Genomic DNA, 46,925 nt, shown 5'->3' with positions numbered 1-46,925 from the left:
GCCGTGGTGGGACGGGGGCTGGGGGCCGTCATGGACGACGCCTATGACCGGATCGATTCGAACCGCCACGAGCAGACGCAGGCGGACATCGCGCGGATGAAGGACCAGGCGGCGCGGGACAAGATCAACAAGAACACGCCTCGCGGCCACAACAAGATCACCGAGGACTGAGTCCATGCCCCTGCGCGCACACCCTGTGCAGAAGGAGTCGAAGACCCTCCTCTGCATCAACTGCCCGAACACCCTGCTGACCGTCCCCCCCAGCCGCTACACCTTGCAGCCGGACGACAGCTTCGCGACGCCGCAGATCCTTTCGTTGTTCGCCGCGGTCTGTGACACGTGTGGATACACAGAGCTCTACAAGGAAGGCCCGCTGTTCCAGGGCGGCAGGTCCGAGGAGGGGGAGTCATGAAGACGAAGGTCCTGCTGGCCCCGAAGGAAGACATCCAGCTGCAGTCCCTGGTGGCGACGCGGAGGCCCGATGACACGTTCTTCGGCACCTACCTGGCGACGATGACCAGCAAGCGCGTCTTCGCCGAGGACGCCAACGGCACGCTGCTCTTCAACTTCTACTTGAAGGACATTGCCCGCGCGGAGGTGCGCGAGAGCTTCTGGAAGGGCGACGGCATCCGGCTGCTCCTCCAGGACGGCAACGACTTCGTCTTCAAGCTGATGAAGGACGGCATCTACGAGGACGCGGACGCCGCACGGCGGTGGGTGAACACCATCAACCAGGTGTTGCTCATCTGGCGCAATCAGGCGCCCGCCCGCTAGGGGCGTGTCTGACGGATGCAGGTGGCGCTCGCCAGAGGCGCTGAGCGCCACCCGCACCGGGCCTAGCACTCCAGATTGTTGCCGGGGCTCACGCCCAGCAGGCTGCAGAAGTGCTTGTACGTGTCCACGCGGCTCTTCACCTGGCCGGGGTTGCGGCCGTAGCACTCCACCGACCCGTTGATGGTGCGGATGGTCTCACCGAAGCCCGCGCCGTTGACGATGGCGTTGTGGGCCGTCATGGAGCCCGCGCCGTTCTGCGTGGTCCAGAACCAGAAGCCCGTGCGCCACGCGGCGTTCGCGTCCTGGGCCAGCAGGTCCGGGTTCGACTGGAGCGGCAGGCCCAGCGCGTTGCCCGCCGCGCAGTAGTTGCCGTTCCACGACAGCTGCATGGGTCCGCGTCCGAAGTACCGCTTGCCCGGGGCGCAGCTGCACCCCGGAGGGCCCCACGACGTGTCGCAGTAGTCGCCCTTGTTGATCTCCTCGATGTACACGAGCCCGCCCGTCTCGTGTGACACGTTGGCCAGGAAGGCGGCCACCTCGCGCTTGCGCGTGTCGGTGTCACCCGTCGTCGCCAGGCCCGGGACGCCATTCGCGGCGGCGATGAGCGCGTCGTACGTGTAGAAGCCGTTGCGGCCGGGGAACATGGTGTTGAACATGTCGCGGGTGAGGATGCCCCCGAAGCCCGAGCCGCCCCCGGTCCCTCCGCCGGAGACCTTGTCGAACGTCCAGCGCTGGTTGTCGCGGTCCGCGTAGAACGGGTACTGGACGATGAGCGTGCCGTTGTCCGCGGAGCCCCACGACAGGTCCATGGCCATGCCGGTGTGCCGCGGGTGGAAGCTGAACTGCGTGCCGCCCCGGTTGATGAACTGGAACTGCTGGTTGGCGCCGTCGACGTAGGTCCACTGGTGGAGGACGGCGTTCTCCGCGGTGCTCACTCCCACGATGTCCAGGGCCTTGCCGCTGTTGACGTTGATGATCTTCCAGAACCCGCCCGACGTGGGCGAGATGTGGAACTTCTGCGCGTTGGTGCCGTTGCAGTCCCACTGCTGCACCTTCGCGCCGTCCGCCGTGCTGGACGACGCCACGTCGATGCACTTGTTCGTCCGCACCGAGCGGATGACGTAGTCGCCCTCCGTGATGGTCGACACCACGGCGGCGCTCTCCACCTGGCCCACGGCTTCTTGCGCGGTGTCTCCGGCTTCCGGGCCCGAACAGCCCGCCAGCGCGCCCACGACTCCCAGCAAAGACAGACCGCGGATCATTCCCTTGTGGCTCATGACGTCTCCCATGGGTACCGCCAGCAGATGGAGGAACTCCTGGGAGGTGTATTTGTACGTCCCAGGTAGACTTTGTTTTCTGAAAGAACAAAGTCTCCTGGCTTCATGCCATCAGGCTAGATATTCCGTCAATCCGGGGAATCCGAAAGACGCTTCAGGAAGCGCTCCGTGAAGAGGTACGCGTCCCCCGGCCACCGCGCGGACACGTAGCGCCCGTCCTCCACCACGAAGGCGGGCGCGTGGTCCGTCGCGGTGCCGCGCTTGGACAGGACGCGGGGGCCTCGCTCGAAGTGGCTCGGGTCCGCGAGCGCGGCGGCGACCTCCTCCTCCACGTAGGCGGGGTAGGTGCGGTAGTAGCGCCCCAGCTTCCACGCCGTCAGCAGGTACGCGGAGCGCTCCATGTACTTCGGCAGGCACGTGGTGCGCGTGCCGTGGAGCACGCTCTTGCCGGTGGCGGGGTCCTTCGTGCGCGCCAGCACCAGCACGCCGTGGCAGATGGCCGCCACGGGCCGCTGGAGCGCCCAGAACGCCGCCACCTTCGCCTGGAGTGCTCCGCTGCCCAGGTACTGCCGCATGCCCGGCGCGTGGCCTCCGGGCAGCAGGAGCGCGTCGAAGTCCGACGGTGTCACCGCGTCCCAGGTCAGCGGCTTCTGGAAGGCCTGCGTGAGCGTGAGGTCGCCATAGAAGCGCCGGGGCTCCGGCTCCGCGCCCAGCTGTCCGAAGAGCACGCCGGTGAGCAGCAGCGGATCCGCGGCGGGCATGTGGCCCTTCTCCGTGGCGAACACCACTTCATGGCCCGCGTCGGTGAGCATGCGCCAGGGCACGGCCACCTCGGTGACGTCGAAGTCATGGTCAGGCAGCGGGACGAGGACGCGGCGGGCGGAGGCCATGCGGCCAGTCTTTCCCGGGGCCCTGGGACTGACAAGCGGTCAGGAACCGCGCTCGACCTCCATGCGATAGCCCACGCCGCGCACGGTCTGGATGGAGAAGCGGGACGCGCTGGTCCACTTGAGCTTGCGCTTCAGGCTGGAGACGAAGTTGTCCACGGTGTGCGGGTCCACCACCACGTCCGTGCCCCAGACCGCGTCCAGGATTTCGTCGCGCTTGAGCGCCCGCTCGCGCTCCTTCAGGAAGAAGGCCAGCAGGTCGAACTCCTTGCGCGTCAGTTCCACCTCCGCGCCCTCGGGCGTCTCCACGCGCCGCCGATCCAGGTCCACGCTGTAGCCCGCGAAGCGCAGGACCTTCGCCGGGGCCACACCGGCGCGCCGCAGGTGAGCCCCCACTCGCGCGAGCAGCTCGCGCAGCCGGTAGGGCTTGCCCAGGTAGTCCTGCGCGCCGGACTCGAAGCCGCGCACCACGTCCTCCTCCAGCGTGCGCGCGGTGAGCATCAGCACCGGCACGCCCAGGCCCTCCTCTCGCAGGGAGCGGCAGAGCGCGTAGCCGTCTCCGTCCGGCAGCATCACGTCCAGGAGGATGAGCTGGAAGTCGCGGCGGGAGAGTTGCTCGCGCGCTTCCTTCACCGTGGCGGCCTCCTCCACGGCGTAGCCGCCCTGGTGCTCCAGGTTGTCGCGCAGCGCGAGCCGCAGGTTCGGGTCGTCCTCCACGACGAGGACGGTGGGGGCGGCGGTGGTCATGCGATGCTCCGGGCCTCGGGCCGGTACTCGGGTAGGGTCAGTTCGAAGGTGGTGCCTTCGGAGCTGGAGGCCGCCACGCGCAGCGTGCCTCCGTGCAGCCGGGCAATCTTCCGGCACAGCGCGAGCCCCAGCCCGCTGCCGGGAACCTCGCGGCCGTCGCGACCGGACAGCCGGTAGAACTCGCCGAAGACGCGCTCCCACTCGGACGCAGGGATGCCGGTGCCGTTGTCCGTGAAGTGCACGCGCCCGCCGGGCAGCGTCTGGACGTGCAGCCGCACGGGGCTGCGGGTGTTGTACGCGCACGCGTTGCGCGCCAGGTTCGCCAGCAGGAGCCGCAGCAGCTGCGCGTCCGCGTTCAATTCGCGTGCGTCCACGTCCGCGGTCAGCTCCACCGGCACGGGCGCGCCGGACTCCAGGTCGCGGCGCAGGTTGGAGACCAGCTCGTCCAGCCGCACCGGCGCGAGCTTCGGCACCCAGCGCCCCTTGTCGATGCGGTTGAAGGACAGCAGGTTCTCCACCAGGAAGCCCAGCCCGTCCGCCTCGCGGATGATGCGCGCGGGGTAGTCCTTCGCGTCCGCGCCCTCCGCCACCCGCCACTCCAGCGTCTCCGCGAGCAGCCGGATGGACGCCAGCGGCGTGCGCAGTTCGTGCGACACCGTGGCCACGAAGTCGCTCTTCAGCTCCAGGAAGCGGTACTTGCGCTGCTGCGCCACGAAGGCCAGCGCCGCGATGGTGAGCGCCAGCGCCGCGCACAGGGCCAGCATCAGCGTCTTGAGCCGGTAGCGGCGCTCCAGCGCCTCTTCGCCCAACGTCCACTCGGACGACTCCACCGCCACCGGCAGCGACGCCAGCGTCAGCACCGGCGCATCCCCCGGCAGGGTCACGCGTCCGTCCGCCTTCAGCAGGCCGCGCTCCCGCATCTCGCGGGTGAGCCCTGTCAGAAGCCCTGACAGGTCCAGCGCCAGCCCGCGCACGTCGCTCCCCTGGAGCGGCTCCAGGTACCATCCGGACCGCGCCAGCACCGGCTCGCGCACGTCCTCCGGAAGTGGCAGCGGCGTCGCGGACAGCTCGCGCGCCCTGGCCTCGAAGTCCGCCACCGGCACGCCCACGCGCGAAGAGAGCGCCACCACCTTCCCGCGCAAGAAGTCGAAGTCCTCCGGTGTGAAGCGCGAGCGCTTGAGCAACAGCAGCCGCTGCAACCCCTCCAGCCGCCCACCCCCCTGGCCGTCCAGGAGCCCGTCGCGCACCAGGGCCCGCATCAGGTCCGGCACCACGTCGCCCCGCGCCGCCACGTCCTCCAGCACCACCAGCAGCGACGGCAGGTCCCGCGTGGAGGCGAGCACGAAGCGGGCGCGGTGCTGGAGCAGCGCCATCAACGACAGCAGCGTGGCCTTCCGGTCCTTCGCCTTCAGCGCCTGCTCCACCAGCGCCATCCGCTCCAGCCGCTCCTTCCAGGGGCCATCGTCCTCGTCCGCCACCTCCGTGCCCGCGCGCAGCCGCGCGTAGCGATCCTTCGCGGGTGAGTCCCCCGCCGTGTCGAACTGCGCCAGCCGGGGCAGTACCTGCTCCCCCTGTTCCCGCAGGTACAGCCCCGGCGTGGCCACGAGCGGATCCTCCTTCGCCGCCGCCAGCGTGCCGCGCGCACCCTCCAGTCCTTCGCGCAGCGCCTGTCCCAGGGACGCGCGGGCGTACTGCTCCAGGGCCTCGCGCCGGGAGCGGAGCGAGGCCCGCGCGTCCTCGCGTTCGGCGGCGAAGATGCGGTGGAGATAGCCCAGGCCGACCCCGAGTCCGGCGAGGCCGAGCACGAGGGCGACGAGGGTGGGCAGCAGCCTGCGCGGCATCCGGACAGTCCCTACTTGATGGTGGGGACGCGGTCGGCGTCCATGGTGCGCACTGGCGCGAAGGACTCGAAGCGGTCCTCGCGGCGGTCCAGCTTCTTCGCCAGCCGGATGAGGTTGCCCAGCTCCACCACGTCCTGACGGGTCTTCAGCGGCGTGCCCAGCTCCTCCCACAGCGACACGAGCGCATCGTAGGTGAGCGGCCGCGCCCAGTAGGAGCCGCGCAGCTTCTCCGCGAAGGCGGCGGCCACGTAGGACAGGCGGGTGGGGGACGCGGCCTTCTCATAGGCCGGGCGCAGGAGCGTCACGGGCATGGCCTTCTCGATGAGGCGCGAGCTGCCGCCCTCCGGGGCCTTGTAGCGGATGCGCAGCGTGCCGAAGTTGGACTGGGCCGGGTCGCGCAGCTTCACCTCGTAGAGGGCGGTGACGGCGTGGCCCGCGCCCACTTCTCCCGCGTCCACGCGGTCGTCGTTGAACTGCTGCTGGGTGAGCAGCCGGTTCTCGTAGCCGATGAGGCGGTAGCGGGACACCGTCTTGCGGTCGAACTCCACCTGGAGCTTCACGTCCTTGGCCACCACTTGGAGCGTGCCGGTGAGGTTCTGCACGAAGATGCGGCGGGCCTCTTCCAGCTTGTCCACGTAGGAGTAGTTGCCTTCACCCACCTGGGCCAGCCGCTCCATCAGCACGTCGTTGTAGTTGCCCATGCCGAAGCCCACGGTGGACAGGGTGATGCCCGCCGCCGCCTGCTCCTTCACGCGCTCCCAGATGCCGTCCGCCTCGGTGATGCCGTTGTTCGCCACGCCGTCCGAGCAGAGGATGACGCGGTTGATGCCGCCCTTCACCAGGTGGCTCGCGGCCAGCGCGTAGCCCAACTCCATGCCCGCCTGCGCGTTGGTGGACCCCTCCGGCTGGACGCTGTCGATGGCGCTCAGGATGGTGGCCTTCTGCGTGGCGTTGGTGGGGGCGAGCACCTGATGGGCGGTGCTGCCGTAGACGACGATGGACACCCAGTCGCGCTCATCCAGCGCGTCCACCAGCAGGCGCAGCGAGCGCTTCACCAGGCCCAGCCGGCTCTCCATGGCCATGGAGCCGGACACGTCGATGACGAAGACCAGGTGCCCCGGCTTGCGCTCGGCCCGGCTCACGTCGCGCGCCTTCACGCCGATGTGCACCACCTGGTAGCCCTTGCGCGCGGGGGAGGGGAAGCCCTCCACGTTCACGCTGAACGGGGCGTCCGGGGCGTTGGCGTAGCCGTAGTCGAAGGTGTTGACGAACTCCTCCACGCGCACGGCCTGCTCGTCCGGCAGCGCGCCGCGCTCCAGGTAGGCGCGCGTCAGCGAGTACGACGCCGTGTCGGTGTCCACGGAGAAGGTGGAGAAGCGCTCCTCCTCCGTGTCCACGGTGGGGTTCACGCCGTAGCCCTTGAAGTACATGTCGAAGAAGCGCTGACCCTTGGGGGCCACGGTGCGCTCCGGCGCGGGCTGCGGCGTCGGCACCGCCGCGGCCTGGGGGGCGCGGTACACCGCCTGCGGCGTGCCGTCCGGGACGACGACGTGCATGTACGGCAGGGCCCAGGACGGGGCGCGCTCGCGGTCGTTGGTGCTGTTCGGGTTGCCGGACGGCGCCAACTCCGCCAGGGACTCGAAGTTGCGCGTCGCGCCGCCCTTGCCCTCCGGGCGCGCCACCGCGATGCGCTTGATGAACTCCTGGTCGACGTTGACGCCCTGGTTCGTGGAGCCCACGTCGATGGTCGGCGGCGAGCCTATGATGGTCGTCGTCATCGTGAAGGACTCGGGGATCATCTCCACGTTCACGCGGATGGTGCGGTTGGGCAGCAGCTGGATTTCAGGGCGGGCGAAGGGATGGAACGCCTCCTGCTCGAACCGCAGGGTGTACGTGCCCGCGGGAAGCTGGGGGATGCGGTAGTTCCCATGGACGTCCGTGACGACCGTCTGTTCGCCCTGCAGGCTGGGAGAGGTCGCGGTGACGACCACGTCCGCCAGGGGCCTCTTGTCTTCGGTGTTCATCACCGTGCCGATGATGACGCCCGTGGTGGCGGTGCCCGCCTTGGGCTGGGCTCCCACGGGCACGGAGGACATCATCAGGAGCAGCGGCAGGGTGCTTCTCAGGAGGGACTTCAGCATGGACCACCTCTCGCGCATCAGGGTGGAGCCATCATCCAGATGCGCCCCGCATCGAACCGCATGGGGGGCTCGTCTCCTCATCATGGTTTCATCATGACGGGAAATCGTGCCGGGGGCGGGGTGTCTGATTAGAAAGGCCGTCCATGACGGCACTCGACACCCTCTTTCCCTTCGAAGAGCAGATTCCCCCCGGCGTGCGGCTGCCCGCGTACATGGAGCAGCGCGAGTACCTGGTGGGAGGCGAGTTGCGCACCTGGGCCGGTGAGCTCAACCCGGTGGCGAGCCCCGTGTTCGTCCGGACCCCGGAAGGGCTGAAGCAGAAGGTCATTGGCGCCACGCCGCTGCTCACCTCGCGGGAGTCCCTGGACGCGCTGGCGGCGGCGGTGAAGGCCTATGACTCCGGCCGGGGCGTCTGGCCCTCCCTCAAGGTGGCCGAGCGCATCGAGCACGTGGAGCGCTTCCTCTCCGCCATGCGCGCCCAGCGCGCCGCGGTGGTGAACCTGCTCATGTGGGAGATTGGCAAGACGCAGCCGGACTCGGAGAAGGAGTTCGACCGCACGGTGGACCTCATCGTGGAGACCATCCGCGCGCTGAAGGAGCTGGACCGCACCTCGTCCCGCTTCGTCCAGGACCAGGGCATCATGGCGCAGATCCGCCGCGCGCCCATGGGCGTGGCCCTGTGCATGGGGCCGTACAACTATCCCCTGAACGAAACCTTCAGCACGCTCTTCCCCGCGCTGCTGATGGGCAACACCGTGGTGTTCAAGCCGGCGAAGTTCGGCGTGCTGCTGGTGCGCCCGCTGCTGGAGGCGTTCCGGGACTGCTTCCCGCCCGGCGTCATCAACATCATCTACGGCCGCGGCCGGGAGACCGTGGGTGCGCTGATGGAGAGCGGGCAGGTGGACCTGTTCGCCTTCATCGGCACCAACAAGGGCGCCAGCGAGCTGAAGCGCATGCACCCGCGCCCGCACCGCCTCAAGTCCGTGCTGGGCCTGGACGCGAAGAACCCGGCCATCATCCTGGAAGACGCGGACCTGGATAACGCGGTGAAGGAGTGCATCACCGGCACGCTGTCCTTCAACGGCCAGCGGTGCACGGCGCTCAAGCTGCTGGTGGTGCACCGGAACATCGTGGACGCGTTCCTCGCGAAGTTCACCGCCGCCGTGGACAAGCTCAAGCCCGGCATGCCCTGGGACCCGGGCGTCGCCGTCACGCCGCTGCCGGAGCCGGGCAAGGCGACGTACCTCCAGGGGCTGGTGGACGACGCGGTGTCAAAGGGCGCTCGCGTGGTGAACGCGACAGGCGGGCAGGCGTCCCGGTCGTTCTATTCACCCACGGTGGTGTACCCGGTCACGCGCGACATGCGGCTCGCCACGGAGGAGCAGTTCGGTCCGGTGGTGCCGGTGATGGTCTTCGACGACGACGCGGAGGCCGTGCGGCTGGTGGTGGAGTCGCAGTTCGGTCAGCAGCTCAGCCTGTTCGGGAAGGACTCGGCGCGCGTCGGGCGGTTCATCGACGCGTTCTCCAACCAGGTGGGCCGCATCAACCTCAACTGCCAGTGCCAGCGCGGGCCGGACACGTTCCCGTTCAACGGCCGCAAGGACTCCGCGGAAGGGACGCTGTCCGTGGCGGACGCGCTGCGGGTGTTCTCCATCCGCACGCTGGTGGCGACGAAGACGACGCCGGACAACACCGCGCTCGTGCAATCCATCCTCACCCGCAGAGAGTCGGATTTCCTCACCACGGACTTCCTCTTCTAGTCCCGCCTTGGCCCTGGGTGGTATGCCCTGGGCCATCCCATGGCGCCGCGCACCACGACCCTCGAGCTGCACAAAGAAGAGATGAAGTTCTCCGCGGGGCACTTCACCATCTTCTCCGCCACGCACCGCGAGAACCTGCATGGGCACAACTTCTCCGTCTACGTCGCGCTGACGGGGGAGGTGTCTGACGACGGCTTGCTTTCGGACTACGGCCCGCTGAAGCAGGCCATCATCAACCGCTGCAAGGCCTGGAACGAGACGTTCTTCCTGCCCGCCCACTCCAAGCACCTGCGGCTGGAGCGGGACGCCCAGGGCAACCACGTGGCGCACTTCAACGGCGAGGAGCTGCGCTTCCTCGCGCGCGACGTCACGGTGCTCCCGGTGGCCAACGTGTCGCTGGAGGAGCTGGCGCGCGTCTTCGGCGAGGAGCTGGTGGGCGACGGCAGCGCCATGGCGCGCGACCACATCACGGGGCTGGTGGTGAAGTGCGCTTCGGGCCCTGGCCAGTGGGCCTCCTGGGAGTGGAAACGCGATGTCTGATCAGGTCCTCATCACCGGCGCCAGCCGGGGCATTGGCCGGGCGGCGGCGGAGCGGTTTCGCAAGGAGGGCTGGCGCGTCATCAACGTGTCGCGAAGCCCCTGCACCGTGCCGGACGTCGTCAACGTTCCGGTGGACCTGGCCGTGCCGGGCTGGGAGCCCGCGGTCGAAGCGGCGCTGCGCGACGGGGCAGGGCAGGGACGCTTGTCCGTCATCCACAACGCCGCGCTCTACGAGCATGACGACGCGCTGACCATGGACGCGGACCACCTGCGCCGCGTGCTGGAGGTCAACGTCGTGGCCCCGCTGGTGCTCAACCGCCTGGCGCGGCCGCTGCTCACGGACGGCTCGTCCCTGCTCTACGTGGCGTCCACGCTGGGGGAGAAGGCCGTGAAGGGCGTGGCGTCCTACGTGACGACCAAGCACGCGCTCATCGGGATGATGCGGGCCACCTGCCAGGACCTGGCGGGGACGCAGGTCCACACCGCCGCCGTCTGCCCGGGCTTCACGGACACGGAGATGCTCCGCGAGCACCTGGGCACGGACCCCGCCGTCCGTGCGAGCGTGGCGGGGATGACGACCTTCGGGCGGCTCATCACGCCGGAGGAGATCGCCGGCGTGCTCTACCTCTGCGCCACCACCCCGGTCCTGAATGGCGCGGTCATCCACGCCAACCTGGGGCAGATCGAGCGCTGAAGCGGCTTTCAGCCTTCCTGCGCGTAGACGGTGCACGAGGACGTGCAGGTCTCCGCCACGCGGACGCGCGCGACGGTGGTGCCGGGCACGTTCACGCGCTCGAAGAGCCACGCGGCCAGCAGCTCGCTCGTGGGGTTCTCCAGGCCGGGGACGTCGTTGAGCAGCCGGTGGTCCAGCTGGGCGTGGAGCGGCTGCCAGGCGGCGTTCAGCTCCGCGAAGTCCACGATCCACCCGAACTGCGGATGCACGGGGCCGCGGAGGGTGATTTCGATGCGGTAGCTGTGGCCGTGCACCCGCGAGCACTTGTGCCCTTCCGGAACGTTGGGCAGGCGGTGCGCGGCCTCGAAGGTGAACTCCTTCGAGATTTCGGTGACGAGGGGGGTCTTCTTCAAGGGACAGTCTCCTGACGGCGGCCTTCTACCTGTCATGTCCCCCGGCGTCCACGTGCCTGGAGGCGCGGGCCCGGACGCCAGGCAATTCCACGGAATCAGATGATCCCGCCTCCCGCATCCTTTCCTTGGTGGACCTGAGCGCACAGGCTGCCGGCCCCTTTTTCCCGGAGGCCTTCGTGATGCGTCGTTCCTTCCTCGCACCGCTCCTGGTGCTCGCCAGCCTGCTGGCCTGTGGTCCCGTTCCGGAACAGGAGTCCGCGCCCACCGAGACCCGCGCTCAGGGCCTGACCTCCGCCAACGGGCTCGTCACCCTGGAGGCCGTGGGTACGGGCCGGCCCTATGCCTTCGCCACCGCGCAGCCGGGCACGCAGCTCTACGTCGACCGGACGTACACGCTGACCGGCCTGTCCCCCCGGCTCCAGGGCGGCGTGCTGCTCCAGGCCGCCAATGACGACAAGCTCTACACCGGCGCGTCGCAGGTGCGGCTGGGCCTGAACTCCGCCGCCACGGTCTACGTGGCCATGGACCGCCGCAACACGGTGCTGCCCGCGTGGCTGGCGGACGGCACCTGGGCGCTCACCGACGAGGTGCTCGCCACCAACGACCCCTCCGCGACCACGTCCAACGCCTCCACGCCCATGAAGGTGTACGTGAAGTCCGTGCCCGCGGGGACGCTGGTGTTGGGCGGCGGCATGGCGGCGCCCGCGCAGGGCACCAACGCGCAGTACGCGGTCGTCATCCAGTACGCGAGCAGCGAGCCCGGCGTGGTGGCGCGCTTCTTCCCCAACCTCCGGATGCAGGGCGTTCCGGTGCTGCGTCACCTGTCCACCGTGGACGTGTCCTACGGAACGGGCGCGCCGGTGGCCGGCATCCCGGCGGACTTCTTCGGCATGCGCATCGAGGGCTTCGTCACGCCCGCCTTCACGCAGACGTACACGTTCCGCACCTCCGCCAGCGGTGGCGTGCGGCTGTGGGTGAATGGCCAGCTCCTGGTGGATGACTGGTTCGAGCACGCCGTGGAGCAGCGCTCCGGGAGCATCGCCCTGTCGCAGGACATCCCCGCCAGCGTGGTGCTGGAGTTCTTCGACGCGGAGGCCGCGGCCTCGCTGTTGCTCCAGTGGCAGAGCGCCAGCCAGCCCTGGCAGACGGTGCCCGTGTCCCGCCTGGAGACGGCGGCGCTGCCCCTGCCGCGTCCCCTGGGCGCCCACTGCACCGCGGGCGCGCAGTGCCGCTCCGGCGGGTGCAGCGTGTTCCCCGTGGGCAACGTCACCATCTGGAACGAGGGAGACGCCGTCTGCACGCCCGAGGTGGCGGAAGGCCAGCCCGGCCTGAAGACCGAGTACTTCACCTCCGAGTTCCTCTACAACCGCGCCACCGTGCGGCGCGAGGCGTTCCTGGGGACGTACTGGGGCGCGTCCTCTCCCGCGCCCGGCGTGCCCGCCGACAGGTGGTCCGCGCGCTGGTCCGCCACGCTGACGGCGCCCACCACCGGCACGTACACGCTGCGCACCGCCACCGAGGACGGCGTGCGCCTGTGGCTGGATGGCGTGCTGCTCGTCGACAACTGGATGGAGGCGGAGGGCGGGCAGACGCACGACGTCTCCGTGGCCCTCACCGCCAACACCCCGCATGACCTGGTGATGGAGTTCTTCGAGGGCTACGGCGACGCGCACGCGCAGCTGTCGTGGACCGGCCCGGGCATCCCCTGGCAGACCGTCACCGCGGCGCTGAGCACGCCGCCGCACTTCACCTGCCGGCCACACGGCTCCCAGTGCCGCTCCAACGAGGACTGCTGCGGTGGCTTCTGCTCCGTGTCCCCGGTGGGCAACGTCACCATCTGGAACGAAGGGGCCACGGTGTGCGGCCCCCGGTGAGCTGAGCCATTCGCGCGAGGGCCCGCGCTCAGCTTTCGAGTGCGGTGCCCAGCCGTGCGAGCACTCCCGGCCAGCCCGGCTTCATTCCTTCGAAGGCGCGGCGGCCCATGGGTGAATCCAGGTTGAAGCCTTCGTGGACGAGCGTGAGCCGCGTCCCCGTTCCCTCCGGCGCGAGCCGCCAGGTGAGGGTGGTGTCGAGTGTGCCCGTGGCGAAGCGGTACTGGAGCAGCCGCTCCGGCTCCACCGCGAGCACCTCACAGGGCTGCTGGCCCCAGGCGCCCATGTCGAGCGTGAAGCGGTGGCCCACGATGGGGCGCACGTCGCCCGCGGCCCACCACTTCGCGTGGAGCGCCGGGTCCGTCAATGCCTTCCACACGGCGGAGGGCGGATGGGCATACACGTGGTCCAGTTGGATGACGGCGGGGGGATTCATTTGCGTGACTCCTCGTCGAGCACGTCCTCGAGCGCGGCGAGCCGCTGCTTCCAGTAGTGCGTGAAGGCCTTGAGCCAGTCGTCCACCTCCGACAGTGGACGTGGATCCAGGTGGTAGTAGCGCTCACGGCCGCGCGGCTCCTCGCGGACGAGCCGTGCCTTGCGCAAGACCTGGAGATGTTCGGAGACAGCGGGCCGGCCCAGGTTGAAGCCGCTCGCCAGGTCGTTCACCGCGCGCGGCCCCTTGCGCAGTTGCAGCAGGATTTCCCGGCGCACCGGATTGGAGAGCGCCGAAAAGACATCCGGTTCGGACATGGCCCGGATTGATACGTCGGAAATCTCCGACGCGTCAAGTGGCGCCCATGGCGGGAGGGGAGGTGGCGTGAAGCGGCTATCTGCGGGCGACGCGCGGCTGCGCGAGGGGCGCGCGCTGCTCCCGGCGGACGGGGAGCCGGAGGAGCTGGGCGTAGCGCGCGAGCCGGTCCTCGAAGCGCCGGGCATCGCGGCCCCAGTGCACGACGACGTTGCGCTCCGGGTTCTTCCGGTGCGTCAGCTCGATGCCGTACTCGTCCTGCGCGCCAATCCAGTCCGGGTGGTGGCGCCGCTCGCAGTCGAGGCCGGCGTAGTGGGCCAGGGGCTCGCTCCAGGTGAGGGCGCGCAGGGCCCCGGCGCCGCGCAGCGACACCTCCGAGGCCGTCACCACCACCTCCAGGCGGGTGGTCAGGCACCGCACGATGAGCGTCCCGGTCACGAACAGGGCCAGGACGCCCACCAGTGGCAGCATCCATTGCTCACGCAGCAGGGCCAGGGACAGGCCCTGGTCCAGCGCGTAGGCAACGGGGAGCACGACGAGCAGCACGAACCCGAGCAGTGGCCACACGACCTGGCCGAGCAGCGGACGCGTGTGGAAGCGCAGGGGGAGGTCGCCCCCCATGTCCATCTTCTGTGGAACCGGTGAAAGCACTTCGAAGAAGGACATGGGGCCTGCGTCTCGGGTGTGCGGGCGATGGCTGCCTTTGACCCAAGCTCAACATGGCGGCGGACGCACTGTCCACGTCTTCCCGGGTAGTCCGGGAGCAGCGGACGGGCCGCGCCCTTCAGCGGGAGTGCTGTTTGAAGAAGTCCCACATGATGGTGGTTCCGTCGGGACCCGCTGGGTCCGCGAACGGGAAGGCGCCGTCACCGCCGGGCCATGCGTGCCCCATGCCCTGGATTTCGATGTGCTGGACCAGGAGCACGCCGTTGGAGACGTAGTCCCTCACGGTGTACTTGCGGCCTCCCGTTGAAACAGCGGACGTCACCCGGGCCGGGGTGTTGGACACGCTGTTGTTGTTCGAGCCGTCGTCGCCGTAGTCGTTCGTCTGGACGAACTGGCGCGCGGTCTGCTGGCCGTTGACGGGATTGACGACGTCGTCGGACGTGCCGTGCACCACGAGCACCGGCACCTTCCGGCGCGGCTTGCCCGAGCACGCCCACGCGTCATGGCCCCGGTCATCCGGTGAATAGATGCTGCCGAACGTCATCGCATAGAGGCTGCCGGACGCAGTGGTGGCCGCCTTGTACATGGCGCCCGCGCCCACCATGCCCGCGGTGAACACATCCGAGTAGCAGGCCATCAGGATGCTGGTCATCACCGCGCCCGCGGAGACGCCGCCCAGATAGACGCGGCGCGAGTCCACCGCGTAGTTGCCCTTCACCCAATCCACCATGCCGACGATGAGCGACGGCTCGCCAATGCCTCGCTCCTGGTTGGAGGAGAACATGAAGTTCCAGCATTGGGTGCCGTTCGCGAACATCGCCTGGTTGGGATAGAGCACCAGGAACTTCTCCGCGTCCGCCTTCGCGTTCAGCCGCGACAGGCCTGCGAACTGGTCCGGGTTCTGAAGACAGCCATGCAGCCCCACGACGAGCGGGAGCGGCTCGCCGGGCTGGTAGCCGGTGGGGACCCAGAGCTGGAAGCTCCGGGTGCCCCAGATGTTCGAATAGACGCCGTGGACCCACTCGCCCGCGCGGGCCTGAGTGGTTCCCAACACGGCGAACAGCGCGCACACCGCCACCGCCATGCGAGCCATGGCCTGGACCTTCCGAGTCACCGACATGTGTCTGCCTCCTGCTTCAGCCAGGACGCGTCATGCGCCCGGGTGACTCGACTTCCCGGAGGAACCTCTCCACCGCGTCGGCGACCTGTCCGGGTTGATCCACGGGCGCGGCATGCCCGGAATCCGTCAGCACTTGGATCCATGCGTCCTTGAGCTGGCCCGCGTAGGCCTGCTTCGTGGACAGCGGCGTGTAGTCCCGTTCGGAGTGCAGCACGAGCACGGGACAGGTGATGTCCTTCAGCCGGTCCTGGACGCTCCAGTCGACGAGCCCCCGCGTCGCGCGCAGGTACACGTCCGGCGCGTTGGAGCCCAGGGATTCGATGGCCCGTTGGCGCAGGGCCTCCTGCTCCGGCTTGGGGAACAGCCTGGGGGCCACGCGCTTCGCGAGCCCGCGGGGACCGAGGAGCCGCAGCACCAGGAGGCGCGCGGCGAACTCCATCTTCCGGCGGAACGTGCGCGCGACCATGTCCGGCCCGCTGTTGACCACGGTCAGGCTGCGCACCAGATCCGGCCGGTCCACCGCCAACTGGAAGCCCATCATCCCGCCCATGGACAGGCCGACGACGTGCACCTGCGTCAGCCCCAGCCCGTCACACAGCGCGGCGATGTCCCGGGCGAAGAGGGCCACGCCATACGCGCCCGCCGGCTTGTCGCTCTGGCCGTGGCCTCGCGCGTCCGGCACCAACACTCGGTGGTGCGCCGACAGCCGGGGTGCCACCGCGTCCCAGTCGCTGCCGGACGAACCCAGCCCGTGGAGGAGCAGGATGGGCGCTCCCTCGCCAGACTCCTGGAGGTGCAGGGTGACGCCGTCGGGAAGGGAGAACGTAGGCATCGTCGGGTGAACGACCGTTCAGAGGGGGGATGGACTACGCTTGCAGGGTCGGTGGAACCGTAGCTGAACGACCGTTCGTTTTTCAAGGTGGCCCCCATGGCGTCTTCCTCCCCGTCCCGTCTTCGCGCGCGCAAGGCGGTGCTTCCGGCCTCGGCGTCGGCGGACGGCACGCGTCGCCGCATCCTGGAGACGGCGCTCCAGCTCTTCGCGAGCCGGGGCTTCCATGACGCGTCCATCCGGGACCTGGCCAAGGAGCTGGAGCTGCGGCCCAGCGCGCTCTACGCGCACTTTCCCTCGAAGGAACACGTGCTCGCGGAGCTGGTGCGGTTGGGGCACGAGGCGCACCACGAGGGCTTGCGCACGGCGCTGCTCGGCGCGGGGGCGAAGCCGGTGGAGCAGCTCCGGGCCCTGGTCCGGGCGCACACGCAGCTGCACGCGACCCATCCGCAGCTGGCCGTGGTGGTGAATGACGAAATCCATGCGCTGCCGCCGGAGCTGGCGGCGCCGTCGCTGGCGCTGCGGGAGCAGTCGTCGGCGTTGCTGATGGCGGTCATCGAGAGGGGGCGCGCGCAGGGCGTGTTCTCCGTGCCGAACGCGGGCGTGGTCGCCGCGGCCATCTCCGCCATGGGGCTGCGGCTGCCCTACTGGTTCGAACCCACTCCCGCGCTCGACGTGGACACGCTGGCGGACCTGCACGCGGAGCTGGCGCTGCGGATGCTGGGGGTCAAGGCCGGGAAGAAGGAGGGCTAAGCTCCGGCGCATCACCGGAGAGGTCATGGGCGTCTGGCGCACGGGTTGCTAAATGTCACCGTGCCGGCCGGGCAGGGTGCCCGGCCGTGGCTTCCTGGCCGCGATGCTCCCCGAACAGTCCCAATCGCACGCGGCACCCGGCCCACGGCGCGGCCTGCGGGCCACTGCCGTCCTCACGCTGCTGTGCCTGCCACTGTCCGTGGCCACGCCGCCGGTGTCTCCGCCGCCCCGGATTGTCCTCTGGGCCTGGGAGCGGCCGGAGGACCTGAGCTTCCTGGAGGGCCGCGCGGTGGATGTCGCCTTCCTGCTCGCGACGCTCGACCTCGCCGACGAGGACGAGCACCTGGTGCCCCGCAGGCAGCCACTCCGGGTTCCGCCGGGGACCGCGCTGAAGGCCACCGTACGGTTGCAGATGCTTCCGGGAAGCTCGCTCGCGCGCTTCGGTCCGGAGCGCCTGGAGTCATTGGCTGGGAGTCTGGATGCACTCGTGCGCCGCCGCCCTGACGTGACGGCGCTGCAACTGGACTTCGATGCCCGTGCGTCGGAATACGACGCGTACGTCGACCTGCTCCAGCGGCTGCGCGCGCGCCTGCCTCCGGGGATGCCGCTGTCCATCACGGGGCTCGCGTCGTGGTGTGTGCCCGGCAGCTGGATTGCGCGCGCGCCCGTGGACGAAGTGGTGCCGCAGCTCTTCCGCATGGGCCCGGACGCGCCGGTCTGGCGTGCTCGGTTCGCGCGCGGCCTGCCCCGCCCGTGCGCGGGCAGCATGGGCCTGGCCATGGACGAGTGGCAGCCCGTGCCTCCCGGCGTTTCGACCCTCTATCTCTTCAACCCCCGGCCGTGGACGCTCGATGCGTTCGCTCGCGCCGAGGCGGAGACCCGACCATGAAGAACGCAAGAACAGTCCTGGGGCTCGTGGGCCTCGCGGTGTTGCTGCCTCCCGTCATCGCCGACGCCTGCGGGCCCGACTTCGGGCCCGAGCCCCGCTTCTCCGTCGTCGACAATCCCGACCGGCCCTTCAGCAACTACGCCGCCGGACGCCTGGGCATCCTCCGTCGCACCTTCGACGCGCCGTACCTCGCCTTCGCCTTTCGCTCGATGATGGGCATCCCCACCACGGCGGATGAACAGAAGCATCTGGTGGCGGGTTGGACGGACGCGGAGGGCCGCTATGGGCCCGACCCGAGCTGGGCCCGTGATCAATGGACCGCCGTCCGGCAGGAGGTCGCGCCCTTCAAGGACCTCCCACAGGTGGACGCCAACCAGATGGTGTACGCCTCCAGCGACGCCTACATCCACGGCGATGCCTTCCTTCATGCAGCGGCCACGGCTCGGGCGCTCGCGAAGGAATGGAAGCAGCGCCCGGCCCTGCTGAAGGAGTGGGTGGGCAACCAGGACACCGTCTTCAGCAAGGGCTGCACCCTGGCCGACCTGGCGCCGGGCATCGAGGATTCGCTGACGCTGCGGGAGAAGGCGCGCCGTCAGGCCGAACGCGATTACCAGGCAGCGGCCATGCACCTGTACTGCGGGAAGTTCGACGAAGCGGCGGAGGCCTTCCAGTCGCTCGCCAGCGCCGCGGACTCTCCCTACCGGACGCTCGCCGCTTACCTCGTGGCGCGCACCCGCGTTCGCGAGGCGCTGTTCCTACAGCCGGACGACTACTACGAGGCGCGCAAGGTGGACGAGGCCTCGTTCGCGCGCTTTACCCGGGCGGAGGAGGCCATCCAGAAGGTGCTCGCGGATCCGAAGCTGCGCGAGGTGCACGGCCCCGCTCGGCGCCTGCTGTCCCTCGTGCGTTTGCGCCTGTCGCCGGCCACCTGGCGGTGCGAGCTGTTCTCGCGGGTGCTGGAGAAGGGGACGGGCTCCGGGCTGGAGTCGGAGCTGGCCGGCCTCTCGCTGGGGGCCGACGCGGAGGGCAATGCCGTCACCTGCCCGGGGTTGAAGCCTCGCGCGGCGGAACTCTTCGAGTGGCTCCGGCTCATGTCCGCCTCCTCCTCCGAGGAGACCGGCGCTCCGGAGACGCCATGGCCCGCGAAGACCTACGCAACCGCCGTGGCCCGCTGGAAGAAGTCCGGGCATCAGCCCTGGCTCGTGCTCGCGCTGCTGTCGGCCCGCGCGGACTCGCCGGAGGTGCCCGCGCTGCTCACGGACGCGGCAGCGGTGCCGGTGGAGTCACCCGCGGGCATGACGCTCGCGTGGCGCTCCGTGCAGCTGCTGCGGGAGCGGGGACAGTTGGCGGAGGCCCGGGCGCGGCTGGACGCCATTCCCCTGGAGCAGGTGCGCGACCAGCTCTCCACGGACAACGCCCTGCGGGAGGAGCGGCTGCACCTGGCGAACGGCTGGGACGAGGCCCTGCGCAACGCGGCCCAGTTCCTGGTGGAGGAAGTCGTCCTGGCCCCTCAGCAGGACGGCAGTGCACCGATGGGACTCAGCGCCGCGCGGGCCACCTTCCTGGAGTCCCATGTCCCCACGCGCCGGCTGCGCGAGTGGGCCGCGCTTCCGTCGTTGAGCCCCGAGCTGCGTCGGCAGCTGTCGTGGGCCGTGTTCGCCCGCGCCGCGGTGGTGGGGGATGACGCAATGCTCACGACCCAGGCGACCACGCTCGCGGAGACGGAGCCCAAGGCCCGCGCGGAGTTGCTGGCCATCGTGGGGCGGCCCACGGCGGAGGAGCGCCAGTTCGACGCGCGGCTGCTGATCATGGGGCTGCCGGTCGTCTCCGCGAGGGTGGAGCCCGCCAGGGACCGTCTGGCCAACGTCTCCCCGAAGCTGGACCTCACCGAGGACATGAGCTGGTACCGCAATGGCTGGTGCGTGCCGGGGACGAAGAACCTGGAGGATCCGCTGAAGACGCCGCTCCCGTTCGCGAGCCCCGAGGAGCGGGCGGACGCCGCCGCGGAGTGGAAGGCCCTCAACGAAGCAGGCTCCTCCGTGGCCTTCTTCTCCCGCGTGGCGTTGGATTGGGCGAAGGCGCATCCGCAGGACCCGCGCTCGCCCATCGCGCTGTTCCGCGCAGTCCGCTCCAGCAAGAGGGGCTGCGGCCAGAACACCCCGGAGGCGAAGAAGGCCTTCGCGTACCTCCACAAGAACTACGGCAAGACGGAGTGGGCGCGCAAAACGCCCTACGTGTACTGACGCGAGCAGGCCCTACTGCTTGGGCTTCACGATGCGGAAGATCTTCCGCCGGAAGATCTTGTCGCGCGCCTCGTCGGTCAGGCGCGTGGACTTCACCTGCAGGTAGATGGACGGATGGTCCGAGTAGTACTTGCCCTCGGACTTCAGGTGCCGGGAGCCGCTGGCGCCCATCAGGCCGAACATGCCGGGACCGGACAGCTCCAGGTGATCCACGTCCGCCTGGTAGTAGCCCATGTAGTGGGCGTTGCCGGCGGAGTTCGAATACTGCTGCTGGAAGAGCGGGATGGCCTCGCTGCTCTTGTGGGCCAGCATGTACGTGGGCTGCGTCTCCGGCCGGCCGTCGAAGAAGACACCCCGGCTTCCCTGGGCCGTCTCCTGGAGGTCCATGTTGAAGTCGCCCACCATCACCTGGATGCCCTCGGTCTTGCAGAAGGCCTGCAAGGCATTGCGCTCCACCTGCCGCTCGTGCGGATTGGAGCCCGTCAGCGACGCGCGCAGGTGCACCCCGGCCACCGTCACCGAATAGCCATACCGGTTCCCGAGCGTCACCTTGAGGATGTATTCGTCCTTGGACTTCAGCTTCGTCTGGATGGACGCCGTCTTGCGCGTGAGCGTGGTGGCCTCCAGGTAGAAGCCGTCCTCCTTCACGTTGTCCAACTGCCCGTCGATGTCCTCCCGCAGGTAGAGGGCAATCTCGTTGACGTGCTTGATGCCCTTCACCGTCGCGTCGTCAATCAGGTGCTTGCGGACGTAGGACATGCCCAGACCGGAGACGTCGATGCGGTCCGGGAAGGGCGAACCCGTCGGGTTCTCCGACAGGAAGATGAAGACGGGGTAGTGCTTGTAGCCGCGCAGGTTGCGCTCGATGCGGCTCTTGCGCCGGTCGCTCCACTGGGACGTGTCCGTCGCCTGGGGGCCGTTGCTCGCCAACCATGACTGGAGGTTGTCGTCATAGTCGGCGTCGCGGACGTGCATGTTGCGGATGAGGTCGCACTCCTGCTCCACGATGTCCGCGAGCTTCGCGGCGATGTCCGGCCCCTGCAGGAACGCGCTGGAGCCCATGCTGGGGACGAGCGGGTTCGCGAGGTTCGCCCCGTCCACTCGCATCCCCGTGTCATCCAACGTCGCGCTCAGCCCCTTCACGCCCTTCGTGGTGTTGGCCTTGTAGAACTTCTTCGCCGCGTCGAAGGGGATGAACAGGATGGAGATGCGGGGAAGGGTCGCGGTGTCGATGCCCTCGTCGAATTCGCGCTTCGGCATGGCGTCCCCGGGTGTGCGAGCGGGCTACTTCCAGGAGCAGCCCTTGATCTTCTTGCAGAACGCTTCGTTGGTGGCCTTCTCGCACGCGATGGCCACGCCGCCGCACATATTGGACCCGAACATGTAGGCACATCCAGGCTGGCTGCTGCAGTACATCTGGGAGAAGACGCCACAGAAGTTCGCCTTGCCCGTGCAGCGACCTGCGCCCTGTGACGCACCGGCGTCCTTCTCCGGCGTGGCGGCCGTGCCCGCGTCCTTGCCTTCGACCCCGGCGTCCGCCGTCGCGGAAGGGGAGGGCTTGGGCTTCTTCGCCGGGTCCGCCGCGTGCGCGGGAGCGCCCAGCAGGGCCGCCGCCATCGTGAGCGCCATGAAGAGACCGACACGCTGTCCGTGCTGCGCCATGTTCCTGTCCTTTGGGTGTGGGACCGGCCCGACTTCCGCCATGACAGTCCACGAGAAGGGGGCTCAGCGACGTGCAGCATGCACGCCTGCCCGAGTGGGAGTCGAGCGGCCAGGTCCGCTTCAGCGGCGCGGGAGCTGCTCCCGCGCCAGCTCGATGAAGGCCCTCAGCGGACGCGAGGCCCGCGCCCGGTGGGGGTAGTAGAGGAAGAGGCCGGGGACGCTCGGGGCCCAGTCCTCCAGGACGGGCCGCAGCGTGCCTGCGCGCAGTCCGGCCGCCGCCTGGAGCTCCGCGATGTAGGTGAGCCCCAGGCCCTGGCTGGCCATGCCCAGGAGCAGCGAGGAGCTGTCCGACGTGAGCGGCCCCTTCACCGGCACGGTGAGCTCCTTCGTCCCCTGTTCGAACTCCCAGTGGTAGGGCAGCCCTGTCGAGGGCGCGCGGTAGCCCAGGCAGGAGTGGTTCCCCAGGTCCCGGGGATGCCGGGGCGTCCCGTGCCTTTCGAAATACGCGGGTGAGCCCACGACGAGGAAGCGGAAGGCCGGCGTCAGGCGCACCTGGACCATGTCGCGCTGCACGGACTCCGTGAGCCGGATGCCGGCGTCGTAGCCCTCCTTCACGATGTCCACGAACCCGTCCTGCACGGACACGTGCACCTGCACCTGCGGGTAGGCCGCGACGAAGCGCGGCAGCACCGGCTCCACCACGGGTGACACGGAGAACGCGGGCACCGACAGGCGCAGCGAGCCCGTCACCTCCGGGGTCACTCCGGCGGCCAGGTGTTCGAGCGCCGCCAGCGCGGACTGCAGGCCCGGACCGGCTTCGTCCATCAGCCGCTGTCCCGACTCCGTGAGGGACACGCTGCGCGTGGTGCGGGCGAGCAGCGTCTGTCCCAGCTTTTCCTCCAGCTGGCGCACCGCCTGGCTCACCGCGGACGAGGACACGCCCAGCTCCTTCGCGGCCTGACTGAAGCTGCGCCGGCGGGCGACGGTGACGAACACGGTCAGGGCATTGAGGGGCGTCAGGGCCATTTCGAAGAAAGTCTAAACAGTCCCTGCAACTTCCGCGTCTTCATCCGGCGGCTTCCGGGCGGCACCTTGTGCGCATCCAACACGGGGGCATTCCATGACGACGACCGCTCGCATCGATTCGCTGGCGCAGTACCACCTGCTGGGCCGCAGTGGCCTGCGGGTGAGCCCGCTGTGCCTGGGTGCCATGACCTTCGGCACCGAGTGGGGCTGGGGCAGCCCCAAGGACACCGCTCACCGCATGCTCGCCCGCTACCTGGAGGCCGGCGGCAACTTCGTGGACACCGCGGACGGCTACACGGGCGGCTCCAGCGAGGCCATCATCGGGGACTACTTCGCGCAGGCCGGAGGCCGCGACCGAGCGGTCATCGCGACGAAGTTCACCGTCAACACCTGGCCCGGCGACCCGAACGCGGGCGGCAACGGCCGCAAGAACATCCGCCGTGCGCTGGAGGGTTCGCTGCGGCGGCTGAAGACGGACTACGTGGACCTGTACTGGCTGCATGCGTGGGATGGCATGACGCCAGTGGAGGAAGTGATGCGCACGCTCGACGCGCTCGTGCGCGAGGGCAAGGTCCGCTACATCGGACTGTCGGACGTGCCGGCCTGGTACTTCGCCCGCGCGCAGTCGCTGGCGGAGCAGGAGGGCTGGGAGCGCGTCGCCGCGTTGCAGTTGGAGTACTCGCTGGTGGAGCGCAACATCGAGCGTGAGCACATCCCCGCGGCGCTGGCGCTGGGCGCGTCCATCACGCCCTGGAGCCCGCTGGCGTCGGGGCTCCTGTCCGGCAAGTACACCCGCGAGGGCGCGCAGGCGAAGGGCGAGGGCCGGCTGCCGTCCATCCAGGGCGGCGGCAACCCGGGCTTCGAGAAGCTCTTCACCGAGCGCAACTGGGCCATCGTGGACGTGCTGCGCGAGGTGGCGACGGAGCTGGACCGGTCGCCCGCGCAGGTGGCGCTCGCGTGGGTGACGCGCCGGCCGGGCGTGGCGTCCACCATCATCGGCGCGACGCGGATGGAGCAGCTGGAGGCGAACCTGCATGCGCTCGACGTGCGGATTCCCGACGCGCTCGCCGCGACGCTGGAGGCCGTCAGCCGCCCGGAGCTCGTCCACCCGTACCACTTCTTCGAGGACGCCTTCTTCACCGGCGGCATGTTCACGGGCGGCACGACGGTCCGCGCCGAGCCCACGTGGTTCCGGTCCGCACCCCGGTAGTCCGGCGCCGTCAGTTCCCGGCGTCCTTCCACCAGACGCCCCAGTGCTCCAGGGCCGTGGAGTAATCCAACGTGCGCGGCCCCTGGGCCGGGATGTGGAAGATGCCGCTGAACAGCGGCTCGAAGCGGAGCCAATAAGAGAGGCCGTCGAGCTCCCTGCCCCAAGGCTCCACCGCGTACCGGACCTCTTGTTCCGTGGCGCCGGAGGACTCCTCCTGGCCCCATGGCCGCGTCCAGACGGTGGCGGGGATTGCGTGCGAGCCCCGGGTGAACTTCTCCTGGCGGATGGGCTTGAGCTTTTCCAGGACGGGCGGCCACCAGGAAAACACCGTCGCGGCCTGGGCGATGACGCTGAGCAGGGCGGTTCCCAGCGAGGAGCTGTCCTCGTACTGGAACTCGCCGCAGGGAGGCGCCGCGCCCGGGGGGCCTGTCCATGTCGTCGTCCGCAACCGGCCGGTCTCCGCGCTCATGCAGGAGCGGGTCAGCACCGGAGCCTCGCGGCCCGACTCCGTGAGCTCGTCGTACCAGGTGCCCGGGCCCAGGGGATGTTCCAGGGTGGGGACCTTGCCGGGTTCGAGGCTCCCCTGGCGGAAGGAGCGGAGCTTGAGCTGGGCGGAGACGCTGACTCCCCACCCCGAGGGATCGTTGCTGGCTTCGAGCAGGCCCTGGGTGAGGTACAGCGGCCCGGGTACCTTGGCGTGGACGCGGACCGCTCGCGGGCCATGGCTGACTCTGAAGTCCTGCACGGAACGCCGGGCGTCCCAGACGTATCCCCCGGCGGTGAACCGCTCCTCCGTGACGGTGCCGCCCGAGGGTTGGACGGGCGCGCGTGGCTGGGACTCCTTCATGCGCATGGGCAGCACGTAGGCATGGCTGAGCGCGCGATGGGGATGGGGACGGCCCCGGTCATCCGTGAAGCTGACGGTGAGCCAGGCCCACGGAGGCCGCACGGCCACGACCTCCACCGCCATCCGTCCCTCGACCGTGTTCGTACGTCCCCGGGGCTCCTGGGAGAAGGCCAGGAAGTCGAAGGGGATGTAGGGATTGAACAGGTGGCTGCTGAAGTCGTACTCCACGCGGTCCCCCACGCGGGCGTACTTCCACGGCGAGGCCGCGGCCTCCGGCGGAAGGGGCGCGGGCTTCATGCCCACGCAGGCGGGACCTGACACGAGCACCGTGCACAGCAGGAGGAGGACATGGAGGGAGCGAGGCCGCATGGGGTGCTCCCAGTCTGCCATTGTCCTGGGGACTTCACCGTTCCCGGGGGCCGGCTCCGTTTCGCAGCAGCAGCGCCGCACGGTGGATGGCGGCGCGGATGCGGACGTAGGTGCCGCAGCGGCAGACGTTGTCGCTCATGGCCGCGTCGATGTCCGCGTCGGTCGGCTGGGGGTTCTTCCGCAGCAATGCCACCGCGGCCATGATCTGCCCCGGCTGGCAGAATCCGCACTGGGCCACGTCCTCGGCGATCCACGCCTCCTGCACGGGATGCAGGCCGGATGCGTCCGCGAGTCCTTCGATGGTCTTCACCTCTCGGCCCTCGATGTCGCCCACGGGGTGGAGGCAGGGACGGAAGGCTTCACCGTCCAGGTGGCTGGTGCACGCGCCGCAGACGCCCACGCCGCAGCCGTACTTGGGGCCCGTGACGCCCAGCACGTCGCGGAGCACCCACAAGAGGGGCAGGTCCGCGGGCGACTCCACCGACACCGGCTGACCGTTGAGGAGGAAGGAATGGGCCGGCATGGTCAGACTCCCTCGTCGAGGATGGGAAAGCGCGTGGGCATGGTGCCCGTCGCCCGGGCAATGGCGTTGGCCAGGGCCGCCGCCGCGCTGGGGTAGCCCAGCTCTCCCACGCCGCCCACGCGGTCGTCGGAGCGCACGAGGTGCACCTGGATGGAGGCGGGGGCGTGCTTCATTCGCAGCCACCGGTAGTCCGCGAAGCTGCCCTCGCGCACGGCGCCCGCGTCGATGTGGAGCCCGGCGCTCAGCGTGGTGGACATGGCGTCCATCGCGGCGCCCTGGAGCTGGGCCTCGATGCCCTTCGGATTGATGGGCAGGCCCACGTCTGCGGCGATGACCACGCACAACACGCGAGGCGTCCCGGACGTGACGTCCACTTCGATGAGGTGGGCGATGGCGCTGTCCCACTCCTCCAGCACGGCGACGCCTTGAGCGACGCCAGGAGGCAGCGCCCGGCCCCAGGCGCCTTCGAGCACCACGCGCTCCAGCACGGCCTTGAGCCTGCGGGACGTGAGGCGGGAGCGTCGCAGCTCCACGGGGTCTCGCTGGAGCTCGCGGGCCAGCTGGTCGACGAAGATCTCGTTGGCCACGCCCACCTGGCTGGTGAAGACGGAGCGGAAGGAGGCGGTGGGAATCGGGAGCGGCACTTCGGCCAGCTCCTGCGCCACCCAGCCGAACTGGTAGGGGACGTGCTGCGTCAGCGCGAAGAACACCGCGCTGGTGACGTCCGGCAGCACCTGACCGACCAGCGAGGTGAGCAGGTCTCCGAAGCCGTGAGGGAACTCCACGGTGGGGATGGCGGCGCGGTGCTGCCAGCCGAGGATGGAGCCACCCGGGCCCAGCGAGGCGAGGATGCGGTGGTGGCTCGCGGGCCGGTAGTGCCCGTGGCGCATCTCGTCGTTGCGGCTCCACATCAGCTTCACCGGATGCCCGAGCGAGCGCGAGATGAGCGCTGCCTCCACGGCGGCTTCGGTGAAGAAGCGTCGGCCAAAGCCACCGCCAGCGCGGATGGGATGCACGGTGACCCGCTGCGGAGTGAGCGCCCATCCGAGCGCCGCGGCGACCTGGCTCCGCGCGAACTTCGGATCCTGGACGCCGGACCAGACTTCCGCGGTGTCCGCCGTCACACGCGCCACGCAGCTCTGTGTCTCCATGGGCGCGTGCGCGAGATAGGGGAAGTCGAAGCGTCCCTCCACGACCCGGGTCGTGAGCAGCGGAGGCAGCGGCCGGGGCCCGATGGCGTCACGCAGCCGGGTCCGGATGTTGGCGTCGGAGAGGTGGCTGGCCGGGCCAGGGGTCCAGGTGACTTGCAAGGCGTCGCGAGCGGCGAAGGCCTGCGAGTACGTCCGCGCCGCCACCGCGATTCCTGAAGGGAGCTGCACCACCCCCACCACGCCGGGCAGGGCCCGGGCCGTGGAGGCATTGAAGGACTGGACCTTGCCGAGCAGCGTGGGAGGCCGCGCCACCACCGTGGGCACCGCGTCCGGGATGTCCAGGTCCAGGGTGAAGCGCGCCGCGCCGGTGACGATGTCCCGTGCGTCGATGCGCCCCGTGGGCTGCCCGACCACGGTGTACTTGCTCGGAGACTTCGGCAGAGCAGAGACCTCCGGCAGCAGCACGCGAGTGGCGTCCTCCGCCAGCTCGCCATAGCCGAGCCTGCGGCCATCAGGAGCACGCACCTCGCCCTGCGCGGTGGTGAGCGTGAGGGCCAGCACCCGCCAGCGGTGCGCGGCGGCGGTGACCAGTCGGGCCCGGGCCTCCGCGGCGGCGGCGCGGAGAGGACCGGCCAGGTAGCGCATCGTCGACGAAAGACCGGTGAGCTGGATGAGCCAGCGCGGATCCGCGTCAGCGGTGTGCACGTCCACGGCATCGAGGCCGAGGTCGAGCTCCTCCGCGACGAGCATGGCCACGGCGGTGGTGATGCCCTGGCCCATCTCCGTGCGGGGCAGGGTGGCGACGACGCGACCGTCGGTGCGGACGGCGACGTAGAGATTGAGCGGTGTCTCTTCTGGAGACGCGGAAGCCGTCGAAGGCTCCGACGCCTCGGCGGAGGGGGCGTCGAGCGCGAGCCGGGCCGCGATCATCAACGTGGGCGAGGCCACCAGCCACGTAAGGAACTTGCGGCGCTCGATGCCGCTGGAAGGAGGGGCTGCGTCCGTGGGCAGCGTGTCAGCCATGGAGAAAGTGTGTCACGCGGCCACGGGCGGACCCAACGACCTGGCAGGCCCTGTGCGGCACCTGTCATGTGGAGCGCGGAGAACATCCGGGACACGACCCTGGACGGTCCTGAAGCGCCGCGCCGTTCCAGGCCGGCACGGCATCGAGGGCGGTGTCTCGTCGAACCGGACATGCCCTCGGTCGGGTCAAGCATCCGGCTGCATGCGGTACGCGTGCTGTCAGGGCTGCTTCAACTCCGCGCGCGAGGCTTGTGCCGGGGCGCGCGGGTCCTGGCCGCCGGAGCGGGACGCGCACGCTGCTTCAGGGGATACTGGCCGCCGGCGTCTCCGTGGAGACGGGGACGAGGATGGTGGGCATGCGCAGGTGGTTCGTCGGTGGGGTGGTGATCCTGGTGGCGTGCGGCTGCGTGCTGTTCCTGGCGCTGCGCTCCGGAGGCCCCTCCACGCCGGAGGACAACGCGGAAGCCGCGCTCGCGCGGAAGCGCCCCGCGAACCCTGTGCCCACCCCGGAGCGCTCCGGCCCCGTGGAGGGGCTCCCGGCGTCGCAGTCCCCGGGCGAAGCGGATGGCATCCTGGACGTGGAGGTGCTCGCGGGCGGGAAGCCTTCGCCCGGAACCACCGTGCGGCTCTACGCACGAGGCGCGCGGACGTCCGAGTGGACGCTGACGGGCTCCGGCCTCACGGATCCGGCGGGACACGTCCGGCTCGGTGCCGGTCCCGGCCGCTATCTGCTGTCGGTGCGCGCTCCGGACCGGGCCCCGCTCCTGCGCGATGTGGTCCGCCCTCACGGTGAGTCACTCACTGCGATGCGCGTCTCCCTGGAGCCCGCGCAATCGCTCACGGGCCGCACGGTGGTGCGCGGAACGAATGAGCCACTGCCGCTCGTGGAGGTCGTCCTCACGGCGCACGCCCGCGAACTGGAGGTCTGGCAGCGCGTGGACGCTCCCGACGACGAACGCGTCTATGCCACGAGCGACGAGCGGGGGAACTTCCGCATCGACGGACTCGCCCCGGGCACCTATCTGCTGGAGGCCCGCGCCCCCGGCTACGCGCGCGTGGTGCTGAGCCGTCTTCGCATCCCCACGGAAGGCCCGCTGACGCTGGCGCTCCGGCTGGCGAGCGTCATCGAGGGCTTCGTCGTGGACTCGAAGGGCCTCCCGGCCGCGGATGCCGAGGTGCGGGTGGGCGGCAATCCCTCCCAGGTGGTGACGACCGGCGCACAGGGTGGCTTCTCCGTGGAGGTGGAGCCCGGTACCCATCCCCTGTCCGCGCGGCGCGGCGAGGAGACCGGGGCGCTCGACCTGCCGGTCCTCTGCGCCGCGGGCAAGACCGTGCGCGATGTGCGGATCCAGTTGGGGCCGGGCGCGGTGCTGGAAGGCCGCGTCGTGGAGGAGTCCGAGGGCACGCCGGTGGCCGGAGCGCGTGTCGACGTCAGCTTCTCAGGCGGTGACGGAGACCCCAGCGTCGCCGTGTCGGACGCTGAGGGACACTTCATCGTGCAAGGGCTCGCTCCCGGCAGCTACAACGCGAAGGTCACGGCTTCGGGCTACTCGCCCGACACCCGTTGGGGCCTGACGGTCACCCAGGGCGAAAGCTTCCCCGTGGAGTTCAAGCTCTCACGCACCGGCGCAGTGGAGGGCCAGGTGCGCGATAGCATCGGCGCGCCGGTGGCGGCGGCACGGATCTCGACCGCGAGCATCGGGCGCTTCGAAATGGACCCGAGACCCATCGAGGCCCGCACCGACACCGAGGGCCGCTACCGCATCGAGGGACTCGCCACGGGCTACATGTCCCTCTCCGCGCGCCATGAAGGAGCGACGACCGGCGTTCGCCAGTCGGTTTCCGTGAAGGCGAACCGCACGGTCCAAGCGGACTTCACGTTGGATGTCACGGGCACGGTGGAGGGCCGGGTCCGCGCGGCCCGGGGCTCGCTTCGGGACGTGACGCTGGAGGTGACGGCCCTGGCGGATGACGTGTCGCAAGGCGTGACTCCAGACATGGGCCATGTCTTCGTGGATGCGGAAGGCGCCTTCCGGATGGCCCTTCCTTCGGGCGACTACACGCTCCTGCTCATGGCGCGCGGCCGCTTCAGTCAAAACGAACAGAAGCGGGTGCGCGTGGACGCGGGGAGGACGGCTCAGGTCGAACTCACCTGGGAGGAGCCGCGCGGCGGGAACGAATACCGGGGTGTCGTCCTGGAGCCGGATGGCGCGCCCTCGCCCCGTGCTGTCATCACCCTCACCACGACGGAGAGGCAGGACATTCCCCTGTCGATGACGCCCACGGATGAGGAGGGACGCTTCGCCATTCCCGTTGGCCGCGTGGGAGGCTCCCCCACGCGCCGCGTGCTGATGAGCGCGCGCAACGGTGGACGCTCGAGTGAGCCCGTGCCCGTGACGGTCGACCAGGACGTGGTGGTGCGGCTGCGGCCCTCGGCCTTCCTTCGCGGCCGTGTGGTGCGCAAGGGTGAACCCGTCCGGGGCTTCACCGTGTCGCTCCAGCTCCAGAAGGGCTACCTCCCAAGGGGCGACGTGCCCCTCGAGTTCTCCGGCGACCGCTTCGAATTGCGCGACGTTCCCCCCGAACCGGTGAAGCTGACGGCACGCACGGCGGACGGCTCTGTTGGCGAGGCTCTGGCCTCTCCCGGCACGGGCGCGGTGCTCGAAGTGGACATCCCCGTGACGGCGTCGGCCACCGTGCGGGGCCGCGTGGTGAACGCGACCACGAAGGCACCCGTCCCTGATGCGTTCATCTCCATCGAAGGCGAGCAGGGCTCCCGCGAGCACGCTTACACGGTGGAGGGCCGCTTCACTCTAAGTGGCGTGCGCGCGGGCGAGCGCGTCCTCCTCATCCAGGGAGGCCCGTCCCAGGGCCGGCTGCGCCGGCCGTTGAAGTTGAAGGAAGGCGAGGAACTGGACCTGGGTGACGTCGCCTTGGAGGTAACGCAGCCCACGCCATGAGGCGCTCAGCCCTGCCTGCGACGCCATCCCGGCGGAGGCCCGTCGCGCAGCACCTCGGCCACCGCCACCGCGCAGGCGAAGCTGGTCGTCATGGGCACCTGCATCCAGTGGCCGCCCATGTAGAGCTTCACCTCCCGCTCCTTCACGACGTGGTCCACCTTCACGTCCGCGCCCACGCGCTCCATGAGGGCGGGGTCGCCCACGGACACCACTGACTCCAGCTGCGCGGGCAGGGTGGGCATGCCGCCCGCGGAGGAGGCGATGATGGCGCCCCGCGCCGCCGCGCGGTCCGTGACCTCGCGCATGGACGCCTCCAGCGCGCGGTGGGTCGTGCCCAGGCTCAGGTTGAGCACGTCCACGCCCACCTCATCGAGCATCCACCCCATCGCCTCCACGAGGCACAACGAGTGTCCGCGGATGTTCTGGTCGAGGACGCGGGCGACGTAGACCTCCACGTCCGGCCAGGGGCGGACCTGGTCGTAGAGGATGCTCAGGACGGCCGTGCCGTGCCCGTGCGTGTCCTCCAGGTCCAGCGTGCCCGCGCCGTCCCGCCACGCCGCCAGCTCCTCCCGTTCGTAGGCGCGCGCCTCCAGCACCTGCGCGTCCAGGTCGAGCGAGAAGGTGGCCGCTCCCGCGAGGTGCATGGCGTGCTCGCGCAGGAAGGCCACCTCCACGCCGCTGTCGATGATGCCCACCTTCTTCACGGCGAGGCGCCTCCCGGCCGCGAAGGGCTCCAGAGCTTCAGTTGCCGGAACACATAGGTGCCCAGCGACACGGACTCCGTGCGGGGCGGGACGGCATCTGGAACGGACACGGTCAGGTGCACGAGCGACCCCGCGAGCACCATCCCCGCGCCGAGCACCGCGATGAGCAGGACCGTGAGCGTGCCAATGCGCCGCACGACGAAGAGGCCGGCGTGGTCCGGGTCCTCCAGGATTGGCAGCCGCGAGGGGAGCGGCGCAGTGGGGCGTGGGAGCTCGTTCGCCATGACCAGGACCATTCCTTCCGCCGCGTCAGGCGGCGTCCGCCTCGCCCATGCCCGCACGGAACAGCCGCTGATACGGCGCGCAGCGCGCGAGCAGCTCCGCGTGCGGTCCCTGGCCCACCAGCCGGCCTCCCGCGAGCATCCACACCTCATCCGCCAGGGGCGTGTTGGCCAGCCGGTGCGTGATGAACAGCACCGTCTGGCCGCGCTCCCGGGCCCGCGCGAGCAGCGCCCGCACGATGGCGGACTCCGTCTCCACGTCGAGCTGTGAGGTGGCTTCGTCCAGCAGCAACACCGGCGCGTCGCGGAGTACCGCCCGGGCCAGCGCCAGCCGCTGCCGCTGTCCGCCGGAGAGGCTCGCGCCCGCTTCGGCCACCGGTGTGTCGAAGCCCTGCGGCAGCGCGTCGAGGACGGGCTCCAGCGCGCACAGCCGCACGGCCTGACGCAGGTCCTCCTCGCTCACGGCGGGGAGCCCCAGGGTGAGGTTGTCGCGCACGGTGCCGTGGTACAGCTCCACGTCCTGCCACACCACCGCGAGCTGCCGGCGCAGGTCGGACAGCTCCAGCGTCCGCGCGTCCTGCCCGTCGAACAGCACGCGCCCCCGGCCCGGCTCCTCCAGCCGCGTCAGCATCCGCGCGAGCGTCGTCTTCCCGGAGCCACTGGAGCCGACGATGGTCACCACCGTGCCGGGCCGGATGCGCGCGCTCACCTCGCGCAGCACGTCCTGCCCGGGCAGGTAGCCGAAGGACACGTCCTCCAGCTCCACCTCGCCGGAGAGTCGTCGCGTCACTGGAGCCGGCGGCGTCAGCGAGCGGGCCGGGTCCTGCTCCGGCGTCTCGTGCAGGTACTCGAAGAAGCGGCGCAGGTGGACCCCGCGCTGCTGCAGGCCGGTGACGAAGCCGATGACCTCGATGACCGGCCCGCGCAGGTACGCGGCATAGGCCACGAAGGCCACGAAGCCGCCCAGCGTCAGCTTCCCCTGGAGGATGAGCCGCCAGCCCAGCCAGGTGAACAGCGCCGTCTGCGCGGCCTCCACCGTGCGCTCGAACAGCCGCAACATCCCCTCCACCCCGTGGGCCTTGAGGTGCGCCCGCAGCACGGACTGCATGAGCCCCGCGGCGCGCTGGTAGATGAACGGCTCCAGCGCGAGCACCTTCGTCGTGCGGCTCTGCCGCAGCGTCTCCACCTGGAGCGCCTGGAGGGCGCCGTGCACGCCCATCACCTCCTGCCACGCGAGCCCCATGGCGCGGCCGATGAGGAGCGGCACCGCCACCACGAAGGGCAGCGTGGCCACGGCCGCGAGCGCCAGCTCCCAGTGCAGCGACGCCAGGGTGAAGGGGATGACGACCAGGAAGGTGAGCTGCGAGAAGACGAGCCGGATCAACCCCAGCACCAGCGCCATGCCCGCCTTCGCGTCGTCGAAGCGGCTGGTGAGCTCCCCCACCTGGCGCCGGGAGAAGAAGCGGTCCGGCAGGTGCTGCAGGTGGTTGAAGAGGTAGAGCGCGGAGGAGCTCTCCAGCTTCACCGTCAGGTACGCGGAGTAATAACCGAGCAGCGACTCCGCGAGCGCCGCCGCCACCGACGCGGCGAGGATGCTCAGCACCAGCACGTGCAGCAGCCCCAGGTCCTGCGGGGATGACACATGGTCGAACAACAGCCGCGTGAGGAAGGGCGGGATGAGGCACAAGGCCGTGATGACCGGGCCCAGGAGCGCGCTCCTCACGAGCGAGCCCCACGCGGGACGCAAGAGCCGCAGCAGCGCGGCGAGATAGCGCGCCGACTGCCGCAGCCCGGGAGCCCCTTCCTCCTGCATCGCGCCGCCCGCTTCCATCACAGGTGCGTGAGCACGCTCCGCGCCAGCGCGTCCACTTCCTCGGGGATGGCGTGGACGCGCAGGCCGGTGTGCTGCTCCATCTTCCGCCGCGCCTCCTCCAGGACTTCATCCCGGACGCCCAGGAACCACGTCTCCGTCCAACGGCTGCCCAGCAGCTTGCGCCCGCCCATCATCGCCAGTCCCACCACCGTGCAGGGCACGTTGTGCTCACGGGCCAGCAGCTCCAGGTACTCGCGCGTCGCGATGACGTCCTCGGGCTTCGTGTCCACCGCCACGGTCAGCACCACCAGTCGCGGCAGGAACGTCTCGTAGATGAGCGTGGAGGCGTTGGCCCGTTTGTCCATGCCCGCCGGCACGTAGAGCAGACCGTTCTGCCCGCCGGTGATGACCAGGTCGCAGTCCTTCGCCAGGTCCGCCATGAGCCGCCGCTCGAACGCCAGCCGCTGCGGGCCCTCCACGCGCAGCACGCGCGAGTAGCCCGTGTCCGAGCCCAGCAGGATGCCCGTGGGCTCCGTGGCGTGGTGGCGCACGCGCACGTGCTTCGCCAGCGCCTCGCGCAGGTAGACCTGCGTGGTGAACTTGCCCTGCACCGTGTCCGTGCCGAAGACGCCCAGCAGGTTTCGCGGGCCGTAGTCCACCGGGTCCGGCTTCGCGAGCGCGTCCTGCTCCGGCACCGCCACGCGGAAGAAGAGGTTGGGGTCCGGCTCCAGCCCGTCGAAGAGGTCGTAATAGAGGATGTCGTCGTACAGCGACACCACCGGCAGCCGCTTGCGCGTGGCCACCTCCAGCAGCGCGCGGACGTGTGGCACCTCCGTCTCGAAGTTGAGCGAGCAGGTGAACACGACCGCGTCGAAGTCATGACGCGCGATGGCCGCAGGGTCGTTCACCACGGGCACGGACAGCTCACCCGCCTGGATGTACGTGCCCGCGTCGCTGAGCGTCACCGTGTCGTCGAAGACGACGCACGCCGGGGCCGGCCCGTGGTCGCGGAAGCGCAGCAGCGCGTAGCCCTCTTTGTTGTACTTGAAGACGGCGGTCCGCTTGCCCGCGAGCACCTCCATCACCTGCGCGCGCGTGTACATGTGGCGGCTGCGCAGTGTGGGGTTCATCTTCAAGGGCAGCCGCTGGTCGCCTTCCCAGATTTCACCCAGCTTCTGGTACAGCACCTCCGGGTCGTACTTGGGATAGGTGCGGGTGTCCGGCGCGATGAGCAGCGGCACGCCGTAGTCTGGCATCTGGAAGACGTGCTCGCGCTCGGAGCCCTCCACGCGCAGCGCGTAGCGGCCCTGCGGGTGCAGCAGGAAGTACTGGAACGCGACGCGCAGGCCCGCGACCTCCAGCATCTCCGCGTCCAGCGTCAGCTCCCGGCGCGCCTCGGTGTTCACGCCCTCCAGCGACAGCCGGCGCAAGAGGAACGGCGGCTGCTCCTGCCCGTCGGCCTTGCTCACCTGGATGAGCACGCACTTGAAGGGGTCCACCGGGAAGGACGTGAGCAGCTCGGAGGAGAAGTCCTTCAGCCGCGACACGACGTCCGCGTAGCGCGCGAGGAACAGCGCTCTCGCCCGGTCCCGCTGCGTCGGGTCCGGAATCATGAACAGCAGGTCGCTGCCGCTGAAGACCTCGAAGCGGCGCCACGTCTCGCGCGTCTCCGCGTCCACGGGCTCCGGCAGTTGCGCCTCCACCAGCTTGATGAGCGCGTACATCCAGGCGTTGCCCGGCGTCAGCCAGTGCTCGCTGTAGAAGTCGCGCCCCCACGTCGAATAGTAGAGCCGGGGCAGCGACGGCGGCTCGGGCGGCGGCGGGGCGGCCTGGATTTCGACGGGCGCGGAGGGCTGCATGACGCCCTCCAGCCAGTCGATGCCTTCGTGCCACCAGTGGCCGAACAGCTCCGTGTCGAACGCGAGCACGAACGTCTGTCCGTCCTGGACGAGCGAGCGGCGTGAGTCCAGCAGCTCCCAGAACTCGCGCACGTGCTGCTTCACCTGGGCGCGGGCTGCCTCCACGTCGTAGAGCGCCTTCTGTCCCAGGTCGACCTTCTGTCCCGTCACCGCCTGGTACTTGAGGCCCGTCCACACGTGCCCTCGCTTGTTCGCGGGCACGGGCACGCCCAGCTCCTCGAAGTACTCAGGCCGCAGGTCGAAGCCCACGTCGCGGAAGAACTCGCGGTACACCGGGTGCGCGGGGAACGTGGACTCGGGCGATTTCCACAGGTACAGCCCGATGCGGTAGTCGTGGACCATCACCTCCAGGTCCTCGTGGCGGAACACGCCGCTGGGATCCTGGGCCTGGGACGCGCCAATGCCCGTCAGGCTGAGCGCGGTGCGGCGGATGCCATGGCGCTTGAGCACGCGCTCCAGCCCCGGCTGGAAGGCGCACTCGGGCAGCCACAGGCCGTCCGGTTCGCGGCCGAAGGTCTCCTGGAAGGACTCCACACCCCGCGCCACCAGCCGGTCCGCGACGGCGGGCTGGAAGAAGGGCAGGAAGTTGTGCTGCGGCGTGGAGGTCCACAGCTGCACGTTGGACGGCCGCGAGCGCCCCAGCGAGGCGAACACGTCCCGCAGGCTGTGCTGGCGCAGGAACGCGAGGCTGTCCTCCACGCGGCGCAGGTACATGCCCGCGGTGCGGTGGACCTTCGCGAGCGACTCGTCCGACAGGGATTGGGGGAACTTCTCGTAACGGTTGTAGAGCTCCAGCCGCGACGTGCGCTCCAGCTCGCGCGTGGCGATGCGCTTCAGTAGCTGGAGGTAGCCGGTGTAGCGCTCCTCGCAGGCGACGAGCTGCTCGAAGAGGCACGGGGTGAAGGACATCACCAGCGTGCCGGCGAAGCGCTGGGCGTCCCAGCGCTCCAACATCCGGAACAGCGGGATGTACGTCTCCGTCAGCGCTTCGAAGAGCCAGTTCTCCGGCTCATCGAAGAGGGGCCCCTCGCCCAACACCTGCGGCATGTGGGTGTTGAGGATCAGGGTGAGGCGCGTGTTCATGAGGGGACCGCGAGACGGGGGGAAGCGGGGGAGGCACAGCGGACCGCGGGGCTAGGCGCCGCCGCCGCAGTCCTCGGAGGGGGACGTCGCGCCGTCCTCGGAACACAGCCGGTGGGCCGAGTTGTAGAGGTCCTGCCAGACCGTTCCCGGCCCCGAGGCGACGAGCGTGTACGTGGTGCTGGAGAAGTTCGACGTAGCGAAGCCCTGGACGTCCGGGCCTCCGTTGACGAGCTCCAGCAGCTCCGAGACATCCTTGCGCGTGAATCGCATCGGGGACCTCCGTGTGGCGGGTGGAACAGCGGAAACGAAGGCGCGGACCGCGGACTACCCGCAGCCGAACGTGGAGCGGTCCTCGGCGGTGACGGAGCCGCCGTCCTCGCAGGTCCACTGGTAGGTCCAGTAGTTCTGCCAGACAGCGCCGCCGCCAAACGAGGGGACCAGGTTCCAGGTGGAGCCGGCGAAGGTGGAGGTGCCGAAGCCCTGGACATCCGGGCTGCCCTGCACCGCGTTCAACAGGTCACTGACGTTCTTGCGCGTGTAACGCATGGGAGTGCTCCGGGTGTGGCGTGGGGAAGGGGCGAAGCGGGGCGCTAGTAGCAGCCCACCTGGGACCGGTCCTCAATGACGACCTGGCCGCCGTCCTCGCACATCCGGTGATTCGGGTTGTAGATGTCCTGGTAGATGTAGCCGCCCGCCGACGGGGTGATGTTGTACGTGTAGCCGCCGACGGTGGACGTCCAGAAGCCCGTCACGTCGGGGTTGCCCTGCACGGTGTCGAGCAGCTCGGAGATGTTCTTGCGCGTGTACCGCATGGTGAGGACTCCAGGTGATGAGGGGAGATCAGCGGATCCCTGAATCCTAGGAAGGGACGGAGAAGCGGGCAAGGCAGGGCAGGGCAGGGTCCCCGAAGTGTCAGGAAAGACGCGCGATTTCCTGTTTCACGGTGTCACGGGAACCCCGGCATCCCCCGGCTCAGTTGCTGACGAGCGCCAGGGCCAGGGCGTCCTGGTTGCGGCCCCGGAGGGTCGCGATCTGCTTGTAGAGGCTCCGGCTCGTCCAGCAGGCCTCGTCGTCGGGGAGCGTGTTCATCCGCTGGAGGTTGTTGGCCAGCCGCTGTGTCTCGTCCTCGCCGAGGCGGATGCTGATCTCGACGAAGGACTGTGCCACGTCGCTCGTCATGACCTGCCGGGGCAGGGGAGACTGCCGCAGCTCCGCGGCCAGGGCACTGGCCGTGATGACGCTGAAGCGCCCGAGGGTCTCGTCATCCATGCCGCTGAAGATCCGGTTCAGCCCTTCCGCCGTGATGTCGCCACGACTGAACGCGGCGCAGTCCTTCTCGTCGGCCAGGTCCACGATCAGGGAGAGGGCTTCCGCCCGCTGTATCAGGATCCGGTCGGAGAGCCGGCGCAGTCCGGCCTGCGCCAGCTGCATGGCCTGCTGTTGCCGCTCGACGCTACTCATGGTTGGAGTGACTTCGAACCACTGCCGGATTTCGGGGTAGGTCTTCGTGGCCAGGGCCCATTGCCGCAGGTAGCGATCCATGCCCTCGGTGGAGTCGCTCTCGACGAGCGAAGCCACCAATTGGTCGTAGTCCACGGGCTGCCGTCGTTGGTACGCACGCCAGCCCATGGACGAACTCACCGTCACCACGGCGACAAGCGCTCCTACCAAGACATTCTTCCCCACCTTCAACACGTGGGCCAGGAGGCTCCCGAGACCTCCCACCACGGCACCGATCAATGCACTGCCCAGCACGCTGGACCAATCCATCCATTCCCCCTCTGCCCTCAGGCGAGGATGTGAATGTAATGGATTGGAGGGGCCGCCGGTAACGTACGCCCCGTGAGGGTGGGTCCCTACCCGTTGCGAGCGAGGGGGATCCGGGGCCGCATGCCGACGTTCAGCCAGGGTTCGAGCGCGAGCTGGACGCCGCACGCCGCGACGGTGACGAGCGCGGCGGTGAAGCCCGGCGCCTTCCACGCGCCGACGACGGCCGCCGTGGCGATGACCCAGGGGCGGATCAGCGTGAACGGCCCCAGGACCACCACGCTCGCCAGCGTCCGCGCGTCAGCCTCCGCGGCGGCCCAGACGCCCAGGCCCATCAGCGTCAGGGTCGCGTAGGGCAGCAGCACCCAGAGGATCGCCTGCGCGCAGACGAGCAACTGGGGGAACAGGCCCGGTGAGAACAGGCAGGCCCCGGCGATGCCAGCACCCACCAGCGCGGTCGTGAAGAGTCCCCGCCCCATCCCCCGGCGGATGGCGGCCCGGTAGTAGTCGGCCTTGAAGATGCGGGCATCCCGGCCCGAGGCCACCCGGAAGCCACAGAACGCGGCGTCGGTGACGGCAAGCAGCGCGAGCAGCACCGGAAGGACGGCGTTCATGAAGTGGGTCCCAACCGTGAGCGCAGCGGGCCCAGGTGGCGCTGGAGCGGTTCCCACAGCTCCGCGCGCGTTCCAAGCGTGGCGGTCATGGGCCGGAGCATGGCGCCGAGGAGGTTCCGGGCCCCGTCCAGGGACGCGCAGGTGAACCCCGTGGCGGAGCGGGCCGCCGACAGCAGGGCCTGCGTGGGATGGGCGCGCCGCGCGGAGACCACGCCATCGTGCCGAGCGAGCGGCTCCCTCATGCGGGCCTGGTGGAACATCCACGACCCCCAGGGCGAGAGCACCGAGTGCTGGATGTCGTAGTGCACGAACGCATGCCCCTGCCGCTGGCCGGCGAAGAAGGCGTTCAGGTCGTTGCCACGGAAGTGATGCAGGACGCCCGTGGAGATGTAGATGTGGCCGGGCTGCTCCAGCTGGAACGCGTTCGCGACCCGGAGCTCGCATGAGAGGGATTCCTCTTCCGCGAGCCGCCGGGCGTTCTCAATCAGCGTCACGTTCATGTCACAGCCGATGATTTCGACGTCGCGCCCCAGCCGCCCATGCGCCGCGAGCGAGCGGACGGCGTAGCCGAGCCCGCAGCCGACATCGACGATGCGCAGCGGAGGCTTCACTCCGGACTCACGCAGCGCTTGCAGCAGGGGCAGCAGCACGCAGCGGATGCGGTCCGCTTGCAGGAACTCCTCGCTCAGCCGCTGCAACTCGACGTGGGAGCGCAGCAGGGCCAGGTCGCAGGCCTCGACGTCGAGCGTGTCATTGGACGCGGGAAGCCGCTGCACGAACCGCGCGGCGGACCGCTGCCCGTTCGCCATCAGCCGCGCCACCACCGCTGACCGGGACACCGGCCGCGGCTGGAGCGTCGCGACGTCGTAGTCGACGATGAGGTCTGAGATTTCCAGCAGGTCGGAGGGCATTCCAGCGAGTGCGCCGGAGTGTACCTCAACGCCGGGGCGGCTCAGCGCCCCGGCGTCGTCCCTGCCTACTCCCTCGCTCCGGCCAGCCCTGGCGGGCAGCTGAAGTGGGCCGGCACGGACCACAGTTGGCCCTCGTCGGTGTCGTTGACGGCGGTGAAGAAGATGCGATGGCCCACCCGTGTGAACGAGCCCGGAAAGTGGACGTCCGCCAGCCGGCCCTGCGTCGCCAGGGAGCCCCGGGTGAAGTAGGGGAAGACGGGCCCGAGCGGGTCCGGCGCGCCGCCGAACAGGACCTGACCCTTGCCGGTGGCGAACAGCGGGTATCGGTACCCGTACTCCACATTGGGATTGTCGAAGAGCTGGCGGGTCCCCGGGGCGGTCCCATTCGTCGCCCACAGCGATACGTCCCTGGACACGGGGGCATCACTTCCGATGCTCACGAAGAAGTAGATGTCGCTGCCGGAGACCACGGCCGTCCGCACGGCGGGATACGCGTACTCGTCGGATGCGTAGGGATTGGGCAGGGTGGTGATCCCCGTCTTGCCACCGCCGCTCAGGGAGAGCCGGTCGATGCGCAGCCGCTTCGTCACCGGGCTGTCCACGGACGTCAGATAGACATACGTGCCCAGCGTCCCGAGCAGGCGCACGCGCTTTCCGAAGGCTTCCAGGCGAATGGTCCCCGCGGCGGTGCCATTCGTCTTCCACACCTCGGAGTTGGGGCCGTCCTCCAGGATGAACAACGGCGGCTCACCCGGGCTGCTCACCCCTGAGAGGTAGGCGTTCCCCGCGTCCAGCCGCTTGACGGAGGTCGTCCCGGCCTGCGTGCCGTCGGTGCGCCACATCGTGGTGCCCGTGTCCTCGGAGAAGAAGAAGAGCAACGCGTTGCCAGCCTTCAACGTGTCGTTGCCCAGATTCGTGAGTCCGCCGAATTCCTTCACCCGCAGCGTGCCGGCTGCCGTCCCGTCGGACCGCCACAGCTCCGGCCGGGCCCCGTCTCCCGGCAGCGGCACCCAGCGGAAGAACACCAGGCGGCCATTGAGCTCCGTGGCGTTGGTCATCACGGAGCCTTCCGCGCCGGGAGTGATGTCCTTGACCAGCCGGGTCCCACCCTCCGTCCCGTTGCTGGTCCACAGCTCCATGCCGGTGGTGTCAGTGCGGGCCTGGAAGAAGAGCTTGTTGCCCACCGCGACGAGGTTCTGGGGCTGATAGACGCCCGGGGGCCCCGGAAACACCTTCACCTGGACGGTCCCTGCCTCCGTGCCGTCGCTGCGCCACAGGACCGAACCGGCGTCGAAGCCCGAGGTGACGAAGTAGAGCGTGCCCTGGACGTTCGTGAGCTCCCCCATGAAGCCCGCGGAAGCCGAGGGCATGATGGTCGCCACGCGTGCCGCCACTCCCGGTGGGCACGCCTGGGCGGTCACCTCGCGGGAGTCGTCTTCCACCGCCTCCTGCACTCCCCCACAGCCCACCCCTGCCAGACTGAACCACAGCAGGGCCCCCCAATTCCTCGCATGCATGTCCACTCCTCCCGGTCCAAGAAACGCGGAGGGTGGGGTGCACGGCTTTGCCTTCCAAGGGGTCCCCCAAGGAGGTGGGAGTGTTCCTGCTTGTTTTCTGGGGTGTCAGTTCGAGCACCAGAACCGGATCGTGCGGTCCGCGCCCAGGGTCGCGAGCTGGCCGGTCCGTGCGAAGGCGGCGCCGACGATGCCCCGGGGCCATTGCTCCTGCCCCAGATACGTCCCGTGTCCCACCAGTCGCTCACGAAGGCTGAAGTCCGTCGTCGTCAGGATTCGCACCTCGGGGTCGACGCCTCCGGTGGCGAGCACGGTGCTGTCCGGCGAGAACACCGCGGTGAAGCTGGGCGGGAGCGACCTGCTCGACGCGGTTCCGAGGCCACGGACCTCCGTCGAGGCGAAGCCGTCGTATGGGGATGTGAGGGTCACCCACCGTCCGTCAGGGGAGAAATCCAGGCGCGAGCCGCCCTGGTTGTAGTCCAGTTCAAAGGCATGCCTCACCGTCCCTCCGGCGACGTCGAGCAACTGGATGCGGGTGCGGCCGTCATAGGCGGTGGTCGCGAGGAATCGGCCGTCCGGCGAGAAGCCAATCACATACGCGTTCAGCTCGAAGGTCTGGAGCGCCTTGTTCGTGATGACATCGCGCAGGAGGATGCGGTCATCCTCACGGCCAGCGGAGGTCTTGAAGTCCGGTGAGAGGGCCTGGCCCTGGAACTCCCGGAGCCCCTTGCCCGTGGCCGTGTCGTAGATGGCGTTGTTCGCGCGGAGCTGGCGCTGGTCGGAGCTGAACTGCAGACGGCTGGGAGACTGGATGTTGGAGGTCGCCACCTGGTGCTGACCCCGGGTCCGCCAGATGCCCATCACTCCATCCCCGGTGCTCGCCAGGAGCGAGCCGTCCGGAGAGAAGACCACGTGGTCGCGCATCACCGGCCCCAGGGAGACCGTCCGCACCGTGGCCAGGTCCTGGACCGGATGGATGCGGACTTCGTTGCCCCAGGGGCCGCACAGCTGGCCCACGCCGTTGCACCAGAAGGCGCTCACGCCCAGGTCGACGACGAGCCCGGTGCTGTCCTGGCTGAAGGAGAGGCGGCTGACATAGGACGCGTTCGGCTCGGGGAAGGTGTGGACCTTCGACCAGTCCGCCACCCGGTAGACCGTCACCTCGGAGCCCAGCGCGTCGGCGTAGAGGAGCCCATCCGGGGAGAAGGCACTCGCATCGCGGGTGGTCGACAGTTCCAGGTCCTTGACCAGGGCCCCGGTATCGAGCCGCACCACCCTGCCACCGGAGGCCAGGAGCGAGCCGTCCTTCGACCAGCCGAGCTGCCCGCCGGAGAGCCCGGGAACGGCCCTCTGTTCCGAGGCATCCGCGGCGCTCACGATGAAGACGAAGTGGTGCGTGGAGATGGCCAGCGACGCACCATCGGGTGAGAAGGCCAGGGATTGGACGACCTGCTCGTAGCTCCGCTGCAAGGAGCCCCGGAGGCTCCCATCCTCGACGCTCCAGATGCGGATGCTGGCGGTCTCATTCCCCGCCGTGTCGAAGCCTCCCGTGGCGAGCAACGCGCCATCCGGTGAAAGCGCCAGGGCCGTCGTCCGGTGGGAATGGGGGAGGTCAAAGGTCCGGACCGGGGTCAGGTCCGGATAACTCCAGATGCGCGTCTGGGTCTGATTGGCCGCCACCAACCGGCGCCCGTCCTCCGAGAACACCACGTTGACCTGCTGGCCCGGCAGCTCCCAGAGCGTCTGGAGCCGGCTCCCATCCGCGGTCCGGTAGAGCACCAGTTGCCCCGACAGCGTGGCCACCGCCAGCACCGAGCCATCCGGCGACAGCGCGGACGCGGCGAGGGCCCCGGCCCCGATGGCGCCACAGGGCTGGAAGGGGGCCGCGCTCGATACCGGAGGCACCTGCTCTGGTGGCTTCTCCTCCCCAGGCTGCTCGTCATCAGGAGGAGGGGAGGGCGGCGACGCTTCTTCCGTGCAGGCGCCAAGGAGGGCAAGCGCCAGGACCACGGCGAAGCGAACGGGACGCATCAATAGGCTCATGTGCGAAGGGGCAGGCGGTGATGCAGGGTCAGGGTGGCCTGACACGGTCCTTCAAGTCCTGCGCAACCCTTGCATGGGCATTCTCTTTCGCGCCTGACCTGCGAACGCAGGATAGCACGGGAGCGCTGGCGTCCTGGCGTCGCGTCGCCTGGCTCACGGCTGACGGCGAGGCAGTCCGATGAGGTAGGTGATGCTCATTCCATTCACCCGATGAACGCCGTGGTGCCACTTGTACCCGTCGTTATCGAGTCCCTCTGTCAGCTCCTCGAGGTCTTCCGGCGTGTAGGTCCGCAGCGACGACACCACGCCATCCCAGAGGATGAGCAGGGGGATGATGGGAATGAGGTAGGTGAAAACAAGCCGCCACCAGTGCCTCGGGCGGATGAGCGGGGTGAAGCCCCATACCAGGGGGAGGATGAGCAGGAGCTGGAAGAAGACGTACAGCACCGAGCGCTGCGTGAGCTCGAAGGCTGCGATGGGAACGCCGCGCGTGGCTGCGTCCGCGAGGAGGGCTTTCGCCTGCTTCGGGCGGAAGTGGTGCAAGGCCTCGAAGAGGGTGCGCAACCCCGTGAGCTCCTCCGGAACACGCATGACGTCGACCGGAGTGTCGCGGTACTGCGCGCCCTCGGGCAGATTCAGCACCGGGGTGGGGTGGAGGTCGGTGAGCACCACCTCGGCCTCACTGTGCATACGGCGCAGCGCCGGGAGCAGGGTGCGCCAGGGTCCTCCCGTTCCCGAACACAGGTCGATGATGCGGTTCGTGCCGGACATCCGCAGCAGATCCGCCAGCTGGGGGGCCACGGTGTCGTAGGGGCGCGTCCGGTCCAGGACGACGTGCAGGTAGTCGACCTCGCCACGGCGCAACGGCGCGGGCAGCCACGACTGGTCGAGGAACTCGAAGAGGTGGAGTCGGGGGAGCAGTCTCATCTCGAGGAGGATAGAACCTCCCCGGGGCCGCCTTCCATCAGTCCGGCACTCCGGTGGCCGAACGGTCGAAGCAGTTTCCCTACTTGCTCACCGCGATGGACTTGCGGAAGAGCGCCAGGCTGTAGACGAAGAAGCCCACGCCCACCGCGCTCACCATCAGGAACTGGCGCCAGACGGCCCACAGCCCTCCGCCGCGGTAGATGATGACCTGAGAGAAGCTGACGAAGTGCCGGGCAGGCAGCAGGTACGTGACGTATTGCAGCCACTTCGGCTGGCTCTCCACGGGCGTGCTGCCGCCCGAAAGCAGCATCAGCACCAGGACCACCAGGATGATGAGCAGCGCGAACTGCGCCATCGAGCGGGAGATGGTCCCCAGGAAGATGCCGAGCGCCGTGGCGAAGAACAGATAGAGCACGACACCCACGAACCACAGCACCACCGAGCCGGCGAACGGCACCTTCAGCACCAGGTGCACGACCAGGAACAGCGAAGCCCCGGTCGCGACGAGGATGACGAGGCTGTTGGCCCAGACCTTCGCCATGGCGATCTCGAACGAGGTCAGCGGCATCACGAGCAGGTGCTCCAGCGTTCCGTGCTCGCGTTCGCGGATGACCGCCGCGCCCGTGAGGACGACCGTCAGCAGGGTGATTTGATTGATGATGGCCACCACGCTCTTGAACCAGGACGACACCCCGTTGGGGTTGAAGAGCTTGCGGACAATCAAATTGACGGGCTTCGGCCCCGTCTCCTCCGTGCGCTTGAGGAAGGAGGAGATGCGGTCATTGAGGATGTTCTTGATGTAGCCGGAGCCGATGCCCGCCTGCTGCATGGCGGTCGCGTCGATGTTCAGCTGGACGTCCGGGTTGCGCCCCGCGCGCAGGTCGTGCTCGAAGCGCGGCGGAATCACCACGACGAACATGAACCGGCCCCGGTCCATGTCCGGCTGGATGTCCTCCGAGGTGATGACCTCCGGCGACATGAAGCGGGGCGGATAGAAGGCGTTGAGCAGCTCCTTGGACAACGCGGATCCGTCCTCGTCGACGAAGGCAATGGAGGCGTTGTTCACCTCGCTGGAGGTCCCCGTGGCCTGGACGTAGATGGCCAGGGTGAACGCATAGACGACGAACACGACCAGCACCGCGTCGCTGAGCAGGCTGCGGATCTCCTTGAGCCCGAGCCACAGGATGTTCAGCAGCGAGTTCACTGCTACTTCTCCTGCTTTCTCAGGCCAAGGACGCTGATGGCCAGGAGGAGGGGAACACACACGGCCAGGAAGGCGACGTCCCTCATGATGAGGCCCGCGCCGAGTCCCTTGGTGAAGGCGCCCAGGCTGGCGTGCATGTAATAGGTGGCCGGCCAGATGGAGCCAACGAGCTTGGCTCCACCCTGGAGCGTGGAGACTGGCTGCAACAAGCCGGAGAACTGGATGGTCGGCACGATGGTCAGGATGGCCGTGACGAACACGGCCGCGACCTGGCTGCCGGTGAAGGTGGACGTCACCATCCCAATGCCTGTCGTCGCCATGACGTAGAACAGGGCGCAGACCACCAACGTCAGGAAGCTGCCCTTGATGGGGACGCCGAAGACGACCAGCGCCAGCGCGGTCAGGATGAAGAAGTTGGCCATGCCAATGGCCACGTAGGGCAGCTGCTTTCCGAGCAGGTACTCCAGCCGCCCCGTGGGCGTGACATAGAAGTTGATGATGGACCCCAGCTCCTTCTCACGCACGATGCTGACCGTCATGAGGATGGCCGGGATGAGCAGCAGCAGCAGCGCCGGGACGCTCGGCACGATGGAGTAGATGCTCTTGAAGGTGGGGTTGTAGAGGTAGCGCTCTTCGATGTTGGCCGTGGATTTCTGCGCGCTGGCGGAGTGGAAGCCGCTCGCGGGATCCCGGAGCATCCGGTTGTGGACCCCCTGGACGTATTGCTCGACGGTGTCGCCACGGAAGGTCATGGCGCCGTCCACCTGCGCCAGCACCTCGGGGCCGGAGCCCCGGCGGAGGTCCAGGCCGAAGCGGGGCGGAATCTCCATCACCACCGAGACGTCGTCTGACTGGAGCCTGCGGAGCGCCTCGTCCGCGGATTGGGCCGGAGGGGTCGGGGCGAAGTAGGGCTTCGCCGCGCTGAACTGTTCCAGGTACGCGCGGCTCTCGGGCGACTGGTCCAGGTCCAGCGCGGCATAGCGGATGTTCTCGACGTCGGTCGTGATGCCGAAGCCGAAGACGAGCATCAACACCGCCGAACCGATGAAGGCGAACGCCAGCCGGACCTTGTCGCGGAGGATCTGACTGGTCTCGTTGGAGGCATACGCGAGCATCCGGCCCAGACGCAGCCGGAGCCCGGCTCGGTCCACCCGTGGCGCGGCCGAGGGCTGGGGTGGGGCGGCTTCGGGCGCGCCACGGGT

General features: G+C 69.3%; 43 protein-coding genes. 11 read left to right on the top strand and 32 right to left on the bottom strand.

Features of this window, described 5'->3' with window-relative positions; translation table 11 throughout:
- The first annotated feature begins 175 nt into the window (after window positions 1-175).
- Window positions 176-412 (top strand): hypothetical protein, encoded by a 237-nt coding sequence (locus tag D7Y21_RS17885; protein WP_121714613.1) that lies wholly within the window; start codon window positions 176-178, stop codon window positions 410-412.
- Window positions 409-774 (top strand): hypothetical protein, encoded by a 366-nt coding sequence (locus D7Y21_RS17880; RefSeq protein WP_120566647.1) that lies wholly within the window; start codon window positions 409-411, stop codon window positions 772-774. Before D7Y21_RS17885 ends, D7Y21_RS17880 begins: the two co-directional genes overlap by 4 nt.
- Window positions 775-836: 62 nt before the next feature.
- Here D7Y21_RS17880 and D7Y21_RS17875 read toward each other — a convergent pair whose 3' ends face one another.
- The 5 genes from D7Y21_RS17875 to D7Y21_RS17855 form a co-directional block, all read right to left on the bottom strand.
- Window positions 837-2,051: a glycoside hydrolase family 19 protein gene (locus tag D7Y21_RS17875; protein ID WP_121714621.1), complete on the bottom strand. Its 1,215-nt coding sequence runs from the start codon at window positions 2,049-2,051 to the stop codon at window positions 837-839.
- 128 nt (window positions 2,052-2,179) lie between these two features.
- Complete coding sequence (locus D7Y21_RS17870) at window positions 2,180-2,941, bottom strand: type 1 glutamine amidotransferase domain-containing protein (RefSeq protein WP_121714611.1); 762 nt, start codon at window positions 2,939-2,941, stop codon at window positions 2,180-2,182.
- A 39-nt stretch (window positions 2,942-2,980) separates the two neighbouring features.
- Entirely contained in the window at window positions 2,981-3,685 is a 705-nt protein-coding gene (locus tag D7Y21_RS17865) for a response regulator transcription factor (RefSeq protein ID WP_120566649.1), read from the bottom strand.
- Window positions 3,682-5,526 carry a HAMP domain-containing sensor histidine kinase gene (locus D7Y21_RS17860; protein WP_121714609.1) on the bottom strand — a complete coding sequence of 615 codons (1,845 nt, stop codon included), beginning with the start codon at window positions 5,524-5,526 and terminating at the stop codon, window positions 3,682-3,684. Before D7Y21_RS17860 ends, D7Y21_RS17865 begins: the two co-directional genes overlap by 4 nt.
- 11 nt (window positions 5,527-5,537) lie before the next feature.
- Complete coding sequence (locus tag D7Y21_RS17855) at window positions 5,538-7,667, bottom strand: von Willebrand factor type A domain-containing protein (RefSeq protein WP_199735437.1); 2,130 nt, start codon at window positions 7,665-7,667, stop codon at window positions 5,538-5,540.
- Between the two features lie 143 nt (window positions 7,668-7,810).
- Between D7Y21_RS17855 and D7Y21_RS17850 the strand changes: the two genes are divergently transcribed.
- From D7Y21_RS17850 to D7Y21_RS17840, 3 genes are read left to right on the top strand one after another with little or no spacing between them, the layout of a single operon-like run.
- Window positions 7,811-9,427, top strand: a complete 1,617-nt coding sequence (locus tag D7Y21_RS17850) for an NADP-dependent glyceraldehyde-3-phosphate dehydrogenase (RefSeq protein ID WP_121714608.1) — start codon at window positions 7,811-7,813, stop codon at window positions 9,425-9,427.
- Between the two features lie 39 nt (window positions 9,428-9,466).
- Window positions 9,467-9,967, top strand: coding sequence for a 6-carboxytetrahydropterin synthase (locus D7Y21_RS17845; RefSeq protein WP_121714606.1), 501 nt, complete (start codon window positions 9,467-9,469; stop codon window positions 9,965-9,967).
- Complete coding sequence (locus D7Y21_RS17840) at window positions 9,960-10,661, top strand: SDR family NAD(P)-dependent oxidoreductase (RefSeq protein WP_121714604.1); 702 nt, start codon at window positions 9,960-9,962, stop codon at window positions 10,659-10,661. The genes D7Y21_RS17845 and D7Y21_RS17840 overlap by 8 nt, the downstream gene beginning before the upstream one ends.
- 8 nt (window positions 10,662-10,669) lie before the next feature.
- Here the strand turns inward: D7Y21_RS17840 and queD are convergent, their stop codons facing one another.
- A complete protein-coding gene (gene queD, locus D7Y21_RS17835; protein WP_120566654.1) occupies window positions 10,670-11,089 on the bottom strand; it encodes a 6-carboxytetrahydropterin synthase QueD in 420 nt (139 codons plus the stop codon).
- 143 nt (window positions 11,090-11,232) lie between these two features.
- Here queD and D7Y21_RS17830 point away from each other — a divergent pair, with 143 nt between their 5' ends.
- Complete coding sequence (locus D7Y21_RS17830) at window positions 11,233-12,927, top strand: PA14 domain-containing protein (protein ID WP_147469314.1); 1,695 nt, start codon at window positions 11,233-11,235, stop codon at window positions 12,925-12,927.
- A 28-nt stretch (window positions 12,928-12,955) separates the two neighbouring features.
- On the opposite strand, the gene D7Y21_RS17825 is transcribed toward D7Y21_RS17830, so the two are convergent.
- The 5 genes from D7Y21_RS17825 to D7Y21_RS17805 form a co-directional block, all read right to left on the bottom strand.
- Complete coding sequence (locus D7Y21_RS17825) at window positions 12,956-13,360, bottom strand: SRPBCC domain-containing protein (protein WP_120566656.1); 405 nt, start codon at window positions 13,358-13,360, stop codon at window positions 12,956-12,958.
- Window positions 13,357-13,674 carry a helix-turn-helix transcriptional regulator gene (locus D7Y21_RS17820; protein WP_120566657.1) on the bottom strand — a complete coding sequence of 106 codons (318 nt, stop codon included), beginning with the start codon at window positions 13,672-13,674 and terminating at the stop codon, window positions 13,357-13,359. Before D7Y21_RS17820 ends, D7Y21_RS17825 begins: the two co-directional genes overlap by 4 nt.
- A gap of 76 nt (window positions 13,675-13,750) precedes the next feature.
- Window positions 13,751-14,293 carry a hypothetical protein gene (locus D7Y21_RS17815; RefSeq protein ID WP_147443367.1) on the bottom strand — a complete coding sequence of 181 codons (543 nt, stop codon included), beginning with the start codon at window positions 14,291-14,293 and terminating at the stop codon, window positions 13,751-13,753.
- A 163-nt stretch (window positions 14,294-14,456) separates the two neighbouring features.
- Window positions 14,457-15,458 (bottom strand): PHB depolymerase family esterase, encoded by a 1,002-nt coding sequence (locus D7Y21_RS17810; protein ID WP_120566659.1) that lies wholly within the window; start codon window positions 15,456-15,458, stop codon window positions 14,457-14,459.
- Between the two features lie 16 nt (window positions 15,459-15,474).
- Window positions 15,475-16,290: an alpha/beta fold hydrolase gene (locus D7Y21_RS17805; RefSeq protein ID WP_121714600.1), complete on the bottom strand. Its 816-nt coding sequence runs from the start codon at window positions 16,288-16,290 to the stop codon at window positions 15,475-15,477.
- A gap of 96 nt (window positions 16,291-16,386) precedes the next feature.
- Between D7Y21_RS17805 and D7Y21_RS17800 the strand changes: the two genes are divergently transcribed.
- From D7Y21_RS17800 to D7Y21_RS17790, 3 genes are all read left to right on the top strand, one after another.
- On the top strand, window positions 16,387-17,040 hold the full coding sequence (locus D7Y21_RS17800) for a TetR/AcrR family transcriptional regulator (protein WP_121714617.1): 654 nt from the start codon (window positions 16,387-16,389) through the stop codon (window positions 17,038-17,040).
- 103 nt (window positions 17,041-17,143) lie between these two features.
- The gene (locus tag D7Y21_RS17795; protein WP_121714615.1) at window positions 17,144-17,929 is read left to right on the top strand and encodes a hypothetical protein; all 786 of its coding nucleotides are present in this window, start codon (window positions 17,144-17,146) and stop codon (window positions 17,927-17,929) included.
- Window positions 17,926-20,172 (top strand): hypothetical protein, encoded by a 2,247-nt coding sequence (locus D7Y21_RS17790; RefSeq protein WP_121714598.1) that lies wholly within the window; start codon window positions 17,926-17,928, stop codon window positions 20,170-20,172. The genes D7Y21_RS17795 and D7Y21_RS17790 overlap by 4 nt, the downstream gene beginning before the upstream one ends.
- A gap of 12 nt (window positions 20,173-20,184) precedes the next feature.
- Here D7Y21_RS17790 and D7Y21_RS17785 read toward each other — a convergent pair whose 3' ends face one another.
- The 3 genes from D7Y21_RS17785 to D7Y21_RS17775 form a co-directional block, all read right to left on the bottom strand.
- Window positions 20,185-21,432, bottom strand: coding sequence for a hypothetical protein (locus D7Y21_RS17785; RefSeq protein ID WP_121714596.1), 1,248 nt, complete (start codon window positions 21,430-21,432; stop codon window positions 20,185-20,187).
- Between the two features lie 24 nt (window positions 21,433-21,456).
- Window positions 21,457-21,834: a hypothetical protein gene (locus D7Y21_RS17780; RefSeq protein WP_121714594.1), complete on the bottom strand. Its 378-nt coding sequence runs from the start codon at window positions 21,832-21,834 to the stop codon at window positions 21,457-21,459.
- Window positions 21,835-21,954: 120 nt separating this feature from the next.
- Complete coding sequence (locus tag D7Y21_RS17775; RefSeq protein WP_121714592.1) at window positions 21,955-22,860, bottom strand: LysR family transcriptional regulator; 906 nt, start codon at window positions 22,858-22,860, stop codon at window positions 21,955-21,957.
- Between the two features lie 94 nt (window positions 22,861-22,954).
- Here D7Y21_RS17775 and D7Y21_RS17770 point away from each other — a divergent pair, with 94 nt between their 5' ends.
- On the top strand, window positions 22,955-24,070 hold the full coding sequence (locus D7Y21_RS17770) for an aldo/keto reductase (protein ID WP_120566666.1): 1,116 nt from the start codon (window positions 22,955-22,957) through the stop codon (window positions 24,068-24,070).
- Between the two features lie 10 nt (window positions 24,071-24,080).
- Here the strand turns inward: D7Y21_RS17770 and D7Y21_RS17765 are convergent, their stop codons facing one another.
- Genes D7Y21_RS17765 through D7Y21_RS17755 form a run of 3 tightly spaced genes read right to left on the bottom strand, consistent with a single transcriptional unit; the run spans window position 24,081 to window position 27,983 of the window.
- A complete protein-coding gene (locus D7Y21_RS17765; RefSeq protein ID WP_121714590.1) occupies window positions 24,081-25,286 on the bottom strand; it encodes a DUF6068 family protein in 1,206 nt (401 codons plus the stop codon).
- A 34-nt stretch (window positions 25,287-25,320) separates the two neighbouring features.
- Entirely contained in the window at window positions 25,321-25,809 is a 489-nt protein-coding gene (locus D7Y21_RS17760) for a (2Fe-2S)-binding protein (RefSeq protein ID WP_121714588.1), read from the bottom strand.
- 2 nt (window positions 25,810-25,811) lie between these two features.
- Window positions 25,812-27,983: a xanthine dehydrogenase family protein molybdopterin-binding subunit gene (locus tag D7Y21_RS17755; RefSeq protein WP_121714586.1), complete on the bottom strand. Its 2,172-nt coding sequence runs from the start codon at window positions 27,981-27,983 to the stop codon at window positions 25,812-25,814.
- 356 nt (window positions 27,984-28,339) lie between these two features.
- Between D7Y21_RS17755 and D7Y21_RS17750 the strand changes: the two genes are divergently transcribed.
- Window positions 28,340-30,943, top strand: a complete 2,604-nt coding sequence (locus tag D7Y21_RS17750; protein ID WP_158627308.1) for a carboxypeptidase regulatory-like domain-containing protein — start codon at window positions 28,340-28,342, stop codon at window positions 30,941-30,943.
- A gap of 5 nt (window positions 30,944-30,948) precedes the next feature.
- On the opposite strand, the gene D7Y21_RS17745 is transcribed toward D7Y21_RS17750, so the two are convergent.
- The 15 genes from D7Y21_RS17745 to D7Y21_RS17675 all read right to left on the bottom strand — a co-directional run.
- Window positions 30,949-31,647 (bottom strand): S8 family serine peptidase, encoded by a 699-nt coding sequence (locus D7Y21_RS17745; protein WP_121714582.1) that lies wholly within the window; start codon window positions 31,645-31,647, stop codon window positions 30,949-30,951.
- Window positions 31,644-31,931: a hypothetical protein gene (locus D7Y21_RS17740; protein ID WP_147469313.1), complete on the bottom strand. Its 288-nt coding sequence runs from the start codon at window positions 31,929-31,931 to the stop codon at window positions 31,644-31,646. The genes D7Y21_RS17745 and D7Y21_RS17740 overlap by 4 nt, the downstream gene beginning before the upstream one ends.
- A 25-nt stretch (window positions 31,932-31,956) precedes the next feature.
- Window positions 31,957-33,741: a peptidase domain-containing ABC transporter gene (locus D7Y21_RS17735; protein WP_158627307.1), complete on the bottom strand. Its 1,785-nt coding sequence runs from the start codon at window positions 33,739-33,741 to the stop codon at window positions 31,957-31,959.
- Window positions 33,742-33,758: 17 nt separating this feature from the next.
- Window positions 33,759-36,743 carry a DUF1611 domain-containing protein gene (locus D7Y21_RS17730; protein ID WP_121714576.1) on the bottom strand — a complete coding sequence of 995 codons (2,985 nt, stop codon included), beginning with the start codon at window positions 36,741-36,743 and terminating at the stop codon, window positions 33,759-33,761.
- Between the two features lie 51 nt (window positions 36,744-36,794).
- Window positions 36,795-37,013, bottom strand: a complete 219-nt coding sequence (locus tag D7Y21_RS17725; RefSeq protein WP_120566675.1) for a hypothetical protein — start codon at window positions 37,011-37,013, stop codon at window positions 36,795-36,797.
- 54 nt (window positions 37,014-37,067) lie between these two features.
- Complete coding sequence (locus tag D7Y21_RS17720; protein WP_120566676.1) at window positions 37,068-37,289, bottom strand: hypothetical protein; 222 nt, start codon at window positions 37,287-37,289, stop codon at window positions 37,068-37,070.
- Between the two features lie 44 nt (window positions 37,290-37,333).
- Window positions 37,334-37,555 (bottom strand): hypothetical protein, encoded by a 222-nt coding sequence (locus tag D7Y21_RS17715; protein ID WP_120566677.1) that lies wholly within the window; start codon window positions 37,553-37,555, stop codon window positions 37,334-37,336.
- 160 nt (window positions 37,556-37,715) lie between these two features.
- Entirely contained in the window at window positions 37,716-38,513 is a 798-nt protein-coding gene (locus D7Y21_RS17710) for a hypothetical protein (RefSeq protein ID WP_121714574.1), read from the bottom strand.
- Window positions 38,514-38,599: 86 nt separating this feature from the next.
- Window positions 38,600-39,124 (bottom strand): hypothetical protein, encoded by a 525-nt coding sequence (locus D7Y21_RS17705; RefSeq protein ID WP_121714572.1) that lies wholly within the window; start codon window positions 39,122-39,124, stop codon window positions 38,600-38,602.
- The gene (locus D7Y21_RS17700; protein ID WP_120566680.1) at window positions 39,121-40,035 is read right to left on the bottom strand and encodes a class I SAM-dependent methyltransferase; all 915 of its coding nucleotides are present in this window, start codon (window positions 40,033-40,035) and stop codon (window positions 39,121-39,123) included. Before D7Y21_RS17700 ends, D7Y21_RS17705 begins: the two co-directional genes overlap by 4 nt.
- Window positions 40,036-40,100: 65 nt before the next feature.
- Window positions 40,101-41,477, bottom strand: a complete 1,377-nt coding sequence (locus tag D7Y21_RS17695; protein WP_233612163.1) for a hypothetical protein — start codon at window positions 41,475-41,477, stop codon at window positions 40,101-40,103.
- Between the two features lie 180 nt (window positions 41,478-41,657).
- Window positions 41,658-43,580 carry a WD40 repeat domain-containing protein gene (locus D7Y21_RS17690; protein WP_121714568.1) on the bottom strand — a complete coding sequence of 641 codons (1,923 nt, stop codon included), beginning with the start codon at window positions 43,578-43,580 and terminating at the stop codon, window positions 41,658-41,660.
- Between the two features lie 165 nt (window positions 43,581-43,745).
- Entirely contained in the window at window positions 43,746-44,519 is a 774-nt protein-coding gene (locus D7Y21_RS17685; RefSeq protein ID WP_121714566.1) for a hypothetical protein, read from the bottom strand.
- Window positions 44,520-44,598: 79 nt separating this feature from the next.
- On the bottom strand, window positions 44,599-45,723 hold the full coding sequence (locus tag D7Y21_RS17680; RefSeq protein ID WP_120566684.1) for an ABC transporter permease: 1,125 nt from the start codon (window positions 45,721-45,723) through the stop codon (window positions 44,599-44,601).
- A 2-nt stretch (window positions 45,724-45,725) separates the two neighbouring features.
- Window positions 45,726-46,925 (bottom strand): ABC transporter permease (locus D7Y21_RS17675; RefSeq protein WP_147469312.1); only part of this gene is annotated, 1,200 nt, incomplete at its 5' end.

Source organism: Corallococcus sp. AB045, from assembly GCF_003668895.1.
Lineage (GTDB): Bacteria > Myxococcota > Myxococcia > Myxococcales > Myxococcaceae > Corallococcus > Corallococcus coralloides.
The sequence above is the reverse complement of the archived record's forward strand: the minus strand, read 5'-3'. Positions and strand labels throughout refer to the sequence as shown.

What these genes read in the sequence shown, in the direction of transcription:
- D7Y21_RS17885 (WP_121714613.1), top strand. Translation starts at nt 176, where the DNA reads ATGCCCCTGCGCGCACACCCTGTGCAGAAGGAGTCGAAGACCCTCCTC.
- D7Y21_RS17880 (WP_120566647.1), top strand. Translation starts at nt 409, where the DNA reads ATGAAGACGAAGGTCCTGCTGGCCCCGAAGGAAGACATCCAGCTGCAG.
- D7Y21_RS17875 (WP_121714621.1), bottom strand. Translation starts at nt 2,051, where the DNA reads ATGAGCCACAAGGGAATGATCCGCGGTCTGTCTTTGCTGGGAGTCGTG.
- D7Y21_RS17870 (WP_121714611.1), bottom strand. Translation starts at nt 2,941, where the DNA reads ATGGCCTCCGCCCGCCGCGTCCTCGTCCCGCTGCCTGACCATGACTTC.
- D7Y21_RS17865 (WP_120566649.1), bottom strand. Translation starts at nt 3,685, where the DNA reads ATGACCACCGCCGCCCCCACCGTCCTCGTCGTGGAGGACGACCCGAAC.
- D7Y21_RS17860 (WP_121714609.1), bottom strand. Translation starts at nt 5,526, where the DNA reads ATGCCGCGCAGGCTGCTGCCCACCCTCGTCGCCCTCGTGCTCGGCCTC.
- D7Y21_RS17855 (WP_199735437.1), bottom strand. Translation starts at nt 7,667, where the DNA reads ATGCTGAAGTCCCTCCTGAGAAGCACCCTGCCGCTGCTCCTGATGATG.
- D7Y21_RS17850 (WP_121714608.1), top strand. Translation starts at nt 7,811, where the DNA reads ATGACGGCACTCGACACCCTCTTTCCCTTCGAAGAGCAGATTCCCCCC.
- D7Y21_RS17845 (WP_121714606.1), top strand. Translation starts at nt 9,467, where the DNA reads ATGGCGCCGCGCACCACGACCCTCGAGCTGCACAAAGAAGAGATGAAG.
- D7Y21_RS17840 (WP_121714604.1), top strand. Translation starts at nt 9,960, where the DNA reads ATGTCTGATCAGGTCCTCATCACCGGCGCCAGCCGGGGCATTGGCCGG.
- queD (WP_120566654.1), bottom strand. Translation starts at nt 11,089, where the DNA reads ATGACAGGTAGAAGGCCGCCGTCAGGAGACTGTCCCTTGAAGAAGACC.
- D7Y21_RS17830 (WP_147469314.1), top strand. Translation starts at nt 11,233, where the DNA reads ATGCGTCGTTCCTTCCTCGCACCGCTCCTGGTGCTCGCCAGCCTGCTG.
- D7Y21_RS17825 (WP_120566656.1), bottom strand. Translation starts at nt 13,360, where the DNA reads ATGAATCCCCCCGCCGTCATCCAACTGGACCACGTGTATGCCCATCCG.
- D7Y21_RS17820 (WP_120566657.1), bottom strand. Translation starts at nt 13,674, where the DNA reads ATGTCCGAACCGGATGTCTTTTCGGCGCTCTCCAATCCGGTGCGCCGG.
- D7Y21_RS17815 (WP_147443367.1), bottom strand. Translation starts at nt 14,293, where the DNA reads ATGGGGGGCGACCTCCCCCTGCGCTTCCACACGCGTCCGCTGCTCGGC.
- D7Y21_RS17810 (WP_120566659.1), bottom strand. Translation starts at nt 15,458, where the DNA reads ATGTCGGTGACTCGGAAGGTCCAGGCCATGGCTCGCATGGCGGTGGCG.
- D7Y21_RS17805 (WP_121714600.1), bottom strand. Translation starts at nt 16,290, where the DNA reads ATGCCTACGTTCTCCCTTCCCGACGGCGTCACCCTGCACCTCCAGGAG.
- D7Y21_RS17800 (WP_121714617.1), top strand. Translation starts at nt 16,387, where the DNA reads ATGGCGTCTTCCTCCCCGTCCCGTCTTCGCGCGCGCAAGGCGGTGCTT.
- D7Y21_RS17795 (WP_121714615.1), top strand. Translation starts at nt 17,144, where the DNA reads ATGCTCCCCGAACAGTCCCAATCGCACGCGGCACCCGGCCCACGGCGC.
- D7Y21_RS17790 (WP_121714598.1), top strand. Translation starts at nt 17,926, where the DNA reads ATGAAGAACGCAAGAACAGTCCTGGGGCTCGTGGGCCTCGCGGTGTTG.
- D7Y21_RS17785 (WP_121714596.1), bottom strand. Translation starts at nt 21,432, where the DNA reads ATGCCGAAGCGCGAATTCGACGAGGGCATCGACACCGCGACCCTTCCC.
- D7Y21_RS17780 (WP_121714594.1), bottom strand. Translation starts at nt 21,834, where the DNA reads ATGGCGCAGCACGGACAGCGTGTCGGTCTCTTCATGGCGCTCACGATG.
- D7Y21_RS17775 (WP_121714592.1), bottom strand. Translation starts at nt 22,860, where the DNA reads ATGGCCCTGACGCCCCTCAATGCCCTGACCGTGTTCGTCACCGTCGCC.
- D7Y21_RS17770 (WP_120566666.1), top strand. Translation starts at nt 22,955, where the DNA reads ATGACGACGACCGCTCGCATCGATTCGCTGGCGCAGTACCACCTGCTG.
- D7Y21_RS17765 (WP_121714590.1), bottom strand. Translation starts at nt 25,286, where the DNA reads ATGCGGCCTCGCTCCCTCCATGTCCTCCTCCTGCTGTGCACGGTGCTC.
- D7Y21_RS17760 (WP_121714588.1), bottom strand. Translation starts at nt 25,809, where the DNA reads ATGCCGGCCCATTCCTTCCTCCTCAACGGTCAGCCGGTGTCGGTGGAG.
- D7Y21_RS17755 (WP_121714586.1), bottom strand. Translation starts at nt 27,983, where the DNA reads ATGGCTGACACGCTGCCCACGGACGCAGCCCCTCCTTCCAGCGGCATC.
- D7Y21_RS17750 (WP_158627308.1), top strand. Translation starts at nt 28,340, where the DNA reads ATGCGCAGGTGGTTCGTCGGTGGGGTGGTGATCCTGGTGGCGTGCGGC.
- D7Y21_RS17740 (WP_147469313.1), bottom strand. Translation starts at nt 31,931, where the DNA reads ATGGCGAACGAGCTCCCACGCCCCACTGCGCCGCTCCCCTCGCGGCTG.
- D7Y21_RS17735 (WP_158627307.1), bottom strand. Translation starts at nt 33,741, where the DNA reads ATGCAGGAGGAAGGGGCTCCCGGGCTGCGGCAGTCGGCGCGCTATCTC.
- D7Y21_RS17730 (WP_121714576.1), bottom strand. Translation starts at nt 36,743, where the DNA reads ATGAACACGCGCCTCACCCTGATCCTCAACACCCACATGCCGCAGGTG.
- D7Y21_RS17725 (WP_120566675.1), bottom strand. Translation starts at nt 37,013, where the DNA reads ATGCGATTCACGCGCAAGGATGTCTCGGAGCTGCTGGAGCTCGTCAAC.
- D7Y21_RS17720 (WP_120566676.1), bottom strand. Translation starts at nt 37,289, where the DNA reads ATGCGTTACACGCGCAAGAACGTCAGTGACCTGTTGAACGCGGTGCAG.
- D7Y21_RS17715 (WP_120566677.1), bottom strand. Translation starts at nt 37,555, where the DNA reads ATGCGGTACACGCGCAAGAACATCTCCGAGCTGCTCGACACCGTGCAG.
- D7Y21_RS17710 (WP_121714574.1), bottom strand. Translation starts at nt 38,513, where the DNA reads ATGGATTGGTCCAGCGTGCTGGGCAGTGCATTGATCGGTGCCGTGGTG.
- D7Y21_RS17705 (WP_121714572.1), bottom strand. Translation starts at nt 39,124, where the DNA reads ATGAACGCCGTCCTTCCGGTGCTGCTCGCGCTGCTTGCCGTCACCGAC.
- D7Y21_RS17700 (WP_120566680.1), bottom strand. Translation starts at nt 40,035, where the DNA reads ATGCCCTCCGACCTGCTGGAAATCTCAGACCTCATCGTCGACTACGAC.
- D7Y21_RS17690 (WP_121714568.1), bottom strand. Translation starts at nt 43,580, where the DNA reads ATGCGTCCCGTTCGCTTCGCCGTGGTCCTGGCGCTTGCCCTCCTTGGC.
- D7Y21_RS17685 (WP_121714566.1), bottom strand. Translation starts at nt 44,519, where the DNA reads ATGAGACTGCTCCCCCGACTCCACCTCTTCGAGTTCCTCGACCAGTCG.